The 56953-nt window shown below is 71.5% G+C and carries 49 protein-coding genes, 3 tRNA genes and 2 pseudogenes (1 of these 54 cut by a window edge); 34 read left to right on the top strand and 20 right to left on the bottom strand.

Translation table 11 applies throughout. The annotated features are described in order from the left end of the window. A protein-coding gene (locus ACWD68_RS30990; RefSeq protein ID WP_451809767.1) for an IucA/IucC family protein crosses the window boundary here: on the top strand, positions 1–948 show its 3' portion. The gene continues 825 nt to the left of window position 1, outside the view; the window shows 948 of its 1773 coding nt (coding positions 826–1773); its start codon lies beyond the left edge, outside the window; it ends in the stop codon at positions 946–948. Positions 949–1034: 86 nt separating this feature from the next. Here the strand turns inward: ACWD68_RS30990 and ACWD68_RS30985 are convergent, their stop codons facing one another. Further along, the gene (locus tag ACWD68_RS30985) at positions 1035–2618 is read right to left on the bottom strand and encodes a beta-N-acetylhexosaminidase (RefSeq protein WP_451809766.1); all 1584 of its coding nucleotides are present in this window, start codon (positions 2616–2618) and stop codon (positions 1035–1037) included. 118 nt (positions 2619–2736) lie between these two features. Here ACWD68_RS30985 and ACWD68_RS30980 point away from each other — a divergent pair, with 118 nt between their 5' ends. Further along, a complete protein-coding gene (locus ACWD68_RS30980; protein ID WP_451809765.1) occupies positions 2737–3618 on the top strand; it encodes a DUF4429 domain-containing protein in 882 nt (293 codons plus the stop codon). A 93-nt stretch (positions 3619–3711) separates the two neighbouring features. Here the strand turns inward: ACWD68_RS30980 and ACWD68_RS30975 are convergent, their stop codons facing one another. Further along, positions 3712–5280, bottom strand: coding sequence for a purple acid phosphatase family protein (locus ACWD68_RS30975; protein ID WP_451809775.1), 1569 nt, complete (start codon positions 5278–5280; stop codon positions 3712–3714). Between the two features lie 164 nt (positions 5281–5444). Here ACWD68_RS30975 and ACWD68_RS30970 point away from each other — a divergent pair, with 164 nt between their 5' ends. Both ACWD68_RS30970 and glmS read left to right on the top strand, forming a co-directional pair. Further along, positions 5445–5702 (top strand): hypothetical protein, encoded by a 258-nt coding sequence (locus ACWD68_RS30970; protein ID WP_351542069.1) that lies wholly within the window; start codon positions 5445–5447, stop codon positions 5700–5702. A gap of 14 nt (positions 5703–5716) precedes the next feature. Next, positions 5717–7534, top strand: a complete 1818-nt coding sequence (gene glmS / locus ACWD68_RS30965; protein ID WP_451809764.1) for a glutamine--fructose-6-phosphate transaminase (isomerizing) — start codon at positions 5717–5719, stop codon at positions 7532–7534. 122 nt (positions 7535–7656) lie between these two features. Here glmS and ACWD68_RS30960 read toward each other — a convergent pair whose 3' ends face one another. Together ACWD68_RS30960 and ACWD68_RS30955 are read right to left on the bottom strand one after the other, a co-directional pair. Next, positions 7657–8220, bottom strand: coding sequence for a GPR1/FUN34/YaaH family transporter (locus ACWD68_RS30960; protein ID WP_451809763.1), 564 nt, complete (start codon positions 8218–8220; stop codon positions 7657–7659). A 180-nt stretch (positions 8221–8400) separates the two neighbouring features. Continuing rightward, positions 8401–8928 (bottom strand): universal stress protein, encoded by a 528-nt coding sequence (locus ACWD68_RS30955; RefSeq protein ID WP_451809762.1) that lies wholly within the window; start codon positions 8926–8928, stop codon positions 8401–8403. Between the two features lie 502 nt (positions 8929–9430). On the opposite strand from ACWD68_RS30955, the gene ACWD68_RS30950 reads away from it, so the two are divergent. From ACWD68_RS30950 to ACWD68_RS30930, 5 genes are all read left to right on the top strand, one after another. Then, a complete protein-coding gene (locus tag ACWD68_RS30950) occupies positions 9431–9805 on the top strand; it encodes a hypothetical protein (protein WP_451809774.1) in 375 nt (124 codons plus the stop codon). Positions 9806–10179: 374 nt separating this feature from the next. Further along, a complete protein-coding gene (locus ACWD68_RS30945) occupies positions 10180–11421 on the top strand; it encodes a helix-turn-helix domain-containing protein (RefSeq protein WP_451809761.1) in 1242 nt (413 codons plus the stop codon). A 142-nt stretch (positions 11422–11563) separates the two neighbouring features. Beyond that, positions 11564–12166, top strand: a complete 603-nt coding sequence (gene orn, locus ACWD68_RS30940; protein WP_451809760.1) for an oligoribonuclease — start codon at positions 11564–11566, stop codon at positions 12164–12166. Between the two features lie 109 nt (positions 12167–12275). Then, positions 12276–12348: transfer RNA gene (locus ACWD68_RS30935), tRNA-His, on the top strand. Between the two features lie 177 nt (positions 12349–12525). Continuing rightward, positions 12526–13047 (top strand): GNAT family N-acetyltransferase, encoded by a 522-nt coding sequence (locus tag ACWD68_RS30930; RefSeq protein ID WP_451809773.1) that lies wholly within the window; start codon positions 12526–12528, stop codon positions 13045–13047. A gap of 2 nt (positions 13048–13049) precedes the next feature. Here ACWD68_RS30930 and ACWD68_RS30925 read toward each other — a convergent pair whose 3' ends face one another. After that, complete coding sequence (locus ACWD68_RS30925; protein ID WP_451809759.1) at positions 13050–13877, bottom strand: serine/threonine protein kinase; 828 nt, start codon at positions 13875–13877, stop codon at positions 13050–13052. A gap of 78 nt (positions 13878–13955) precedes the next feature. Beyond that, on the bottom strand, positions 13956–15011 hold the full coding sequence (locus ACWD68_RS30920; RefSeq protein ID WP_451809758.1) for a LacI family DNA-binding transcriptional regulator: 1056 nt from the start codon (positions 15009–15011) through the stop codon (positions 13956–13958). Positions 15012–15399: 388 nt separating this feature from the next. Here ACWD68_RS30920 and ACWD68_RS30915 point away from each other — a divergent pair, with 388 nt between their 5' ends. The 4 genes from ACWD68_RS30915 to ACWD68_RS30900 all read left to right on the top strand — a co-directional run bounded on the left by ACWD68_RS30915 (position 15400) and on the right by ACWD68_RS30900 (position 20195). Continuing rightward, complete coding sequence (locus ACWD68_RS30915; protein ID WP_451809757.1) at positions 15400–16725, top strand: ABC transporter substrate-binding protein; 1326 nt, start codon at positions 15400–15402, stop codon at positions 16723–16725. Next, positions 16722–17750 (top strand): carbohydrate ABC transporter permease, encoded by a 1029-nt coding sequence (locus ACWD68_RS30910; protein ID WP_451809756.1) that lies wholly within the window; start codon positions 16722–16724, stop codon positions 17748–17750. Before ACWD68_RS30915 ends, ACWD68_RS30910 begins: the two co-directional genes overlap by 4 nt. Beyond that, positions 17747–18658: a carbohydrate ABC transporter permease gene (locus ACWD68_RS30905; RefSeq protein ID WP_451809755.1), complete on the top strand. Its 912-nt coding sequence runs from the start codon at positions 17747–17749 to the stop codon at positions 18656–18658. Before ACWD68_RS30910 ends, ACWD68_RS30905 begins: the two co-directional genes overlap by 4 nt. A 106-nt stretch (positions 18659–18764) precedes the next feature. Beyond that, entirely contained in the window at positions 18765–20195 is a 1431-nt protein-coding gene (locus ACWD68_RS30900; protein ID WP_451809754.1) for a GH1 family beta-glucosidase, read from the top strand. A 142-nt stretch (positions 20196–20337) separates the two neighbouring features. Here the strand turns inward: ACWD68_RS30900 and ACWD68_RS30895 are convergent, their stop codons facing one another. Then, positions 20338–20988, bottom strand: a complete 651-nt coding sequence (locus ACWD68_RS30895) for a TetR/AcrR family transcriptional regulator (RefSeq protein ID WP_451809753.1) — start codon at positions 20986–20988, stop codon at positions 20338–20340. A 485-nt stretch (positions 20989–21473) separates the two neighbouring features. On the opposite strand from ACWD68_RS30895, the gene ACWD68_RS30890 reads away from it, so the two are divergent. After that, entirely contained in the window at positions 21474–23702 is a 2229-nt protein-coding gene (locus tag ACWD68_RS30890) for an MMPL family transporter (protein ID WP_451809752.1), read from the top strand. On the opposite strand, the gene ACWD68_RS30885 is transcribed toward ACWD68_RS30890, so the two are convergent. Continuing rightward, positions 23685–24110, bottom strand: coding sequence for an ATP-binding protein (locus tag ACWD68_RS30885; protein WP_451809751.1), 426 nt, complete (start codon positions 24108–24110; stop codon positions 23685–23687). The genes ACWD68_RS30890 and ACWD68_RS30885 overlap by 18 nt on opposite strands. 237 nt (positions 24111–24347) lie before the next feature. Between ACWD68_RS30885 and ACWD68_RS30880 the strand changes: the two genes are divergently transcribed. Beyond that, positions 24348–25229, top strand: coding sequence for a helix-turn-helix domain-containing protein (locus tag ACWD68_RS30880; protein WP_451809750.1), 882 nt, complete (start codon positions 24348–24350; stop codon positions 25227–25229). A 12-nt stretch (positions 25230–25241) separates the two neighbouring features. After that, complete coding sequence (locus ACWD68_RS30875) at positions 25242–25445, top strand: DUF397 domain-containing protein (RefSeq protein ID WP_451809749.1); 204 nt, start codon at positions 25242–25244, stop codon at positions 25443–25445. 147 nt (positions 25446–25592) lie between these two features. Here the strand turns inward: ACWD68_RS30875 and ACWD68_RS30870 are convergent, their stop codons facing one another. The 3 genes from ACWD68_RS30870 to ACWD68_RS30860 all read right to left on the bottom strand — a co-directional run bounded on the left by ACWD68_RS30870 (position 25593) and on the right by ACWD68_RS30860 (position 29497). After that, positions 25593–27077, bottom strand: coding sequence for a glycoside hydrolase family 18 protein (locus ACWD68_RS30870; protein ID WP_451809748.1), 1485 nt, complete (start codon positions 27075–27077; stop codon positions 25593–25595). A gap of 342 nt (positions 27078–27419) precedes the next feature. Beyond that, positions 27420–28796, bottom strand: coding sequence for a sensor histidine kinase (locus ACWD68_RS30865; RefSeq protein ID WP_451809747.1), 1377 nt, complete (start codon positions 28794–28796; stop codon positions 27420–27422). Next, positions 28793–29497: a response regulator transcription factor gene (locus tag ACWD68_RS30860; RefSeq protein ID WP_451809746.1), complete on the bottom strand. Its 705-nt coding sequence runs from the start codon at positions 29495–29497 to the stop codon at positions 28793–28795. Before ACWD68_RS30860 ends, ACWD68_RS30865 begins: the two co-directional genes overlap by 4 nt. 156 nt (positions 29498–29653) lie before the next feature. Between ACWD68_RS30860 and ACWD68_RS30855 the strand changes: the two genes are divergently transcribed. Beyond that, entirely contained in the window at positions 29654–30181 is a 528-nt protein-coding gene (locus ACWD68_RS30855) for a hypothetical protein (protein WP_451809745.1), read from the top strand. Positions 30182–30283: 102 nt separating this feature from the next. Here ACWD68_RS30855 and ACWD68_RS30850 read toward each other — a convergent pair whose 3' ends face one another. Both ACWD68_RS30850 and ACWD68_RS30845 read right to left on the bottom strand, forming a co-directional pair. Beyond that, positions 30284–31183 (bottom strand): spermidine synthase, encoded by a 900-nt coding sequence (locus tag ACWD68_RS30850; protein WP_451809744.1) that lies wholly within the window; start codon positions 31181–31183, stop codon positions 30284–30286. Between the two features lie 189 nt (positions 31184–31372). After that, complete coding sequence (locus ACWD68_RS30845; RefSeq protein ID WP_451809743.1) at positions 31373–31810, bottom strand: hypothetical protein; 438 nt, start codon at positions 31808–31810, stop codon at positions 31373–31375. Positions 31811–32109: 299 nt separating this feature from the next. Here ACWD68_RS30845 and ACWD68_RS30840 point away from each other — a divergent pair, with 299 nt between their 5' ends. Next, a complete protein-coding gene (locus ACWD68_RS30840; RefSeq protein WP_451809742.1) occupies positions 32110–33660 on the top strand; it encodes a hypothetical protein in 1551 nt (516 codons plus the stop codon). 19 nt (positions 33661–33679) lie between these two features. Here ACWD68_RS30840 and ACWD68_RS30835 read toward each other — a convergent pair whose 3' ends face one another. Further along, positions 33680–34276, bottom strand: a complete 597-nt coding sequence (locus tag ACWD68_RS30835) for a histidine phosphatase family protein (protein WP_451809741.1) — start codon at positions 34274–34276, stop codon at positions 33680–33682. A 250-nt stretch (positions 34277–34526) separates the two neighbouring features. On the opposite strand from ACWD68_RS30835, the gene ACWD68_RS30830 reads away from it, so the two are divergent. The 7 genes from ACWD68_RS30830 (at position 34527) to ACWD68_RS30800 (ending at position 41135) form a co-directional block, all read left to right on the top strand. Beyond that, a complete protein-coding gene (locus ACWD68_RS30830; protein ID WP_451809740.1) occupies positions 34527–35528 on the top strand; it encodes a phosphatase PAP2 family protein in 1002 nt (333 codons plus the stop codon). Then, complete coding sequence (locus ACWD68_RS30825) at positions 35425–36699, top strand: hypothetical protein (RefSeq protein ID WP_451809739.1); 1275 nt, start codon at positions 35425–35427, stop codon at positions 36697–36699. Before ACWD68_RS30830 ends, ACWD68_RS30825 begins: the two co-directional genes overlap by 104 nt. Beyond that, on the top strand, positions 36690–38285 hold the full coding sequence (locus ACWD68_RS30820) for a hypothetical protein (protein WP_451809738.1): 1596 nt from the start codon (positions 36690–36692) through the stop codon (positions 38283–38285). The genes ACWD68_RS30825 and ACWD68_RS30820 overlap by 10 nt, the downstream gene beginning before the upstream one ends. After that, complete coding sequence (locus ACWD68_RS30815) at positions 38282–39616, top strand: AAA domain-containing protein (protein WP_451809737.1); 1335 nt, start codon at positions 38282–38284, stop codon at positions 39614–39616. The genes ACWD68_RS30820 and ACWD68_RS30815 overlap by 4 nt, the downstream gene beginning before the upstream one ends. Before the next feature lie 143 nt (positions 39617–39759). After that, positions 39760–40137, top strand: a complete 378-nt coding sequence (locus ACWD68_RS30810; RefSeq protein WP_451809736.1) for a hypothetical protein — start codon at positions 39760–39762, stop codon at positions 40135–40137. 223 nt (positions 40138–40360) lie between these two features. After that, positions 40361–41071: a bifunctional DNA primase/polymerase gene (locus tag ACWD68_RS30805; RefSeq protein WP_451809735.1), complete on the top strand. Its 711-nt coding sequence runs from the start codon at positions 40361–40363 to the stop codon at positions 41069–41071. Then, positions 41062–41135: transfer RNA gene (locus tag ACWD68_RS30800), tRNA-Lys, on the top strand. The genes ACWD68_RS30805 and ACWD68_RS30800 overlap by 10 nt, the downstream gene beginning before the upstream one ends. Before the next feature lie 201 nt (positions 41136–41336). Here ACWD68_RS30800 and ACWD68_RS30795 read toward each other — a convergent pair. Beyond that, positions 41337–42902 carry a M6 family metalloprotease domain-containing protein gene (locus ACWD68_RS30795; RefSeq protein ID WP_451809734.1) on the bottom strand — a complete coding sequence of 522 codons (1566 nt, stop codon included), beginning with the start codon at positions 42900–42902 and terminating at the stop codon, positions 41337–41339. 324 nt (positions 42903–43226) lie between these two features. Here ACWD68_RS30795 and ACWD68_RS30790 point away from each other — a divergent pair, with 324 nt between their 5' ends. After that, positions 43227–45155 carry a putative bifunctional diguanylate cyclase/phosphodiesterase gene (locus ACWD68_RS30790; protein ID WP_451809733.1) on the top strand — a complete coding sequence of 643 codons (1929 nt, stop codon included), beginning with the start codon at positions 43227–43229 and terminating at the stop codon, positions 45153–45155. A gap of 56 nt (positions 45156–45211) precedes the next feature. Here ACWD68_RS30790 and ACWD68_RS30785 read toward each other — a convergent pair whose 3' ends face one another. Then, a complete protein-coding gene (locus tag ACWD68_RS30785; protein WP_451809732.1) occupies positions 45212–46327 on the bottom strand; it encodes an LLM class flavin-dependent oxidoreductase in 1116 nt (371 codons plus the stop codon). Between the two features lie 191 nt (positions 46328–46518). Next, entirely contained in the window at positions 46519–47250 is a 732-nt protein-coding gene (locus ACWD68_RS30780; RefSeq protein WP_451809731.1) for a maleate cis-trans isomerase family protein, read from the bottom strand. 624 nt (positions 47251–47874) lie between these two features. Here ACWD68_RS30780 and ACWD68_RS30775 point away from each other — a divergent pair. The 8 genes and pseudogenes from ACWD68_RS30775 to ACWD68_RS30740 all read left to right on the top strand — a co-directional run bounded on the left by ACWD68_RS30775 (position 47875) and on the right by ACWD68_RS30740 (position 53676). Further along, positions 47875–48846, top strand: coding sequence for a D-2-hydroxyacid dehydrogenase (locus tag ACWD68_RS30775; RefSeq protein ID WP_451809730.1), 972 nt, complete (start codon positions 47875–47877; stop codon positions 48844–48846). A 14-nt stretch (positions 48847–48860) separates the two neighbouring features. Beyond that, positions 48861–49187: pseudogene (locus ACWD68_RS30770) on the top strand (amidase family protein); the annotation flags it as partial. A 116-nt stretch (positions 49188–49303) separates the two neighbouring features. Further along, positions 49304–50233 carry an ectoine/hydroxyectoine ABC transporter substrate-binding protein EhuB gene (gene ehuB, locus ACWD68_RS30765; protein ID WP_451809729.1) on the top strand — a complete coding sequence of 310 codons (930 nt, stop codon included), beginning with the start codon at positions 49304–49306 and terminating at the stop codon, positions 50231–50233. Then, on the top strand, positions 50230–50973 hold the full coding sequence (gene ehuC, locus ACWD68_RS30760; RefSeq protein WP_451809728.1) for an ectoine/hydroxyectoine ABC transporter permease subunit EhuC: 744 nt from the start codon (positions 50230–50232) through the stop codon (positions 50971–50973). Before ehuB ends, ehuC begins: the two co-directional genes overlap by 4 nt. Further along, on the top strand, positions 50970–51620 hold the full coding sequence (gene ehuD / locus ACWD68_RS30755) for an ectoine/hydroxyectoine ABC transporter permease subunit EhuD (RefSeq protein WP_451809727.1): 651 nt from the start codon (positions 50970–50972) through the stop codon (positions 51618–51620). The genes ehuC and ehuD overlap by 4 nt, the downstream gene beginning before the upstream one ends. Then, entirely contained in the window at positions 51610–52410 is an 801-nt protein-coding gene (gene ehuA, locus ACWD68_RS30750; RefSeq protein ID WP_451809726.1) for an ectoine/hydroxyectoine ABC transporter ATP-binding protein EhuA, read from the top strand. Before ehuD ends, ehuA begins: the two co-directional genes overlap by 11 nt. A 253-nt stretch (positions 52411–52663) precedes the next feature. Then, complete coding sequence (locus tag ACWD68_RS30745) at positions 52664–53422, top strand: IclR family transcriptional regulator (RefSeq protein ID WP_451809725.1); 759 nt, start codon at positions 52664–52666, stop codon at positions 53420–53422. 180 nt (positions 53423–53602) lie between these two features. Then, positions 53603–53676: transfer RNA gene (locus ACWD68_RS30740), tRNA-Lys, on the top strand. A gap of 78 nt (positions 53677–53754) precedes the next feature. Here ACWD68_RS30740 and ACWD68_RS30735 read toward each other — a convergent pair. The 3 genes and pseudogenes from ACWD68_RS30735 to ACWD68_RS30725 all read right to left on the bottom strand — a co-directional run. After that, positions 53755–55056, bottom strand: coding sequence for a M18 family aminopeptidase (locus ACWD68_RS30735; RefSeq protein WP_451809724.1), 1302 nt, complete (start codon positions 55054–55056; stop codon positions 53755–53757). Positions 55057–55442: 386 nt separating this feature from the next. After that, positions 55443–56087, bottom strand: coding sequence for a response regulator (locus ACWD68_RS30730; protein WP_451809723.1), 645 nt, complete (start codon positions 56085–56087; stop codon positions 55443–55445). Next, positions 56081–56872 (bottom strand): annotated as a pseudogene (locus ACWD68_RS30725) (sensor histidine kinase); the annotation flags it as partial. The pseudogene ACWD68_RS30725 and the gene ACWD68_RS30730, both read right to left, overlap by 7 nt. Between the last annotated feature and the right edge of the window lie 81 nt (positions 56873–56953).

Genomic DNA, 56953 nt, shown 5'->3' with positions numbered 1-56953 from the left:
ACGTTCTTCAACGCCGGCAGCCCCGAGAAGCACTATGTGAAGACGGCGCTGAGCGTCCTCAACATGGGCTTCATGCGTGGTCTTTCCGCCGCGTACATGGAGGCGACCCCGGCCATCAACGACTGGCTGGCCCAGCTCGTCGAGAACGACCCGGTGCTGAAGTCCACCGGTCTGTCGATCATCCGTGAGCGGGCGGCCGTCGGCTACCGGCACCTGGAGTACGAGGCGGCCACCGACCGCTACTCCCCGTACCGCAAGATGCTCGCCGCGCTGTGGCGCGAGAGCCCGGTCCCCTCGCTCCAGGAGGGCGAGACCCTGGCGACGATGGCGTCCCTCGTCCATGTCGACCACGAGGGCGCCTCGTTCGCGGGGGCGCTGATCGAGCGGTCGGGCCAGACGCCGGTGGAGTGGCTGCGCGACTATCTGCGCGCCTACCTCACCCCGCTCCTGCACAGCTTCTACGCGTACGACCTCGTCTACATGCCGCACGGCGAGAACGTCATCCTCGTCCTCAAGGACGGTGCGGTGCAGCGGGCGGTCTACAAGGACATCGCCGAGGAGATCGTGGTCATGGACCCGCAGGCGGTGCTGCCGCCCGCGGTCGAGCGGATCCGGGTCGAGGTCCCCGAGGACACGAAGCTGCTGTCCATCTTCACGGACGTCTTCGACTGCTTCTTCCGCTTCCTGGCGGCCCAGTTGGCGGACGAGGGGATTCTCGGCGAGGAGGACTTCTGGCGGACGGTCGCCGAGGCGGTGCGCGCGTACCAGGAGGCGACTCCCGAACTCGACGACAAGTTCCGCCAGTACGACCTGTTCGCGCCCGAGTTCGCGCTGTCCTGCCTCAACCGGCTCCAGCTGCGCGACAACCGGCAGATGGTGGACCTGGCGGACCCGTCGGGAGCGCTCCAGCTGATCGGCACGCTGAAGAACCCGATCGCCGGGTTCTGAGCACGGGGCTCCGCGAGGAGCCCCGAAGACGGGCGGGCGCCCTGGAGACGGTCCTCCGGGGCGCCCGTCGGCCTTGCCGCTTCCCGCTAGCGGACCGGCCAGGGGACCTGGGGCGAGCGGTGGTAGCCGATGCCCAGCGCGTCCCAGCGCGGGCCCTGGGCGGCGAGCCGCACCTTGTAGGTGTCCCAGTCGTGCGTTGACGCGGGCGACCAGCCGAGTTCGGCGGCCCCGGGCAGCCTCGGGAAGGCCATGACGTCGATGTCGGCGGAGGTCACGATCGTCTCCGTCCACAGCGGCGCCTCGACGCCCTTGACGGCCGAGGCGGGCACTCCGGGAAGGTAGGCGCCCGGATCCCAGTCGTAGGCCCGGCGCACCTCCACGAGTCCGGCCCAGTCCTGGCCGAGCGGGGTGTCGGCGGTGTACTTCATGTCGAGGTAGAGCCGGTCGGCGGGCGACAGCACGAGCCCGGTCCCGTTCTGCGCGGCCCGGGCGACCTGCGCCTTCTCCTCGGCGCCTGTGTCGTCGAGCCCCCAGTACTGCGCGATGGCGCCCTTCGCCGGGGTGGCCCCGGTCAGCTGGTGCCAGCCGATCACCTTCTTGCCGTACTTGGCGGCCTTGGGCTGCACCTTGTCCATGAAGGTCACGTAGTCGGCGTGGCTGGTGGAGTGGGCCTCGTCGCCGCCGATGTGGAGGTACGTGCCCGGGGTGATCGCGGCCAGCTCACGGATCACGTCGTCCACGAAGTCGTACGTCAGCGGCTTGTTCACGCACAGCGAGGAGAAGCCGACGTCGGTGCCGGTGTAGAGCGGCGGCGCGACTCCGTCGCAGTTCAGCCCGGCGTACGAGGCGAGCGCGGCGTTGGTGTGTCCCGGCATGTCGATCTCCGGGACGACCTCCAGGTAGCGCGAGGCGGCGTACCGGACGATCTCGCGGTAGTCGGCCTTGGTGTAGAAGCCGCCCTGTCCGCCGCCGACCTGGGTGGAGCCGCCGTGGGCCGTCAGCCGCGGCCAGGAGTCGACGGCGATGCGCCAGCCCTGGTCGTCGCTCAGGTGCAGATGCAGCTTGTTGACCTTGTAGAGCGCCAGTTCGTCGATGTAGTGCTTGACCTGGGGGACGGTGAAGAAGTGCCGGGAGACGTCGAGCATGGCGCCTCGGTAGCCGTAGCGCGGGGTGTCCTTGATGGTGCCGCCGGCGATCAGCCAGGGCCCCGGCTGCACGGACTTCCTCTCCACGGCGGCGGGCAGCAGCTGACGCAGGGTCTGGACGCCGTGGAAGAGGCCCGCGGGCCGTCCGGCCGTGATGGTGACGCCCGACCGGCCGCTGTCGAGGCGGTAGCCCTCGACGCCCAGCCCCTTGCCGCCGAGCCGGAGCCGGATCGCTCCCCCGCCCTGCGAGGTGACCGGCAGCCGGTAGCCGGTGGAGGGCCGCAGGATGCCCGCGAGGTAGGCGCCGACCGTGCGGGCCTCGCGCGAGCCGTCGACGCGGATGCGCGTGTCAGCGGTGATGCGGTACGGGGATCCGCCCGGGTCGACCGAGGCGGGGGCCGGTACGACGCGGCCCAGCGGTGCGACGGTCGCGGCGGGCGGTGCCGCGCCGACGAGGGAGATACCGGCTGCCGCCACGAGCAGCAGCGTTCCGAGAAGGCGGGGCGTTCTGTGGTGCTGTCTCACATGCGCTCCCTTCGGTGCCCGGTGAAGGCCCGCGGCCTGCCCTTGGCCGCACCCTTCGCCGCGCCCTTCGAATTGGTCGAGACCACTCTCCCGCAGACGCGGTGAAACAATCCCCCTCATGGCGGAAATCATCCAGCGGGACGGCACGTGGATCTTCGACGGCGACGCTCTGCGACTGACCCCCGGGCGGGACAAGAACGTCGGCCTGCTGCGCAAGGCACTGGGTGAACTGACCGTGCCGCTCGACGCGTTGGCGAGTGTCTCGCTGGAGCAGGGCAGGAAGGCCGGGCGGCTCAGGCTCCGGCTGCGCGACGGAGCCGACCCGCTGCTCCAGGCGACGGGCGGCAAGCTCACGGAGCCGAACGACCCGTACCAGCTCACGGTGGAGGCCGACCGCTTCGGCGTCGCCGAGTACTTCGTGGACGAGGTCCGGAGCGCGCTGCTTCTCGATCAGGTTCCGTCCGACCCGGTCGACGGCTATCTGCTCCCCGGTCCGGCGGTGCCGCTGTCCGCCTCCGCCGGTGACGGCACGGCGAGCTTCGACGGCGAGCGCGTCCGCCTGGAGTGGAACTGGAAGACGGAGGACGCGAAGTCCGCGGCGGGCGCCCGCACGCTCGCGCTGAGCGACATCACGGCCGTCGAGTGGCACCCGGCGGCCGGCCTGGAGAACGGCTGCCTGCGCTTCACCGTGCGGGGCGCCGGGACCAAGGCGCCGCCGAAGTACGACCCCAACTCCGTGGAGCTGTGGGGCTTCAAGAAGGACCCGCTGATGGCGCTGGTCGCCGCGGCCGTACAGGCGCGGCTGCCGCATCCGGCGGCGGTGGAGGACCGGCCGCCGGCCGAGGAGCCGGCCCTGGCGGTCGTCCCGGGGCCCGCGTCCGAGGCCGACCACGACGCTCTGCTGCGCAGGCTGCGCGAACTCGGCGAGCTGCACAGGGAGGGCGTCCTGACGGACGAGGAGTTCACCCTGGCCAAGCAGGCGGTCCTCAAGCGCCTGTAGGAACGGGCGCGGACGAGAACCGCCGCTCGGGGGAGCCGACCGCCGGCCAGGGAGGCGGTACGCCCCGCCTTCCGGGCGTACCGGGATCCGGGACTACTTGGCCCGGCGCGCGACCGTGAAGTGGTCGACCTCTTCACCGGTCTCGGCGATGCCGCGCACCTTCAGCGTGGCCAGGCGGCCCTTCGGGGCCGGTGTGACGTCGACGCGCAGGAACGAGTAGTCGAGGTAGCGCACGCGCGACCAGGTGACCGTCTCGTTCTGCCTGCCGTCCTTGAGGTTGATGAAGGAGGCGACAGATTCGACCTCGTTCTCGTGCCCCTCGTACGACTGCGGGGCGCTGAACGCGTACAGGCTGCGGCCGGCCGCGCCCGCCGTCACGTACACGACACCGTCGGTCTCCGGGTACGCCGTGCCGCCGATCGGCAGCTTCTTGGTGACCGTGTTCGCCTTGATGACGTCGGTGCGCTCGTACTGGTGGTTGTGGCCGTTGATCACCAGGTCGACGGTGTACTTCTCGAACAGCGGCACCCACTCCTGTCGCACGCCCCCCTCCGAGGCGTGCGCCGTGGAGGTGCAGTACGCGCAGTGGTGGAAGAAGACGACGATGAAGTCGACGTCCTTCGAGGCGCGGTACTTCTTGAGCCGCCCCTCCAGCCATGTCGTCTGGGTTCCGCCGGAGATGCCGAGGTTGGCCGGAATCTCGAAGGAGATGTCGTTGGCGTCCAGCGAGATGATCGCCGTGTTGCCGTGGACGAAGGAGTAGACGCCGGGCAGGTTGGCCTTGTCGGGGCCGTTGTCCGGCAGCGTCCAGCGGGCTTCCTCGCCGCCGTAGCCGTTGGGCGAGTACCAGGCCTCCATGTCGTGGTTGCCGTACGCCGGCATCCACGGGACCTGCTTGGCGACCGTCTCGGTCTGGGCGAGGAACTGGTCCCAGATACGCGAGTCGAAGCCGGTGTCGGTGGCCTTGCCCTGGCCCGCCGGGTCCGCGTACGCGATGTCGCCGGCGTGCAGGTGGAAGGCGGGGTTCTGGGCGAGCAGCAGGGCGTCGTTGGCGAGGCCGTGGTAGCCGACGCCCTCGTCGCCGAAGGCGGTGAAGGTGAACGGCTCGGCGTGCGAGGGGGCGGTGGTGAAGGTGCCGAGCGTGCCCAGGAGGTGGGGTGCGGCCGGGTCGAAGCCCGCGTGGCCCACTCCGTAGTAGTAGGTCCTGCCGGGGCGCAGGTGGGTGAGCTTGGCGTGCAGGTAGTACTGGGTGTGGTCGCCGCTCGCGCCGACACCGGCCGGGGTGTGGAGGCTGCGGACCTCGGCGTCGATCTTGCGGGAGAGGTCCCAGGGGTGGGCGCCGATACGGATGTAGGGCTTGCTGACGGCGGTCGGCACCTGCCAGGAGACGGTCATCTCGGTGCGCGGGTCGTTGCCAAAGGCGAGGTGGCGGCCGAAGGGGGCGACGAGGGCGCCGTCCACCTTCTCCGCCGAGGCCGGGGCGGCCGTCCGCCGCGCCGGGGCCGCGGCCTGTGCGACGCCGGGCACGAAGGCGCCGCCGGCGACGGCACCGATGGTCACGGCGCCGCCTCTGATCATGTTGCGCCGCGAGAACTTGGCGCGAAGGTACTCGTGCTGCTCGGCCATGCTCATGTTCTCGGCGAGCCGCTCGGGTACGCCCATGCGTGGTGTGTCCATGGCTCCAGAAGTTGCTCCGGGCAATCGACGCGCCGCAGGACACAGGGTGGACAGCTCGCAAACAGCGGCCCATAAGAGATTCAACATGCACGTGCCCGATATCGGGCAGGATTCTTGCGAATCACCTTCCGGTACCCCAGGATCAACGGGTGCACGACGAACTTGTTGATCATTTGATGCGGTCTACACCCCTGAACCGGGGCGAGGCGCTGCGAGTGGTCCAGGACGTGCTCGCCTACTTCGACGAGACGACCGAGGAGTACGTCCGTCGCCGCCACCGCGAGCTCCAGGCCCAGGGCCTGGTGAACGCGTCGATCTTCGAACGGATCGAGGCGGACCTGAAATATCGCGCGGTCGCACCGCCGGAGCTCTCGCTCAGGCAGCTGCGCCGCATCGTCTACGGCTGAGGAACTTTACGTATATGTGCGGAATCGTCGGATACATCGGCAGGCGTGATGTGACGCCGCTGCTGCTCGAGGGCCTTCAGCGCCTGGAGTACCGCGGCTACGACTCGGCGGGCATCGTGGTGACGTCCCCGAAGTCGGCCGGCCTGAAGATGGTCAAGGCCAAGGGCCGGGTCAGGGACCTGGAGGCCAAGGTCCCCAAGCGCTTCGCCGGCACCACCGGCATCGCGCACACCCGCTGGGCCACGCACGGCGCCCCCTCCGACGTGAACGCGCACCCCCACATGTCCGGCGACAACAAGGTCGCGGTCGTCCACAACGGCATCATCGACAACGCCTCCGACCTGCGCAAGAAGCTCGAGGCCGACGGCGTCGAGTTCCTCTCCGAGACCGACACCGAGGTCCTCACCCACCTCGTCGCCCGCTCCCAGCAGGTGAAGCTGGAGGACAAGGTCCGCGAGGCGCTGCGCGTCATAGAGGGCACCTACGGCATCGCGGTCATGCACGCCGACTTCCCCGACCGCATCGTGGTGGCGCGAAACGGCTCCCCCGTCGTGCTCGGCATCGGCGAGAAGGAGATGTTCGTCGCCTCGGACATCGCCGCGCTGGTCACCCACACCCGCCAGATAGTCACGCTGGACGACGGCGAGATGGCCACGCTCAAGGCCGACGACTTCCGGACGTACACCACCGAGGGCACCCGTACGACGTCCGAGCCGACCACCGTGGAGTGGGAGGCGGCGTCGTACGACATGGGCGGCCACGACACGTACATGCACAAGGAGATCCACGAGCAGGTCGAGGCCGTGGACCGCGTGCTGCGCGGCCGCATCGACGACCGGTTCTCGACGGTCCACCTCGGTGGCCTGAACCTGGACGCCCGCGAGGCGCGCGCCGTGCGCCGCGTCAAGATCCTCGGCTGCGGCACCTCGTACCACGCGGGCATGATCGGCGCCCAGATGATCGAGGAGCTGGCCCGTATCCCCGCGGACGCCGAGCCGGCCTCCGAGTTCCGCTACCGCAACGCGGTCGTCGACCCCGACACCCTGTACATCGCCGTCTCCCAGTCCGGTGAGACCTACGACGTGCTGGCCGCCGTCCAGGAGCTGAAGCGCAAGGGCGCCCGGGTGCTCGGCGTGGTCAACGTCGTCGGCTCGGCGATCGCCCGCGAGGCGGACGGCGGCATGTACGTCCACGCGGGCCCCGAGGTCTGCGTCGTCTCGACGAAGTGCTTCACCAACACCACCGTCGCCTTCGCGCTGCTCGCCCTGCACCTGGGCCGCACCCGCGACCTCTCGGTCCGCGACGGCAAGCGGATCATCGAGGGCCTGCGCAAGCTCCCCGCCCAGATCGCCGAGATCCTGGAGCAGGAGGACGAGATCAAGAAGCTGGCCGCGCAGTACGCCGAGGCCCGCTCGATGCTCTTCATCGGCCGCGTCCGGGGCTACCCGGTGGCCCGTGAGGCCTCCCTGAAGCTGAAGGAGGTCTCGTACATCCACGCCGAGGCCTACCCGGCCTCCGAGCTCAAGCACGGCCCGCTGGCGCTCATCGAGCCCGCGCTGCCCACCGTCGCGATCGTCCCCGACGACGACCTGCTGGAGAAGAACCGCGCCGCCCTGGAGGAGATCAAGGCCCGCAGCGGCCAGATCCTCGCGGTCGCGCACCAGCACCAGGAGAAGGCCGACCAGACGATCGTCGTCCCGAAGAACGAGGACGAGCTGGACCCGATCCTGATGGGCATCCCGCTCCAGCTCCTCGCCTACCACACGGCGCTGGCGCTCGGCCGGGACATCGACAAGCCGCGCAACCTGGCCAAGTCGGTCACCGTCGAGTAGCACCCCGTCCGGCAAGTCCCTTGCCGTGGAACGGACATGAACGATCCCCGTGCGCGCCACCCGCTCACGGGGATCGTTCTTGAAGGGCCGGAGCCGCCCAATACTCCGGCCCGCGCCGGATGTCAGCCGGTGGCCGTCACTCCCCGGCCGGCGGCGCGTCGTGGAAGTGCCGTGGGCCAGTGGGCGAGAGCCGCTGTCGCCGCGTACCAGGCGACCGCGCCCGCCGCGACGGCGAACCAGCCGCCCGCCTTGGCGAGGTCGGCGCTGTCCGCGAACCGGCCGATGGCGAGAAGCAGCAGAGAGATGAAGAACAGCCCGTAGGTGCCCTGGCCGAGCACGTCGCCACCCGCGAGGGTGAGCGACAGGACGACGAGCGCGAAGAGCAGCAGGAAGAGTCCCGCCGCGTTGTCGGAGACCTGACCACCGGCCGAGACGGCCCAGGTGAACCAGAGGGCGCCGAGACCCGTGAAGGCCGTACCGGTGGCCGTGTCACGGTCGCGGAACGCGAGCAGTCCGGCGACGAACAGCGCAACGCCGCCTACGTAGTGGGCCAGTGATACGGCGTCAGCCGCCGTCACGCCGTCGATCAGGTCGGTGTACCCGAGGCCGAAGGCCAGCAGGGTGACGCCGAGCGCGAGTCGGCCGACCATCGTGGTGGTGCTTCCCGCAGAGACGTCATTGTCCACGGCGGGCTCCCTTCATGCCTGTGCAGTTGTGCTGCGTCGTACCGGTCGCCGCTGAAGGACCGGCGTCCGGTATATGCCCTTCACAAAGGCACAAACACCTCTACGCGCGGGTAGGTTCACTCAGCGCACACAGAAGGCCGTCCGGCCCCGGGGGCTCGTCCCACCGGGGACGACGACGCGCTACGGGATGACGACGACAGGGCGCTTGGCGCGCTTGGCCAGCCGGCCCGCGACCGAGCCGAAGATGCGCCCGACGATGCCGTGCGTGGAACCGACGACGATCGCGTCCGCCTCGTACTCCTGGCCCACCTCTTCGAGTTCGTGGCAGATGTCACCGCCGCGCTCGACCAGGATCCAGGGCACCTCGGAGAGGTATTCGGCGCAGGCCAGCTCCAGCCCCAGCACTTCGGTGCGGTGGTCGGGAACGTCGACGAAGACCGGTGGCTCACAGCCCGCCCACACCGTGGTGGGCAGCCGGTTGGCCACATGGACGATGATCAGGCCCGAGCCGGAGCGGTGGGCCATCCCGATCGCATAGGCGAGGGCACGCTCGCTGGACGTCGAACCGTCGAAACCGACGACGACGCCGTGCTTGAAGGCGGGATCGCAGGGCTGACGGGGTTCTTCCGCCGCCAGGGGCTCGGCCGCCGTGGGATCGGCGAGCGGGCGCTTGCGGTCCGCGGGATCGAAGAATTCGTGACCGGCCATGGATGTCTCGGCGTTTGGATCCTCGTGGTGGGGACGACAACGATCGGCAGAGCTGTGTCTGGGAAACATCTTCCCAACCCCATACCCCCAAGGGTACGGCGGCACTCCTCCTCTGCCCAGATCCTGCGCGCCTTGTGCGGCGTTCCAGGGAGCATGCACGAGAGGGCGCCCGTAACGCAATGGTTGCTGCCCCGTACAGGCGGTTTGCGCGGGGTTCACCCGGCGGCCGGACTTCCATCGCCGTACGGGGCCGCGCGCGCCTCTTCCGGACAGACCCACCACCGGCCGGGCAGTGACCGGCCGGTCGAACACGCGTTGAACCGGTCGCGGCCACCGCCATGGAGAACATGGAGAACACCGGAACACCAGGGAGCAGCGCGTGAGCACCAGAGAGCAGCACGTGCCCGGACCCGACACCACCCACCGTTCCACCGCCCCCGCGACACCCCCGGCCGGATCGCGCCCCGGATCGCACCCCCCGGCGCCGCCGGCGACGGACACGGTGAGCGATGTGGTCCGCTGGGCGGCCTTCAGCTGCGTCCTGGTCCCGGTGGTTCTCCTCTGGTACGGCACCTCGCTCGCCGGCGCGGCCGGCACGGCCCTCGGTCTCGCGGCCGTGACCGGGGCCTGCCTGGTCCTGCTGCGCCGGTCCGAGCGGGGCGCGGCACTGCTGGCCGAGGAGCAGCGGGACGTGTCCCGTTCGCGCGCGCGGCAGCGGGCACCGCAGCAGCGCGGACGGCACGGGAGGACCGGCCCGGGGGACGCGGGGCGCGGAAGTGGTGCGGGAGCGGGGGCGGGGGCCGATCCACGCGGCGCAAGCGGCACGGGAGTTCGCCGGGGCGGCCGGCACAGTACGGGGAACAAGCCGGTCGACTGACCGGTTTGCGTGCACGCTTGCGCTTCTTTTCAGCCAACTTCTGGTTGTGGCGCATCCCTTGCTCGAACGACCCCCCAACCCCCGTTCCACCTGCACCGAAAGGGGTACGGAGGGCGCGCACACCCTACGCGGATTGGCCACTGCCACGAGGCGCACTTCCCTGCACGGCCCACGAGTGCAACGCTTCGTGATCGAATGCTTCACGCCAAGTTGCCATGTCGACATTCTGCGGAGTACCGAACTGGTCACCTTGGCGCCACGGGACACAGTAGATTCGATCTTGTCTTACGGCGGGGGACTCGTGCAGGACCGAGGGGAAACGTGCAGGAGCGACACAACCTAGGAGCCGCGACCACCGAGGGGGGCTTAGCAGGATGAGCCACGACTCCACTGCCGCGCCGGAAGCCGCGGCCCGGAAGCTGTCCGGGCGACGCCGCAAGGAGATCGTCGCGGTGCTGCTGTTCAGCGGCGGCCCCATTTTCGAGAGTTCCATACCGTTGTCGGTGTTCGGGATTGACCGCCAGGACGCCGGCGTGCCGCGCTACCGCCTCTTGGTGTGTGCCGGCGAGGAAGGCCCTCTGCGGACCACAGGGGGCCTGGAACTCACCGCACCACATGGCCTGGAAGCGATCTCCAGGGCAGGCACGGTGGTCGTGCCCGCCTGGCGGTCGATCACCTCGCCACCACCTGAGGAGGCGCTCGACGCACTGCGCCGCGCCCACGAGGAGGGCGCCCGGATAGTCGGACTGTGCACCGGCGCCTTCGTGCTCGCGGCGGCCGGTTTACTGGACGGCCGTCCGGCGACCACCCACTGGATGTACGCACCGACCCTGGCCAAGCGCTATCCGTCGGTGCACGTCGACCCCCGCGAGCTCTTCGTGGACGACGGCGACGTGCTGACATCGGCGGGCACGGCGGCCGGAATCGACCTCTGCCTGCACATCGTGCGGACGGACCACGGCAACGAAGCGGCCGGTGCGCTCGCCCGGCGGCTGGTGGTCCCACCGCGGCGCAGCGGCGGACAGGAGCGCTATCTCGACCGGTCACTGCCGGAGGAGATCGGCGCCGACCCCCTCGCGGAGGTCGTCGCCTGGGCGCTGGAGCATCTCCACGAGCAGTTCGACGTCGAAACGCTGGCGGCTCGCGCGTACATGAGCCGCCGCACCTTCGACCGCCGGTTCCGCTCGCTCACCGGAAGTGCTCCCCTGCAGTGGCTGATCACTCAGCGCGTCCTGCAGGCGCAGCGCCTCCTGGAGACTTCCGACTACTCGGTCGACGAGGTCGCGGGCCGCTGCGGCTTCCGCTCGCCGGTCGCGCTGCGGGGTCACTTCCGGCGCCAGCTGGGTTCGTCCCCGGCCGCGTACCGGGCGGCGTACCGCGCTCGCAGGCCACAGGCCGACCGCTCGTCGGATCCGGACGGACCGACGGGTCACGTCGGACCACCACCGTCGGTGCACCACGAGCACCCGGGCCCGGTCCCGATGCAGACCCGCCGCACCGCGGCGGCCGGCGCCCTGGGCGCGGCCGCGTCGCTCTCCGCGGAGGCGATGCGGGAGCGCCCGGAGCTGTATGCCGCGGGCAGGCCGAGCCTGCCCGGGCAGCGCAGCGCGCCGTAGCCGGGCGGCAGGAAGACGCGCGGGGCCCGCACCTTCGGGTGCGGGCCTCTTCGCACGTGGGCCCGGCCCCGGCGCGATCCGCCGACCCGGCGGGGCGCACGGGCGGGTCCACCCGACCGGGGCGGGCCGTAGGGTGAGACACATGAACGATCGCATGGTGTGGATCGACTGCGAGATGACCGGACTCTCGCTGTCGGATGACGCGCTCATCGAAGTGGCCGCACTGGTCACCGACTCTGAGCTGAACGTGCTCGGCGAAGGTGTGGACATCGTGATCCGCCCGCCGGACGCGGCCCTGGAGACGATGCCGGACGTGGTGCGCCAGATGCACACGGCCTCCGGTCTGCTGGAGGAGCTCGCCGGGGGTACGACCCTGGCGGACGCCGAGGAGCAGGTGCTCTCCTACGTACGTGAGCACGTCAAGGAGCCGGGCAAGGCCCCGCTGTGCGGGAACTCCGTCGGCACGGACCGCGGCTTCCTGCTGCGCGACATGGCGACGCTGGAGAGCTACCTCCACTACCGGATCGTGGACGTCTCCTCCGTCAAGGAGCTGGCCCGCCGCTGGTACCCCCGGGCGTACTTCAACAGCCCGGAGAAGAACGGCAACCACCGCGCGCTGGCCGACATCCGCGAGTCCATCGCCGAACTGCGCTACTACCGCGAGGCGATCTTCGTCCCGCAGCCCGGCCCCGACTCGGACACCGCCCGCACCATCGCGGCGAAGCACGTCCTGCCCGCCGAATAGGCCTTTGACGGGGCCCTGATGGGCCCCGGGAAAAGGCGTGCGCGAGCACCCCTTCAGACCCTGTACACTTTTTCTCGGCCGGTCAGGGAAATCCCGAAGACCGGACGCGGTGGGTGTAGCTCAGTTGGTAGAGCACCTGGTTGTGGTCCAGGTGGCCGCGGGTTCAAGTCCCGTCACTCACCCTGAGCAATCAGCCGGTGACCTGTTGAACAGGTCACCGGCTGATTGCGTTCCAGGCGTCATCGGTCCGCGATCGGCGGACGAACGGAGGTGTGGTGGAGGCCGAGAACCGCGACTCCCCCGAAACAGGCCGCCCGCCGGAGACACCGGCACCGGCACCGGCCGACACTCCCCACCCCGTGCCGCCGACGCCCTCCCGCGTCGCGCCGCTCCAGGCCGGCACCTCTCGGCTCGATCTCGTGCCGCTGCGGGTCGGGCACGCCGAGGAGATGGCCGAGGTTCTGTCCGATCCGGCGCTGCACACCTACATCGGCGGGGCGCCGGCCTCTCCCGAGGCGCTGCGGTCACGGTACGAACGGCTCGTCGCCGGCTCTCCCGACCCCGCCGTCGCCTGGTGCAACTGGGTGCTCAGGGAGCGTACGGAGGGGTGCCTGGTGGGAACCGTCCAGGCGACCGTCTCCGGAGAGGTCGCGGAGATCGCCTGGGTGGTGGGCACGCCCTGGCAGGGCCGGGGGTACGCGACGGAGGCCGCGCGGTCACTGGTCCCGCTGGTGACCGGCGCGTTCGGCGTCCGCACGGTCGTCGCCCATGTCCACCCCGCCCACCACGCGTCCGCCGCCGTCGCCGCCGCGGCCGGGCTCTCCCCGACCGGCACCCTCCAGGACGGCGAGGTCCGCTGGGAGCTGACGGTACGACGGTGACGTCACCGCTCCCCGGCCCCGCCGGCCGCGCGCCAGGCGGCCGCGAAGCGGTGCACATCGGCGAAGCGGTCGTCCGGGGCGGGGAAGGTGGCGCGTTCGACCACCGACAGTTGCCGCGCCGTGCCGCGCCAGGCACGCTCCTCGTCCCCCGCGTCGAGCAGGATCCGCGCGGCGCGGCCGAGGGTGAACACGGTCGTACGGGTGTCGATGACGGCGCCGCGGACGAACTCCTCGGGGGCCATGAACCGTCGTGAGCCCGGCAGACGTTCGTCGTCCAGGACAAAAGGGCCGGGCCGGTACTCGTCAAGGTCGATAAGATGGACCGCGCCGGCGGTGAAGTCGTAGAGCAGCGCGCCGTCGTAGAAGTCGACGGCGACATGGCCGGCGGCCTCCACCGTGAGGTGCGCGTCCAGGGCCCGGTCGAAGGCGCGCAGGACGGCGGCGGTGGGCAGGGACCGGAAGCGGGACATCGGGCTGCCCGGGCTCGTACGGTCCCGGGGTCCGCCCACGGTGGCGTGGTACAGCACCTCGCCCGAGCGCCAGGGCATGACAACCGCCCAGCCGCCGCGCACGGCGATCCGGTGGACCTGCGGGACGATCGCCGCGTGCCGTACGGCCCGGTGAAATGCCCATCCTCGGTCGAGTGAACGGCGGCCGCGTTCGTTGACCGCCTCCTTGACGAACCACCGGGCGCCGTCGAGCAGCCGCACTCCGTACGACATACACCCCGAGTCCTGCTCCCCGAACACCTTGAACACCTCGCCCACCCGGCCCAAGTACGGCTCCACGGCGGACACTTCATCGACTCCGAGCAAGGGGTGGAGGACCATGGACGCCAGCCTGCCCTACCCGGCCGCCCCCGGAGGACAGAAGCCGCAGGCCACACGTTCCAGGCGAAGCCGGGCGCCCTACGACGACGCCCGTACCACCAGTTCCGCCGGAAGCACCAGCTGTCGCTTCTCCAGGCCCCGGGAGATCGCGGGACGGCGGTCCGCTATCTCGCCGAGAAGGAGGTCGATCATCGCGCGGCCCATCTCCTCGATGGGCTGGCGGACACTGGTGAGGGGCGGATCCATGTGGCGGGCTATGGCCGAGTCGTCGTAGCCGATGAGCGCCACGTCGTCGGGGATGCGGCGGCCCCTCTCCCGCAGGACCTGGCGGGCGCCCGCCGCCATCACGTCGGAGCCGGCGAAGACGGCGTCGAGGTCGGGGCAGCGCTCCAGCAGCAGGGACATGGCGCGCCGGCCTCCTTCCTCGGTGAAGTCGCCGGGGACGATCAGCCGGTCGTCCACCGCGCGGCCCGCGTCGAGCAGGCCCCGCCGGTAGCCGTCGACGCGGCGCTGGGCACCGTAGACGTCCATGCGGCCGGCCAAGTGGACGATTCTGCGACGGCCCCGGGCGATCAGGTGCTCCACGGCCGCGCGCCCGCCGCCGTAGTTGTCGGAGTCCACCGACGGAAGGGTCTCCTCGGCCGAGCGCCGGCCGCTGATCACCGCCGGGATCTCCAACTGGGAGAGCAGGTCGGGGAGCGGGTCGTCGGCGTGCACCGAGACCAGCAGGACGCCGTCCACACGGTGTGCCGCCAGGTACTGGGCGAGGCGTTGGCGCTCCCGGTCGCTGCCCGCGAAGATCAGCAGCAACTGCATCTCGGTCTCGGAGAGTTCCGCACCGACACCGCGCAGCATGTCCGAGAAGTACGGTTCCGCGAAGAAGCGGGTCTCCGGTTCGGGCACGACGAGGGCGATTGCGTCCGTGCGGTTGGCGGCGAGCGCGCGGGCCGCCGTGTTGGGGACGTATCCGAGCTCCGCGACAGCGGCCTCGACCGCGGCGCGCGTCGCGTCACTGACCCGCGGGGAGCCGTTGATCACCCGCGAGACCGTGCCACGGCCCACTCCCGCGCGCGCGGCCACCTCTTCAAGGGTCGGCCGCCCGCCGCTGCGGCCCCGCGCTCCGTGGACTGCCATGGGCTCCGCCTCCCGTCGACACCAAGTGGCCTGGAATGTAACAGCCTCGCCCGAGGAGACGAGCGCCACCGGGCGGCCACTCCAGGAGCCCCTGTCGCACCGGCCGCTCGTCCTCGGACACCGAACGAGCCATGAGACTCTTCCGGCCATGTGGCGGAATGACATCTTCAGCTAACAGGCCGATAACTGAACGCATCTCTCCGCTCCCCCACCCTTGACACCCCCGCTCGAACCGACGACTCTTCAACACATCACCTGTGGGAGCGCTCCCACAGTACCTGACACATACACATCCCGCACGTTCCCCGCCCGAGCCGCAGCGAGAAACAACGGGCGCCACCAATGCAGTTGGCCGGGGGGTCGGCACGTCAGGCAACAGGAGGACGCAATGCGCACGAGTACCCGCCGGTCCCGCAGGCTGGGGGCCATCGCGGTCGTCGCCGCGCTGGCTACGGGACTGCTGGCCGGCTGTTCCAGCGACCCGGACAACGGCTCGTCGGACGCGGACAACGGTGGAAGTGGCAAGGGCAAGACGACCCTGACCATAGGCACCTTCGGCGTCTTCGGCTACAAGCAGGCCGGCCTCTACGAGGAGTACACGAAGCTGCACCCGAACATCTCCATCAAGGAGAACGTCACCACCCGTACCGACGTCTACTGGCCCAAGACCCTCACGCGCCTCCAGGCCGGTGCCGGCACCGACGACATCCAGGCGATCGAGGTCGGCAACATCACCGAGGCCGTCCAGACCCAGGCCGACAAGTTCGTCGACCTCGGCAAGGAGGTCGACAAGTCGCAGTTCCTGGACTGGAAGGTGGCCCAGGCCACCACCAAGGACGGCAAGACGATCGGACTCGGCACCGACATCGGTCCGATGGCGATCTGCTACCGCAAGGACCTGTTCGAGAAGGCCGGTCTGGAGACGGACCGCGTCAAGCTCGCCGAGCAGTGGAAGGGCGACTGGTCCAAGTACGTCGCCGTCGGCAAGGACTACATGAAGAAGGCGCCCAGCGGCACCAAGTTCGTGGACTCCGCCTCCTCGGTCTACAACGCGGCCCTCGGTGGCGAGAGCGAGCGGTACTACGACAAGGACGGCAACGTCATCTGGGACAAGTCCTCCGGGGTGAAGAAGTCCTGGAACGCCGCGATGACCGTGGCCACCAGCAACATGTCGGCGAAGCTGAAGCAGTTCGACCCGACGTGGGACCAGGGCTTCGCCAAGGGCTCGTTCGCGACCGTGGCCTGCCCCGCCTGGATGATGGGCTACATCCAGGAGAAGTCCGGCGACTCGGGCAAGGGCAAGTGGGACGTGGCGGCGGCGCCGACCGCGGCCAACTGGGGCGGCTCGTTCATCGGTGTCCCGACGGCGGGCAAGCACCAGAAGGAGGCCATCGCGCTGGCCAAGTGGCTGACCGCTCCGGAGCAGCAGGCGAAGGTCTTCGCCAAGCAGGCGAGCTTCCCGTCGACCCCGTCGGCGTACGCGACCCTGAAGCCGGCCGCCGCCACCACGGAGTACTTCTCCAACGCGCCGATCACGCAGATCTTCGGCGACTCGGCGAAGACCATCCCGGTCCAGTACTTCGGCACCAAGGACCAGCCGATCAACACCGCGATCTCCGACGTGGGCATCCTCCAGGTCGAGCAGAAGGGCAAGTCCCCCGACCAGGGCTGGAACGCGGCAAAGGCTGAGGTCAAGGACGTGCTCGGCCAGTGACCAGCTCCAAGCAGGCTCTCGCGCACCCCGCGACGAGCGCCGACGCCGCGCCCGGCTCCCAGCCGGGCGCGGCCCGGGGCGCTCAGGGTCGCGGTACACCGCCGCCGGGCCCGGGTTCCTGGCGCAGCCGGCTGTACCGCTGGGACATGAAGGCGTCGCCGTACGCGTTCATCTCCCCCTTCTTCATCGTCTTCGGAGCCTTCGGGCTCGTGCCGCTGCTCTACACCGCCTGGTACTCGCTGCACAACGTGCAGCTGTCCGGCCTGGACCACCAGACATGGGCCGGCCTGGACAACTACAAGAACCTGCTGTCCTCGGAGTTCTTCTGGAACGCCCTGGGGAACACCTTCACCATCGGCGTGATCTCCACGGTGCCGCAGTTGATCATGGCGCTCGGGATCGCCCACCTGCTCAACTACCGGCTGCGCGGCTCGACCGTGTGGCGGGTCGTGATGCTCACTCCGTACGCCACCTCGGTGGCGGCGGCGACGCTGGTCTTCACGCTGCTGTACTCGTGGGACGGCGGCATGATCAACTGGCTGCTGCACTTCGTTGGGGTCGACCCGATCAACTGGCGCGAGTCCGACTGGGGCGGCCAGTTCGCCGTCTCCTCGATCGTGATCTGGCGATGGACCGGCTACAACGCACTGATCTACCTCGCGGCGATGCAGGCGATCCCCGCCGATCTGTACGAATCGGCGGCTCTCGACGGTGCGGGCCGCTGGCAGCAGTTCCGCCACGTGACGGTCCCGATGCTCCGGCCGACCATCCTGTTCACGGTGGTGGTCTCCACCATCGGCGCGACCCAACTCTTCGGTGAGCCGCTCCTGTTCGGCGGGGTCAGCGGCTCGAAGGGCGGCTCCGCGCACCAGTACCAGACGCTCGGCCTCTACATGTACGACCAGGGCTGGGGCATCGGCAACCTCGGCAAGGCGTCAGCGATCGCGTGGACGATGTTCCTGATCCTGCTGATCATCGCCGCGATCAACCTGCTGGTCACCCGACGGCTGAGGAAATCCCAATGACCACCACTGAACTGACTGTCCCTCAGACAGAGGCGAAGGGAACCCCGGCCGGCCGGGCCCCCGGACGCCGCCGGGTGCTCGGCGCGGGCAAGCAGCTGCACGCGGGTCCGGTCACCTACGTCGTCCTGACCGTCTTCGCGCTGGTCTCGCTCGCTCCGCTGGTCTGGACGGCCGTCGCGGCCTCACGCAACAACGAGCGGCTGGCGCAGTCACCGCCGCCGCTGTGGTTCGGCGGGAACCTGTTCAAGAACCTCCAGGCCGCGTGGGAGCAGGCCGGGCTCGGCACCGCGATGATCAACTCCACGATCGTCGCCGGGACCATCACCGTCGGTACGGTCGTGTTCTCCACGCTCGCCGGGTTCGCCTTCGCCAAGCTCCGGTTCAAGTTCTCCGGTCTGCTGCTGCTGCTGACCATCGGCACGATGATGATCCCGCCGCAGCTGGCCGTCGTACCGCTGTATCTGTGGATGAGCGACCTGGGCTGGTCCAATCAGCTGCAGACGGTCATCCTGCCCACCCTGGTGAGTGCCTTCGGTACGTTCTTCATGCGGCAGTACCTCTTGCAGGCCCTGCCCTCCGAGCTGATCGAGGCGGCGCGGGTGGACGGCGCCAACAGTCTGCGCGTGGTGTGGCACGTCGTCTTCCCGGCGGCGCGCCCGGCGATGGCGGTGCTCGGCCTGCTGACGTTCGTGATGGCCTGGAACGACTTCCTGTGGCCGATCATCGCCCTGAACCAGCAGAACCCGACGGTGCAGGTCGCCCTCAACTCGCTGGGTACCGGCTACATCCCCGACCAGGCCGTGATCATGGCGGGCGCGCTGCTCGGCACGCTGCCGCTGCTCATCGCCTTCCTTCTCTTCGGCAAGCAGATCGTGGGCGGGATCATGCAGGGCGCGATCAAGGGCTGACCGTCCTTCCAGGGGGGCCGGGCCATCGCCGCCCCGGCCCTTCCGCCCCGTCTCTCCCCCCTCCTCCAACCCGTCGGTCTTCACGACCTCCCTTGGGAGCGCTTCCATGCCTGAGCCCATTACGCCCGTGACTTTCCCTCCGGCCTTCCTCTGGGGTGCGGCGACCTCCGCCTACCAGATCGAGGGAGCGGTGCGGGAGGACGGCCGCACGCCCTCGATCTGGGACACCTTCAGCCATACACCTGGCAAAACGGCCGGCGGCGAGCACGGTGACATCGCTGTCGACCACTACCACCGCTACCGCGACGACGTGGCCCTGATGGCGGACCTCGGGCTGGGCGCGTACCGCTTCTCGGTCTCCTGGTCACGGGTGCAGCCGACCGGCCGGGGCCCCGCGGTCCAGCGCGGCCTGGACTTCTACCGGCGCCTGGTCGACGAGCTGCTGGCGCACGACATCAAGCCTGCCGTCACCCTCTACCACTGGGACCTTCCGCAGGAGCTGGAGGACACGGGCGGCTGGCCCGAGCGCGAGACGGCGCTGCGCTTCGCCGAGTACGCGCGGATCGTCGGCGAGGCGCTGGGCGACCGCGTGGAGCAGTGGATCACGCTCAACGAGCCCTGGTGCAGCGCCTTTCTGGGGTACGGCTCCGGGGTGCACGCCCCCGGCCGGACGGACCCGGCGGCTTCGCTCCGCGCCGCTCACCATCTGAACCTGGCGCACGGCCTGGGCACTTCGGCGCTCCGCTCCGTGATGCCGTCCCGCAACTCCGTCGCGGTGAGCCTCAACTCCTCGGTGGTCAGGCCCCTTTCGCAGGACCCGGCGGACCTGGACGCCGTCCAGCGCATCGACGACCTGGCCAACGGCGTCTTCCACGGCCCGATGCTGCACGGCGCCTACCCGGAGACCCTGCTCGCGGCGACGCGGTCGGTCACCGACTGGTCGTACGTCCAGGACGGCGATCTCAGGGCGATCCACCAGCCGTTGGACGCGCTCGGCCTCAACTACTACACGCCGACGCTGGTCTCGGCGGCCGCCGCGCCCGCGGACGGTCCGCGCGCGGACGGCCACGGCGCGAGCTCGCACTCCCCCTGGCCGGGCGCGGACGACGTCGCGTTCCACCAGACCCCGGGCGAGCGCACCGAGATGGGCTGGACGATCGACCCGACGGGCCTGCACGACCTGATCATGCGCTACACCCGGGAGGTTCCGGGACTGCCCCTGTACGTGACGGAGAACGGCGCGGCCTACGACGACAAGCCCGACCCTGACGGCCGCGTCCACGACCCCGAGCGCATCGCCTACCTGAACGGCCACCTGTCCGCCGTGCACCGCGCGATCGCCGACGGCGCGGACGTCCGCGGCTACTACCTCTGGTCCCTCATGGACAACTTCGAGTGGGCCTACGGCTACGAGAAGCGCTTCGGCGCGGTCTACGTCGACTACGCGACCCAGATCCGCACCCCGAAGTCGAGCGCCCACTGGTACAGCCAGGCGGCCCGCACGGGGACGCTGGCGCCGGTGACGCCCGCCGAGTAGGCCATCGCACGGGGGACACGGGGGGACGGGGGACGGGGGACGGGGCGCGACACCCGAGGGGGGTGCCGCGCCCCACCGCGTCCCACCGTGTCCCGGCCGGACGCATCGTCGTACGTGTGCGGGAACTCCGGCCTCGCGGTGCCTACCGGATGAGCCCCGCGACGATCGCGGTCAGCGTCCGTTCCACCACCGCGTCGCGCTGGTCCGGGGGCAGCAGGGCCAGCGGGCCGTCGAGGATGAGCAGCGACAGACCGTGCACCGTCGACCAGGCGGCCACCTCGGCGGCGGGGCGGTTCTCCTGGGCCATCCGACCTGTCACGACCAGGGTGTCGAGGGTGTCGGAGAGCTCCCTGAAGGCGGCGAACTCCGCCCCGGTGCCGGGTGCTTCGAGGCCGGTGAAGTCCCTCTCCTCATCCTCGGCCGTGGTGCGGCAGAAGGCGGTGCGGTAGAGGCCGGGGTGCTCGATCGCGAAGCGGACGTAGCCGCGCCCGATGGCCTCGGTCCTGCGCACGGCCTCCTCGCCCGGGTCGTCGGCCGCGGGCAGGGCGCGGACGGCCTCGGACATCGAGGCGGCGAGCGCCTGCTGACCGTGGATCTTCACCTCTTCCAGCAGTTCCCCCTGTCCCTCGAAATGCCGGTAGGCGGCGGTGGGCGACACCCCCACGCTGCGGGCCGCTTCCCGGAGTACGACCCGTTCGGGGCCGCCCTCCGTCGCGAGTTCGACCGCGGCCTCGATCAGGGCGTTGCGGAGGTCGCCGTGGTGATACCGCGACCTGCCGCCACTCGTCCGCACCCGGGCACCCGCTCTCCCCCGGCCACCCGCCCCGGACCCGCCACCCCCATCCCCACCGGCACCGGCACCGGCACCGGCACCGGCACCGGCACCGGATGAGCTGTCCGCACCGGACCGGTCGCGGCCAGAGCCACGGTCCGCTTCGGAGCCACCGTCGCCCCCCACGCCGGAAGGGCTGTCCGCACCGGACCCGCCGTCCACGCCGGAGGCGCGGTCGCCACGCGCACCGGACCCGCCGTCCGCACCGGAGCCCCCGCTCACGCCGGAGGCACCGTCGCTCCCCGCGCCGGACCCGGCGCCCACGTCACCGCCGGTGTCCGCCCTGCCGCCCGTGATCGATTCCATGACCCCATCCTGCCCGAATCAGTGGTCCCGCCCGCCCCCCGTCCTGTCTTCCACCACGCCGCCGATTTTTAAAGTTGACGCCGTTAACATCGTATGCCATCGTTCAATGTTAACGGCGTAAACATCTGGAGGCGATCACCGTGTTCGACCGCATCGCGCAGCTGGCCCTCCATCGGAGCCGGCTTCTGCTCACCCTTACCGTGGTGGCCCTGGTCGCCATGGCGGCCATCGGCCTCGGGGCGTTCAGCAAGCTCCAGAGCGGCGGCTTCGAAGATCCGAGCGCGCCCTCGGCCCGCGCGCAGGCCGTCATCGACGAGAAGTTCGGCGGAGAGAGCAACCTCGTCCTGCTCGTGCGGTCCGGCGACGGCGGCGCCATCGGCTCCCCCGCCGCGGAGCGTGCCGGGCGCGACCTGACCTCCCGGCTCAAGCACGAATCCACGCTGTCCAACGTGATCTCGTACTGGGACACCGGCGCCTCGGCGCTGACCTCCCGGGACGGGAAGCAGGCCCTCGTCCTGGCCCACGTCAAGGGGGACGAGACCGAGCAGGGCGACAACGCGTCGGCGGTCATCGACCGGTACACCGGCGACCGGAACGGGCTGACCGTGCGGGCCGGCGGCGAGGCGGCGGTCGGCGACGAGGTGCCCACCCAGGTCGCCAAGGACCTCGCGGTGGCCGAGTCCATCGCCGTACCGCTGATCCTGGTTCTGCTGGTGATCGCCTTCGGCAGTGTCGTCGCGGCGCTGCTGCCGCTGGTCATCGGGCTGATCGCGATCGTCGGCACCTTCGCCGAGCTCTACGTCCTGGGCAGTCTCACGAGCGTGTCGGTGTTCGCGATCAACCTCACCACCGCGCTGGGCCTGGGCCTCGGCATCGACTACGCGCTGCTCATGATCAGCCGGTTCCGCGAGCATCTCGCGGAGGGGGCCGAGGTCCCGGACGCCCTGCGGCACACGGTCCGCACGGCCGGACGCACCATCACCTTCTCCGCCGCGACCGTCGCCGCCGCGCTCGCCGCGCTGCTGGTCTTCCCGCAGTTCTTCCTGCGCTCCTTCGCCTACGCGGGCATCGGCGTGGTGGCGGTCGCCGCCCTGAGCGCGCTGCTGGTCATGCCGGCCCTGCTCGCCGTCCTGGGCCACCGTGTCAACAACGGCCGCCTGCCCTGGGCGAAGACGGTACGCAGCGCCGAGGCCCCGCTCTGGGCCCGGCTCTCCCGCACGGTCATGCGCCGGCCCGCCCTGACAGCGCTCCCCGTCCTGGCCGTCCTGCTGCTCGCGGCCTCCCCGCTGCTCGGCGTCACCTTCGGCACACCCGACGAACGGGTCCTGCCCGAGAGCGCGCAGAGCCGGCAGGTCGCCACCGCCGTACAGAGCGAGTTCACCGGCAGCGACGAGTCGGCGGTGCAGATCGTGACGACCGGTCCGGTGTCACCCGGCGAGCTGAGCGCGTACGCCACCACGCTCTCGCGGCTCGACGGCGCGGCCCGCGTCGAGACCTCCGCCGGCACCTACACCGGCGGCCGGTCCGGTCCGCCCGGACCCGCCGCCGCCGCGCTCGGCCGCCCCGACGCCCAGCGGATCACCGTCGTCACGGGCCTGACCCCCAAGTCGGACGAGGCCCAGGACCTGGTCGAGGCCGTACGGGCCGTCGACGTGTCCGGCGGGAGCGAGGCGCTGGTCGGCGGCGGTGACGCCCGGCTGGTCGACTCCAAGGCCTCGATCGCGGACCGGCTCCCGGCCGCCATCGGCCTGGTGGCGGGCAGCACCTTCCTGATCCTGTTCCTCTTCACCGGCAGCGTGGTCCAGCCGCTGCGGGCCCTGGTCCTCAACGCCGTCAGCCTCACCGCGGCCATCGGCGTCATGGTGTGGATCTTCCAGGACGGTCATCTGTCCTCCCTGCTCGGCTTCACGCCGCAGCCGATGGACACCTCGATGACCGTGCTGATGTTCTGCATCGCCTTCGGTCTGTCCATGGACTACGAGGTCTTCGTGACCAGCCGCATCAAGGAACTCCACGACGCGGGCGCCGACACCGAGACCGCGGTCACCAGCGGGCTCTCGCACACCGGCCGGATCGTGACCATGGCCGCCGGGCTGCTCGCGGTGAGCTTCTTCGCCTTCGGCACGGCTCACGTCAGCTTCATCCAGATGTTCGGCCTCGGCAGCGGTCTGGCGATCCTGATCGACGCGGTGGCCGTACGAGGAGTGCTCGTCCCGGCCGCCATGCGACTGCTGGGCCGCGCCGCCTGGTACGCGCCGAAGCCCCTGCGCGCCGTGCACGGGCGGCTCGGCCTCAGCGAGGGCTCGTCCCCCGTCGCGTCCCCCGGGGACAGGTCCGCCGACCCGGGCCGGTCACCCGCCGAGGTCTGACCGCCCCAGCTCGAACCAGGTCGCCTTGCCCCGCCCCGGTCCGTGCCCGCACACGCCCCAGGCGTCGGCACCGCTCGAGATGAGCTGCATCCCCCGGCCTCCCTCTTCATCGGGGCCGGGGGTGCGGCAGTTGGGGAGACCCGGGGCCTCGTCGTGGACGAGGACACGCAGGCCACGGGGACCGGCCCAGCCCGCGTGCAGGGTGACGGGGGCCGAACACCCCCGGACGGCACAGGCGTTGACGGCGTTGGTGACCGCTTCGGAGGTCAGGAGCACCGCGATGTCGGTGAGTTCGGGCCGGTGGGATGCCGTGAGGAGGGTACGGACGGTCTCCCGGGCGGTGCGGACCCAGACGGGGTGGGGCGGGAAGACGAGGGAGACGTCGGTGGGGCGTGGGGGGTCCTCCATCGGAGGGGGCTCCTTCGATTGCGCGCGGCCGCGGTGACCAGGTCCGGGGTCCTCAACTCCGTTGAGGGTGGGGGTACTTCCTCGGGGCGCGGGGCGGGTGGATCGGTTCGACGGTAGGGAAATGTTTTCCCTTGCCGCAAGCGTCTCCCGCCGATGTCACCTAAGTGGGTGACGTGCCGACAGGCCACTGACTCAAGGGTGCCGGGATCGGCAGACTGCTCGACCAGGAGGTCGGACATGGCACCCAGGAGCAACCCGAGCGAACGCCAGCGCAGGCTCGGCGCGGAGCTGCGCGGACTGCGCGTCCGCGCGGGGCTCTCCGGCGAGCGCGCGGCGGCCATCCTCGATGCGGACCGCGCCCGCATCAGCAACATCGAGACCGGACGCATCGATGTCTCGCGCAACCGCCTGCACAAGGTTCTCCAGGAGTACGGCTGTCCCCCCGGCCCCTACTTCGACGGTCTGATGGCGATGGCCCAGGAGAACGGCAAGGGGTGGTGGGACGCGTTCAACGACACGATCGGCCCCGCGGCCCGGGATCTGGCGGAACTGGAATCCCGGTCGACGGCGCTGCGGACGCACGAACCGCTGGTGATCCCCGGGATGCTCCAGACCGAGGAGTACGCCCGCGCGGTGCTGGAAGCCACCGAGGGGGACCCTCAACGCGCCGACCGCTACGCCGAGTTCCGCCTGGCCCGCCAACGCGTACTCGCCGGCGGCTCGGCGGTGACGTACCGGGCCGTCGTTCACGAAGCCGCCCTGCACACCCATGTGGGCGGCGCCGCGGTCATGCGTCGGCAACTGCTGCGCCTGATGGAGATCTCGCGGCTGCCCCACGTGACCGTTCAGGTGTACCCGTTCGGGGCAGGGATCTACTCGGCGCACACCCAGTCGTTCGTCCTCTACGGAAGCACCGCACCCGAACTGGACACGGTCTACCTGGAACACCCGACGAGTTCCCTCTTTCTGCGGGATGCGGAACACCTCGATGGGTACGCGAAAATGTTCGAGCGGCTGTCGGAGCTGGCGCTGGCGCCGGTCGACCCCGAGTCGGCACCGGAGTCGCACGAGTCACGTGACTCACTGAGCCTGATCCAGCACGTCATGTACGCCCTGTGAAAGGAACCCGCGATGGCCCGACTCACTTGGCAGAAGTCCTCGTTCAGCACGGGCGGCGAAGGCAACTGCGTAGAGCTGGCGGCAACGGCGACCGGTCACATCCACCTTCGTGAGAGCGACCGGCCGTGCGACATCGCCACCTCCACACTCCATGCCCTGGCCGGTTTGCTCCACGTGCTCAAGGACGGCTCCCGGGGGCCTGCCCGCGGCCGGTGAGAAGGGTCTGGGCCGTGCCCGGGAGACGTTCACCGGACACGGCCCAGGTCTTCGGTCCGCTACGACGCCCCGGCCGGGTGGGGGGTGGAGAGATCCGGCCGGGGCGCGCAACCCCCGTTTCGCGATGGCTCGTTGAGATGTTGCGGGCTACTTGAAGGCGCCGAACGCCTTCGAGAAGGCGCCGTCGCTCTGGACGATGGAGCTGCAGACCGCGTCGGCGGAGTTCTTGGCGCCGCCGGCGCACTGCTTGTCACGGGTGGCGGACCACATCGAGAGCCAGCCGATGCCCTTGGACTGCGCGAAGCTCACCAGCTGCGAGGCGTCGTCGACCTTGAAGATCTCGGACGCGACGTCATTGACGCCGATCATCGGGGTGATCGCGACGGACTTCCACGCGGCGCTGTCGGAGAGGCCGAGGACGCTCTTGACCTGCGCCTGCGTGGCGGTCGCGGCCTGCTCGGCGTAGGTGCCCATGTCACCGCTGTACGCGGGGCCGTAGTCCATCGCCATGATGTTCACGGTGTTGATCTTCACGCCGTTCGACTTGGCGTTGGAGAGCAAGTTCACGCCGTCCTGGGTGAGGCCCTCCGGCATGACCGGCAGAGTGAAGGAGACGTCCAGGTCGGGGTGTTGCTGCTGGAGCTTGGCGATGGCCTTCGCACGGGTCGTGTTCGCGGCCGTGTTCGGCAGCGCGCCGCCCTCGATGTCGAAGTCGACCTTCGTGAGCTTGTAGGCGTCCACGGCCTTTCCGTACGCCGCCGCCAGCGCGTCGGCCGAGGAACAGGTGGTGGCCAGCTCCGTGCCGGAGGCTCCGCCGAAGGAGACCCGGACGTCGCCGCCCTTGGCACGCAACGCGCCGATCTGGGCCGCCACGGCGTCACTGGCGAGGTCGCTCACCCCGCCCCACTTCGGCGTGCAGCCACCGCCGTCGGTGATGAACGCGAGGTTGTAGTTCTTCACGCCGGTGGCGTCGGCGGACTTGACCAGGTCGAAGGCCGGGTAGAGGGAGGTGTCGACGTAGGGCGCGAAGCCCGCGGTCGTGGTGCCGCCGCCGGAGCTCTGCGAGGGAGACGCGGTGGCGGTGGGAGTCGCGGTCGCGGTCGGCTTCGGGGTCGCGCTCTGCGAGGCGGTGGCGGTCGGGGTGGGCGTGGCCGTCGGAGTCGCGGAATTCGTCGGACGGCCGCTCGGCTCGGGCGTCGCGCCGTCGTCCACCGAGCACTTGGTGCTGTCGATGAGACAGCCCGTCGGGTTCGCGGTGCCGTTCACGACGAAGCCGACCGTGACGGACTCGCCGGCCGCCAGACCGTCCTTGTCCCAGGACGGGGGCTTCACGGTGACGTGCTGCCCGCTGACCGTCGACGTCGCGTTCCACAGCGAGCTGAGCTTGTTGCCCGACGGCAGGTCGAACTCCAGCGTCCAGTCCGCCTTCGTCCGGTCCGTGTCGTTCGTGACGACGTACTGCGCCGTGTAGCCCGTGGACCAGTCACTGGTCCTGGTGTAGGCGGCGCCGACGCTCGCCGCCTGCGCGGTACCGGTGAACAGGAGGGCGCCACCACCGACCACGGCCGCGGCCACGACGCCGCCTATCGCCTTGTTCCTGCCACTGACCTTGCGCCGGTGCGTACTGCTCATCGCGTGCCTGCCTTCGCGGATTCACGGGGATTCGCTGGGGACGTCCCAGGGAGTGCGGCATCACGCTAGCGATCCGGAATCGGTCAAACCGGTTCATCCGGACGAAGGTCGCGGATCTTAGGGTGCGCTTAAGGAAGGCATCGGGAGCGGTTAAAGGTCGAGACCAATGTGGACCGGATTGGCACCCCGCAGACCGCCCCCGCGGGCTCAGCTCACGCCGGCGGACCGCGTCCGACGGCCCGGCTCACGCCCGCGTCCCGCAGACCGCGTCCGCCTGCGCGGCTGACAACGCCGCCGCGCTTCCGGCGTCGGCGTGGATCGGCGCGTGCCGTCCCCGCGGGCTCAGCTCACGCCCACGCCACGCCTCCGGCGCCGTACGCTGCCCCGGTGCCCGCGCCGGACCGGTGCCCTTCCGTCCAGCTGGATCCAGATGCGCACCTCGGTTCCGCCCAGCACGGAGGAGCCGATCCGTACGTCCCCGCCCGTCGACTCCGCGAGCCTGCGCACGATGTCCAGACCGAGGCCCGTCGACCCGTCGTTGCCCGAGCCCCGTCCGCGCGCCATCGCGGCGACCGGGTCCACGATTCCCGGGCCGGCGTCCGACACCAGCATGATCACGGCGTCCTCGGCGTTGTGCACGTCGACCGCGAAGGCCGTGCCCTCGGGTGTGTGGCGGAAGACATTGCCGAGGAGGGCGTCGAGCGCGGCGGCGAGGTCGGCGCGGGCCACGGGTATGCGGACCGGCCGGTCCACACCGGCCACCCGCACCTTGCGGCCCTCGTCCTCCGCGAGCGCCGACCAGAAGTCCATGCGCTCACGGACGACTTCGGACGCGTCGCACCCGGCGCCGACACCGATCGCCGCGGTCTGCGGCTTGGCCTCCCGCGCCGTCCGGATGATCGTGTCGACCTCGCGCTCCAGCTGCGCGACGGCGGCCCGGGTCTGCTCCGCGGCCGGCCCGTCGCCGAGCGAGGCGGTGTTGAGGCGGAGCACGGTCAGCGGGGTGCGCAGGCGGTGCGAGAGGTCGGCGGCCAGTTCCCGTTCGTTGGCCAGCAGTTGGACGACCTGGTCGGCCATGGAGTTGAAGGCGACGGCAGCCAGCCGCAGTTCGGTCGGCCCTTCCTCGGGCACGCGGGAGCCCAGCTGCCCCTCGCCCAGTTCGTGCGCGCTCTCGACGAGGCGCTGTGCGGGCTGCACCATCCGCACCCCCAGCCGGTCGGCGACCGCGACGGAGCCGATGATGAGGGCGACGCCGACCGCGGCGAGGACCGCCCACGCCGTCCCGACGCCGTTGCTGACCTCGGCCTCCGGGACGTAGACCTCGACGACCGCGATCTCGCCGGAGCTGAGCGCGATGGGCTGGAGCAGCGTGAAGCCGCCGGGCACCTCCGTGGTGGAGGCCCGGCCCAGCCTGCGGGTCATGGCGATGTCCTTGCCCGCGGCACGCTGCTTGCCGATCTCGACCGCGGGGCTGCCGTCGGCGGCGGGTATGTGCACGCCCATCCCGGCGTCCGAGCCGGCCGAGGCGACGACGCGCTCCAGTTCGTCCCGGTCGGTGGTGATGGAGAGCGCGGGCGCGACGGCGGCGGCCTCCCGCTCGGCGTTCGAGAACGCCCGGTCCCGCGCCATTTCCTTGATCACCAGGCCGAGCGGTACCGCGAAGGCGACCACGACCATCGTCGTCACCGCCACGCACACCTTGACCAGCGCCCACCTCATAGCGGCCGCTCCGCTCTCGGCGGCTCCAGCTTCACGCCGACGCCCCGCAGAGTGTGCAGATAGCGCGGTCGCGCCGCCGTCTCCCCCAACTTCCGGCGCAGCCAGGACAGGTGGACGTCGATGGTCTGGTCGTCGCCGTACGCCTGCTGCCAGACCTCGGCGAGCAGTTCCTTGCGCGGCACGACGACGCCCGGGCGCCCGGCCAGGAAGGCGAGCAGGTCGAACTCGCGCCGGGTGAGGTCGAGTCGTACGCCGTCCAGTTCCGCCTGGCGGCGCAGGGGGTCGATGGCGAGCCCGCCGACGCGGATGACCGTCGACGGAGGCGCGTCGCCCGCGCTCGTCCGCGAACGACGCAGCACCGCCGCCATCCGCGCCGACAGGTGCTCGACCGAGAACGGCTTCGTCAGATAGTCGTCCGCGCCGTCGTTCAGCAGTCGGACGATCTCCGCCTCGTCGTCCCGCGCGGTGGCGATGATCACCGGGACGTCGGTGATTCCGCGCAGCATCTTCAGCGCCTCGGACCCGTCCAGATCAGGCAGTCCGAGGTCGAGGATCACGACGTCGAAGGAGAAATGGGCGACCTCGCGCAGCGCCTCCAGGGCCGTGCCGACACTGCGCACGATGTGCGCGGCCTCGGTCAGATGCCGGATGAGGGCCGAGCGTACGAACTGATCGTCCTCGACAACGAGCACACTTGCCATGGGCGGCACCGTACGCCATCCGGGCGATGCCGTCCGGTGCCTGTGGACAACCCCTGACGGGCACCTGTGGACAATCTCGGCCCGCCCGCTGCGGACAACTCGGCTCCTGCCAGGGCCATGAGACACCCATGGGGCTCGTGGTGCAGTATGGCCGCGATGCGCAGAGGACTCGTACTCGTACTCGCGTGGTCGCTCGCCACGGGCGCGGCGGTCACGCTGTCGTGGTGGGGTGTCCACACCGTGATGACGGGGACCGCGTACGACCCGCCGCGGGCCCTGCCCATCACGGCCGCCGGGGCGACGGCTCAGGAGTCGAAACCACTGGCGTCCTCGACGCGGCGGGCCGAGCCGTCCGGGAGCGCGTCGAACAGGCCCTCCACGAGCGCGAAGCCGAGCGCGAAGCCCTCGCGAAGCGCGTCCCCGAGCGGCGGCCCCTCGTCGGCCACCTCCCCGCCCTCCTCAGGGCAGGTCAAGAGCTACGACACCGACGGCGGCCGGGTGGTCTTCGACATCGGCGGCGCGTACGCGACGCTGGTGTCCGCGACGCCGAAGACGACCTGGTCGATGCAGGTGTGGAAGACGGAGTCGTGGATCCGGGTGGAGTTCTCCTCGGGCGCGGACCGGGTCTCGGTGTTCTGCACCTGGCACGACGGGCCGCCGCACGTGGAGATCGGGACGTACTGACCGCCGGACGCGGTGGACGGGCGGGCCGGTGGACGGGCGGGCCGGTGGACGGGCCCCTGCGGACACGGCCGATGCGAGCGGCCGGGTCGCGCTGACGCCGGATCAGCGGAACACCGACGGCGGCGGTGCCGGTGACGCCACCGCCACCGCGTCCGTGACGGGTGACGCGCCGCCCGTGAAGTCCAGGAGCTGCCTGCCGTGTTCGACCCGGGCGGGATGCGGGTCGGAGGCGGCGCGGCGGGTCAGTTCGGCGATCGGCAGCGGCCGGCCGGAGGCGACGAGGACCGCGTTCCCGAAGCGCTTGCCGCGCAGCACCGTCGGGTCGGCGGCCAGGGCGAGTTCGGGGAAGACGGCGGCCGCGGTGGCGATCTGGCCCCGGAGATGGGCGAGCGGAGGTCCGTCGGCGAGGTTCGCGGCGTAGATCCCGGAGTCCTTCAGCGCCCGGCGGACCTCCGTGACGAACTCGACGGACGTCAGATGGGCCGGTGTGCGCGCCCCGCTGAACACGTCCGCGACGACCAGGTCCGCCCAGCCGTCGGGCACCTTGGCGAGACCCTCCCGGGCATCCGTGGAACGCACCCTGATCCGGGCGTTCGGATCCAACGGAAGTTCCCGTCGGACCAGTTGCACGAGGGCCGCGTCGCGTTCGACGACCTGCTGGGTGGACCGGGGGCGGGTGGCGGCCGTGTAGCGGGCGAGGGTCATGGCGCCGCCGCCGAGGTGCACGGCGTGCACGGGCTTGCCGGGCGGGGCGACGAGGTCGATGACGTGGCCGAGGCGGCGCTGGTACTCGAAGCTCAGGTATGAGGGGTCGTCGAGGTCGACGTGGGACTGCGGGGCACCGTCGATGAGCAGGGTCCAGGCGCGCGCCCGGTCGCGGTCGGGCAGCAGCTCGGCGAGCCCGCCGTCGACAGCCTCGACGACCGCCTCGGCCGCCTGCCCCCGGCGCCCGCGCCCGGTGTCGCGGCCCTCGTCCACCCGCTGATTCTTCGCCCTCGCCATCCCGCCATTATCGGGGCGCGGGAGCGGGTCGGCTCAGCGACCGTTCGCCGGGGCTCCCCGACGAGCACCGACACGGCTCACCGGCGCGGGGCCCGAGACGCGATCCCACCGCCCGGGGCATCGATCAGTGCGGTCACCGGGCGCCGCCCGACGCGCATCCGGTCACTGCCCGACGTCCGCCCGCCGAGCTCACCTGCAGCCGTCCGCCGCCTCGATCAGCCGTGCCGCCTCGCCCAGCGCGGCCCGCAGTACGGCCGGGTCGGTCGCGAGATCCGCCTCGCCGGGCGGGAGCAGCCAGTCCGAGCCCTCGACCGGCGGTTCGGGGGCCATCCGCAGGCCTCGGCCGTCGGTCTGTGTACAGGTGCTGCCGGGCACGTCCCAGGCGTCGGCGGTGCCGGGCGGCACCAGGAAGCCGAGGGTGTCGCATCCGTCGTCGTGCAGGACGGGCCCCACCGCCTCGCCCGCGCCACGGCGCAGGATGTCGACCGCCTCCAGTCCCTGGCGTGCCGGAACGGTCACCAGCTCGCACTCGGTGACCGGCCGCGGCGGGCCGCCGCGTTCCTCGGACGGTCCGTGCTGCGCGGTCGACGGCGGTGTGCGGAACTCGGTGCTCTGTCTGGTCTGCATCCCGGCCTCCATCGGAACCCCTCCTCATGACGAGTGGGTCGGGAGTTCGGGCGGCTCCCGGTCCACAGGGTTCAACGCGGCAGGACGTCAACGGCTACGGCGAAACTCCGCCACAAAGGATGGCAGTTCATGGCAGATCGTGGATGAGATATCCGGTTTGTAGCCAAACCGAGCGTGGCGGCGTTGTCACAGCGGGTACGTTCTTGCCTCGCCGGAAGCAGGGCACCTACTGGGCACAACCCGGTCAACTCGCCCCGGTTTCCGGCATGGTTCGACGGTTCGCAAGAGAGGGCCCGGCCATGGCGTCGTCAACGGTGACCTCGTCCCCGTCCCCCCGGCCACCGCGGCCGAATCTCGCATTCCGGCGGTTGCGCGGCCAGCGCTCCCCGGGCGAGTTCGCCGCGGCGGTGCGGCGGGCCGCGCGCGAGATCGGCGAGCGGGTCAGCTGCGACGCGCGCTACATCGGGCGCGTCGAGGCGGGCGAGATCCGCTGTCCCAACTACGCGTACGAGCGGGTGTTCCTGCACATGTTCCCCGGCCGCACGCTGACCGACCTCGGTTTCGCTCCCCGCTCATGGGTACGCGGACGCGGGGCGCGCGAGATGGACGAAGCACCCCCCGTGCACTCCACGAGCCTTTCGCAAGCCCCATATGAGACGGGCGGGGCGCACGAGACGTATGAGACGCCGGACCCGCACCACCTCCCGACGCCGCACACCGCGCACCATCCGCTCGATCCGCTCGATCCGCTTGATCCGTACGACCGGCACCGCTCGTGCGACCCGTACGACCCGTACGAGAAACGCGATCAGAACCACGAGGAGAGCGACGTGCAGCGTCGCGCATTCATGACGGGAGGCACCGCCACCGTGGCGGCTGCCTCGATGGGACCCTTCGCGGGTGCCTTCGGCGGCAGCGCCGCGGCCGCCGAACGACGCGTCCACCGGGCGGGTACGTCCGAGGCGGGCGCCCTCGAAGAGGCAGTCCGCAAGATCCGGCTGCTCGACGACCGGCACGGGGCCGACGGGCTCTACCGGCGCGCCGCGGCACCGCTGCGCACGGCGTACGCGCTGCTCGACGCGGGCACCACCCGGCAGGCCACCGCCGACCGGCTGTACGCCGGCGCGGGCGAACTGGCCATCTCGGTGGGCTGGCTGGCACACGACTCCGGGCGCTTCGACGACGCGCGCTCGCACTACGCGGAGGCCCTCGCGACCGCCCGGATGGCCGGCGACCCGGGCCTGGAGGCCCACGCCTTCTGCAACACGGCGTTCCTGGCGCGCGACGCGGGGCGCCCCCGCGAGGCCGTGCGCGCGGCCCAGGCGGCACAGCGCGCCGCGCGGCCCCTGGGCTCCCCCCGCCTGCTCTCGCTGCTCGCGCTGCGCGAGGCGGGCGGCTGGGCCGGGCTCGCCGACCGCAAGGGATGCGAGCAGGCGATGGCGCGCGCGCAGGCCCTCTACGAGCGGGGTCCGTCGGAGACGGACCCCGAGTGGATGACCTTCTACGGGGAGGCCGAACTGGAGGGGCTCGAAGCGCAGTGCTGGTCGACGCTGGGCGACTGGCCCCGGGCGGCCCGCCACGCACGCCGCGCCGCCCACCTCCAGGATCCGCACTTCACCCGCAACATCGCCCTGTACACCGCGGAACTCGCCGACGACCTGGCCCGCGGCGGCCGCCCCGACGAGGCCGCCGCCGCCGGTCTGCGCGTCCTGGACCTGCTGAACGAGGTCCAGTCCTCCCGCATCCAGACCATGCTGGCGGCGACGGCCCGCGTTCTGCTCCCGCACCGCAGGGCCTCGGGCGTCTCCGCGTTCCTCGACCGCCACGCGAGCCTGCCGCGCACGGCGTGAGGGGCGTCGTGGGCGCCGGTCAGGCGCTCAGGTGCCCGCAGTCGTTCCACACCTCGATCGCGGGCTCGCCGTAGGCCCAGCCGAGCACCGACAGCGAGGTCGGGTTGAGGCGGATGCGGGCCGCGAAGTCCAGGGGAAGGCCCAGCCATCGGGCGCCTATGGAACGCAGGATGTGGCCGTGCGCGAAGATCAGGAGATCGCGGTCCGCCGAGCGGGCCCATGAGACGATCTCGTCCGCGCGCGCGGTGACCTGCTCCAGGGTCTCCCCCTCGGGGACGCCGTCGCGCCAGATGAACCAGCCCGGGCGGACGCCCTGGATCTCCGCCGGGGTCATGCCCTCGTAGGCGCCGTAGTCCCACTCCATGAGCGCGTCCCAGGTGGTCGCGCGCTCCCCGAAACCGGCGAGTTCGCACGTGTCCCGCGCGCGCGAGAGCGGGCTGGTGCGCACCTCCGCGCCGGGGAGCCCGCCGAAGGGCGCCCGGTGGAGCCGCTCGCCCAGCAGCTTGGCGCCGCGCCGGCCCTCTTCCAGGAGCGGGATGTCGGTCCTGCCGGTGTGATTTCCGGACAGCGACCATTCCGTCTGTCCGTGCCGGGCCAGCAGGATGCGCGGTGCCATGAAGAGGAGCCTTTCCGGAACGGGCGGCACGAGTGAGGCGTCGGCTCACTCGATGACGACTGAGGAGTGGGTCACTCCATCATCGCTCAACCCGTCTCGGGGCAACCCGGGGGGCGATCTCCGCGTCTTTGAGGACCGGGGGCGCCCCGACGGGGCATTCGCGTACATCGTAAAATCCGGTTGGCCACGGACCTTGTCAGCAGACTGCGTACTGTCGGGCCACCACAAGCAGATGGGGGAGGGCGATCGGATGCCGCAGACCGACGCACCGCGTACCGAAGCGGCGCCAGGCGCCCGGTTGCGCCGGTGGACGGAGCTGCGCACGTCCGCGGCAGCATCCGCCCGGCTCCGCTGGTGGACCGAGCTCCCGCTGATCCTGCTCGTGTACGCGTCGTACTCGGCGGGCCGGCTGCTCGCCCGGGGCGACACCGCCGGCGCGGTCGGTCACGGCCTCGAGATCCTGCGCATCGAGAAGGTCCTTCACCTCAACGCGGAACACCCGCTGAACCGGCTGTTCACGCGTCAGGCCTGGCTGGGCGTGCCCGCCGACTTCTGGTACGCGTCGCTGCACTACCTGGTGACGCCCGCGATCCTGATCTGGCTCTTCCGCTCCCGGACCGTGCGCTACCGCGCGGCCCGCACGTGGCTGATGACCTCCACTTTCATAGGCCTGATCGGCTTCGCCCTGCTGCCGACCTGCCCGCCCCGGCTGCTGTCGTCCGGCCACGGCTTCGTCGACACGATGGCCCAGTACAGCGATTACGGCTGGTGGGGTGCCGAGGCGAGCGCGCCGCGCGGTCTCGGCGGGATGACGAACCAGTACGCGGCGATGCCGAGCCTGCACGTGGGCTGGGCGCTGTGGTGCGGAGTAATGCTGTGGCGCTACGGCCGCACGCCCGCCGCGAAGATCGCCGGTGTCGTGTATCCGCTGGTCACCACGATCGTCGTGATGGGCACGGCCAACCACTACTTCCTGGACGCCGTCGCGGGCGCCGCGGTCATGGGGGTCGGACTGCTGCTGACCCCGTTCGTGATGCGGGCGGCGAACCGCCTGCGGACGCTTCTGGCGGTCCGCGTCCCGTGGGTCGCGGGTGCCTCGCGGGGCGACGGTTCCGCGATTGTCAGTGCGGGATGCCAGACTTCCACGGGTGAACGAATTCCCCGACAGCGCGAGTCCCGAACCGGGCCGGGAGCCGAGCCGAGTACCTCTCCCACGGACGCGGGGGACGGCGCTGCGGCAGCAGCTCGCTGAGCTGCGCGGTCCGGACGTCGCACCGAAGGCGCTCGACGCGCGCGCCCTCGCGGCGCTCGCCGCCAACCCCGGGTGCGACCGCCGCGCCCTGCTGGACGGCGCGGGCGTCGACAAGGCGAAGCTGGCGAGTGCGCTCGGCGCGCCGTCCGCGTTCGGGATGTCGCAGTTCGCGTTCATGCGGGGCAACGCGTTCGAGGCGCGGGTCAAGGCCGACGGCGGTGCCGAGCTGCTGCGGCTGGTGCACGAGAAGCTCGACCCCGGCGCCGAACCGCCCGGCTCCGGTGCGGTGCCCGACCTGAGCGCGATCGGCCCCGAGGGACGTGCGGCACGTACGGCGCTGGCGCTGCGCGAGGCCACCGAGGCGGGCGCCTGGACCCTGCTCGACCACCCCATGCTCGCCCTGGACGTCGCGGGCTCCGCCGCCTTCCTGGAGCCGGACGCCGTGGTCGTGCACCCCGACGGCGGCTGGACGGTCGTCGAGATCAAGTCGTTCCCGATGCTGGACGGTTCGGCCGACCCGGCCAAGGTGGGCGCCGCCGCCCGGCAGTCCGCGGTGTACGTCCTCGCCCTGGAGGAGGTCGCCGCCCGCCTCGATCCCGCCCCCGCGGTCCGCCACCGCGTCCTCCTGGTCTGCCCCAAGGACTTCTCCAACCTCCCGACCGCCTCGGCCGTCGACGTCCGCAAGCAGCGCGCGGTCACCCGCCGCCAGCTCGACCGGCTCACCCGTGTCGAGGACATCGCGGCCGCCCTCCCCGAGGGCAGCTGCTTCTCCCCCGGCCTTCCGGCCGAGGAGCTGATCACGGCCGTCGAGGCGGTCCCCGCGACCTACGCCCCCGAGTGCCTGGCCGCCTGCGAGCTGGCCTTCCACTGCCGTGCCCGTTCGCGTGCCGAGGGCGCGGTGACATCCCTGGGCCGCTCGCTGCGCGCGGAACTGGGCGGTCTGACGACCGTCACGGACGTACTGGCGGCGGCGCACGGCGAGACCGGCGACCCCGGGGACCCGGCCGTCGCGGCACTCAGGAGAGCGGCGCTGCTGCGGGCGGAGGCCCTGAGCGGCACGGTTCCGGAGGCCCGCAACTGGAAGACGGAGGTGCCGCGGGGCCAGGCGCCCGGCACCCCGGGGCCGGTGGCCGGCACCCCGGACGGACGGGAGGCGACCGCATGTCGTTGATCGCCACGCTCGCCCGGCTGGAGGCCGTCGAGAGCGGCCGGGCACAGCCCGCCGCCACCGTGCTCCACCGCCATCTCGTCGAACGGCCGCTGGTGTTCGTGCCGCTCACCACCGCCGGTGAGGCGGGAGCCCCGCTCGGCGCGCTGGTCGGCACGGACCGGGAGGCGCCCCGGCTGCTGGTCGTCCCGCAGCCCCGCGACCGCGACCTGCGCTTCGCGTTCCTGGCCGAGCTGGCGGACATCGTCCTGCCGTACATCGACACGTACGCGGACGTGGTCGAGGCGGCCGAGCGCAGCGAAACCGACCCGGAGACCGGCAAGCGCGTCAAGGTCGAGGTCGAGCTGTGCGCGGACGCGCCGCAGCTGATCGTGCCGGGCCGGGCGGGCATCGAGTTCGTCCGTCTCCTCGGGCGCTCCACCCGCTTTCGCCGCACCGCCGAGCAGGATCCCGAGACCCCGCATCCGGCGCCGCCCCGGGTGCCGTTGTTCGGGCGCTGGCTGACCCACTTCGGGGAGCGCGCCCGGGTGCCCGGCTCGGCCCTGCTCCTCGCCCTGACCGACGTCGTGTCCCGGCACTGGGCCACCGGGCAGAGCAGCCTGGAGGACCAGCACCTCGGCGCGCTGCTCGCCTGGATCGACCCGCCGGGCGGCGAGCCGGGCGCCGAGGCCGCGGTGCGGGCCGAGCTCCAGCGGGACGCGCGGGGCCAGCTCGTCTGCCCGCCGGCCGGACCCGCCACCGATCCCGCCTTCGACAACCAGCTGCTGGCCCCCGCCATCGAGCGCTACGACCGCGCGCGCACGGCGCTGGCCGCCGCGGAGGACGGCATCGAGGCGGACGACCGGCTCGGCGAACTCACCGCCGCGGAGCGGGAGATCCGCGCTCTCGTCGAGCGTGTCGCACGGCCCACCTGGGACGCGGTCTGGCACGGGCTCGACCTGCTGCGCACGCTGCCGGAAGGGGCGCACGCCGCCGACCGGTGGACCCGCGACCGCTGGTCGTTCACCGGTCACCGCGACCGGGTCGTGGCGGGCGAGCCGCCGCAGCCGCGCCGCGACGACGCGGTCACCGCCGCGAACAAACTGGCCACGCGCGAGCGCGAACAGGCGCGCCTGGAAGCCCAGGAGGCACTGGACGACGCCCTGGTCATGGCGGGCCGGCGGCTCGCCGGGGAGGCGTTCGCGGGAGAGGTCACCGATGTCGTGATGGCGTACAGCGAGGGCAAGCGGCCGAGCCCCCGCCCACTGGTGACCGTCCGCACGGACGACCGGCCGCACCTGGGGGAACGGGCCAGGGTGTACCGCTCGCTGGCCGGGAAGCCTCAGGCGGCGGAGTTCGTGGGCCACGACGACGAGGGCGGCGCCGTGGTGCTGCGGATCGTCGACAAGATGGGGCGCGGCAAGGAGCCCGAGGCCGGGTCCGTGCCGGAGAAGGGGGACCTCGTCTGCTTCACCCTCTTCGAGCACGAACAGCGGGGCGGCGCCAAGCTGCCCGACCCGGAGGAGACACCGTGGACGCACGGAGGGCCGCCGGGTGAGCCCGACGCCCTGCCGCTGCCGGACCCGGTGACCGAGGAGGACGTCCTGTGACCGCCTTGTTCGACCCGGGTGCTGAGGCCGGCCGCGCCACCGACGCGATCCTGCGCGACACCCTGCACGGCACCCACCGCGGCGTCGTGGTCGACTCCCCGCCCGGCGCGGGGAAGTCGACCCTCGTCGTCCGGGCCGCACTCGAACTGGCCTCTGCCGGACGCCCGTTGATGGTCATCGCACAGACCAACGCCCAGGTCGACGATCTGGTGCTGCGGCTCGCCGAGAAGGCCCCGGAGCTGCCCGTGGGGCGGCTGCACAGCAGCGACTCCGACCCGTACGACAAGGCGCTCGACGGTCTGGACCAGGTGCGCAAGTCGGCGAAGGCGGCCGACCTGGCGGGCCTCGACGTCGTCATCTCCACCGCCGCGAAGTGGGCCCACGTCAAGGGCGTCGAGCCCTGGCGGCACGCGATCGTCGACGAGGCGTACCAGATGCGTTCGGACGCGCTGCTCGCCGTGGCCGGGCTCTTCGAGCGGGCGCTGTTCGTGGGCGACCCGGGGCAGTTGGACCCGTTCGCGATCGTCGGTTCGGAGCAGTGGGCGGGCCTGTCGTACGACCCGTCGGCGTCCGCGGTGACCACCCTGCTCGCGCACAATCCGCAGCTGCCGCAGCACCGGCTTCCGGTGTCCTGGCGGCTGCCCGCGTCGGCGGCGCCCCTGGTATCGCACGCCTTCTACCCGTACACGCCGTTCCGCAGCGGCACCGGCCACGGCGACCGAAGGCTGAACTTCGGTGTCCCCTCGGACGGTTCGGGGACCGACCGGGTCATCGACGAGGCGGCCGGGTCGGGTTGGGGGCTGCTGGAGCTGCCCGCCCGGTACACACCGCGTACGGACCCGGAAGCGGTGCGCGCGGTGGCCGAGGTCGTACGGCGGCTGCTCGACCGGGGTGGCGCGGCCACGTCGGAGCGGGCGGAGGATCCGGTGCCGCTGACGGCCGACCGGATCGCCGTCGGCACGGCGCACCGGGACCAGGCCGCGGCCGTGCGGGGGGCGCTGACCGCCCTCGGTGTCGCGGACGTCACCGTCGACACGGCCAACCGGCTCCAGGGGCGGGAGTTCGACGTCACCGTCGTCCTGCATCCGCTGTCGGGGCGGCCGGACGCCACGGCGTTCCATCTGGAGACGGGGCGGCTGTGCGTGCTCGCGTCCCGGCACCGGCACGCGTGCATCGTGGTCTGCCGGGAAGGGGTCACCGAGCTGCTGGACGACCATCCGTCGACCGAGCCGGTACAGCTGGGAGTCACCGTGAAGTTCCCGGACGGCTGGGAGGCCAATCACGCGGTGTTGTCCCATCTGGCGGAGCATCGGGTGGCGTGGCGGCCCTGAGCCCGTTCCAGGAACACCGGGCCCGGCGGAATCCCGACGGAGGGGGCGCACTCGGCGCTTCGGGCCTACTTGCGCGAGCGGGGGACAATGGACGGTGGTCCTTTACCGAGAGGGACCCCTGAACCGTACGAGGAGGAGAAGACATGGCGGAGCCCACGCCGCGTCGGAACGAACCGCGGCTACGCCCCGCGCCCCTGCTCTTCGAGCCCGCGGAAGCCGCCGGGGATCCGGAGCATTTCTTCGACCTGGAGTCGATCGACGATCCGCGCGCGCTGCTGGACCGGGCCACGGAGCTGACGCACGCGTTCCGTGCCGCCGCGGACCGGGCGGTCGAGTTCCAGGCCATCGCCGCCGCGCAGCTCGCCGATCCGCGCCGCTTCGACCGGCTGACCGCCGCCTCGATCGCCGAGCGGGCCGAGTGGACCGAGGACTACGCGAAGAAGATGGTCGAGTTCGGCCAGGACCTGCTTCGGGGCGCGGAGGGCAACGGACACGGTCATGGTGTGACCGACCCGCACTGACCGGCGCGCCCGCAAGCGCGTCCGGGACCGGGAGGGGCTCGGCGAGCGGCAGAGGGAGGGTTCTGCCCCCGTCTGCCCAAGCCCTCGCGGGCGCCGTCCCATGCCCTCTCGGCACCCCCGTGGCATATGCCAGGCGGGCAAGATACTCCACCTCACCCGGTCCTGTCCCGGTTTCCGGCAACCCTCCGGGACCGAGCGCTCACCACCGGTAGATGTACTCGGCATGAGCAGCACACGGAACCCGGCAAGCAGCACCCCCCACAGCCCCGGAGCGCCGTTTCCCGAGCGGCTGGACGTCTCGGGTGTCACCTCCGAGGGAGCCGCCTGGCTCGCCTCGGCGGGGCCGTACCCGCGCAGCACGCTGACCCTCTGGAGCGAGCGGCCGAGCGCCCCGGTCGTGCTGCCCTGCGGCAGCGCCTTCGACGTCGTGAGCGCGCCGGCGCTCTTCGGCCGGCGGATGCTCGACCGGCTCTGGGACGACGGACCGGGCTCGGGCCCGGTGGCGGCGTACCGCGGACGGATGCTGCTGTTCGCCGCGCCCGGTACCGCCCAGCGGCTCCCCTCGCTGATGGAGTGGGAGGAGTGGGGCTCAGGCGCCTCCGCGGGGCGTGAGGCGGACGAGCGCGGGGCCGCGGGTCGGGGCGGGCACGTGGGGCGGTGCCGGGAGGTGCCGCCGCTGCTCTGCCACGGCACGGGGGACGCGGTCACCGTGCCCGCGCTGAGCGCCGACGGCGGTGGGCCGGACGCCGTCCGGCCCGATTCCCGCTGGCTGGTCGCCCCCGACACGCGGCAGCCGTGGCTTCCCGGCCCCGAGATCCTGCTCTGGGCGGCCGTACGGGCGGCCCGCGCGGCGGCGTCGGCGGCGGTGCGGATATCGATTTTTCCTCCCGCCGATCAGGATGCTAAGGTCTACGACGTCAGCAGGCGCCGCTAGCTCAGTTGGTTAGAGCAGCTGACTCTTAATCAGCGGGTCCGGGGTTCGAGTCCCTGGCGGCGCACGCCAACGAGAGCGGGATGATTCGCGGAAACGCGAGCATCCCGCTCTCGTCGTTTCCGTACGCTCGCGCCCGTCCCGCACACCTCCCCCTTCCCCTCGCGCCACCCCGTCGCGCCGCTCCTTCACGCCACGCGAAGCCTGTCTCCCTCCGCCCGGCTCCGGCTCCGGCCACCGCCCCAGGGACCGGAGTCACGAGGGCGGCTCAGCCTGTCGTGATCTTCACCGTCCAGGCCCCCGACACCGTCCGGTCCTCCACCTCGACGCGGACGTTCGCGCCCGGCACCGTGAAGCTCTCGCCGAGTCCCACCGGCGCGTCCGCGAGGGGCGGGTACACCGAGTCCTCCCAGCAGGCCTCGGTGTGGGGGTGGGCGTCGAGGACCTGGATGGGCCCGCTGCCCGACTCGGTCTCGCTGCGGACCCGGTAGACGAGGATGCCCTGCGTGCACGTCGAGTCGTCGTTGCCCGCCGAACCGCGCGCCTCCAGGGCGAGCGCGCTGTCCGGGCCCGTCTGGACCACCGCCAGCTTGGTGCCCCGGCCGGAACCGAAGGTCTGCGAGCCGGGGAGGGCCGCGACGCCCAACCCGTTCGCGGACGCGCCCGACGCGCCCGACGCGCCCGGGCCGCGCGAGGGCACCCGGGGCCCGTACATGGAGGCACCCGGCCCGCGCGCGGGCGCCATGAGCCGGCGCCAGGACGCCTGCGGCGCACTCGGCGCGGCCCAGGCGGACGTCGGCACCCCGGCGCGCAGCACCCCGGCACCCGGTGCCCCGCCGGTGGTCCGCGCGCCCGCCGAGCCGGCCGCGGCACTCACGGGGCCGGTCCCCAGCGGCTCCAGCGTCAGCCGGGTGATGCCGGCGCCCTGGACGCACGCCACCTGATGCGATTCCAGCCAGCCCAGCCGCCACTTGTGCCAGCCGAAGAGGTCGGGCGACAGCCCGAACTGGCTGCCCATGAGGTCCCAGTCACCCACATAGGTGTCCCAGTCGCCCTTGCCGTCGGAAGGGCGGTGGTAGAGGTCGGGCAGATCGAAGACATGGCCGGTCTCGTGCGCGAGGACAAGACGGTCCGGCGGGTGCTTCTCGAAGACCGTGACGACACGGCGGATGTCCTTGCCGTCCGCGCGCAGGGGCGCGTCCAGATTGACGACCTTCGTGGCGTCCGAGTCGACGCCCGGCGCGTCCGGGTCGGCGACGAAGTAGACGACGTCGTAGCGCGAGAAGTCGACCCGCGGGTCGGCCACCGCGAGGGCGTCGCGCAGATAGGCGGCACGGTCGGAGGCGTCCCAGTCGCGCTGTATGGCGTACGACGTGGAGGGGTGCGGCATCTGGATCCAGGCGCGCTGCGGATGCGGGCGGACCGTGAACCTGCCGTACGAGGCACGCTCGAAGAAACGGCTGGTGGCCGGGAAGTAGTCGCCGGTCAGCTCGGTGGGCGTGGTGCGTGGGGTGGAGTCGGGGAACGACAGGAAGACCATCACCGCGTCGAGGGGACGGGTGGGGCGCACATAGGCGGAGTTCCAGGTGTCGACGCCCTCCGAGTGGTGCGCCTCGGTCCGCGTCAGGGCGCAGGGGGCCGCAAGGGGTTCGGCGAGCGCGGGGCCCGGCACCAGGGAGGTCGCGACGAGCGCGGTCATCGAGGTGAACGCGGCCGCGGTGCTGCGCCAGCGGGGCGCCCCGTCACGGGCGAGACCGCGCAGGGCCTCACGGGTGAGAGCCCTCAGGGGGAGCGGACGCGGCACGTCGACCTCCGGATGCGGATTTCGGGACACCGCACCCAGCCTTATTCAATTTGTACTATTTCGCCCTGTTTGTCTGCACCGGAAGAGTGAGAGGGCGTGCGCCCCGACACCCCCGGACATTCACGGAACGTCACATGCGGTCGACGGGGGAAGGAACCCGTCCAGATACAGGCAGAAACGATCTGTCAGAACGGGCGGTTGTTCCGGGACACTGGACAGTGGCTGCAACGTCCGGAGGTCAGCCTCTATGATCGGCACACTTTCCTGCACGGACACGGCTTGTGCGGCCGTCCATCACCGGCCGACCACCCCGAGAGACCCATACGAAGAACGAGTGCACTGCGGGAGCGAGCGGTGAGCGGAACGTCCGAAGGGCCGGCGCCCGCGGGAGACCTCGTCCGGCCGACCGTCACAGAACGTCACGTCGACACATCTCCTCGTACGTTCGTCGGCGCAACTCCCGGCCCACCCGTCCCTTCCCTGTCGCCCGTGACACCGGGGCCACCTCCAGGGGCGTCCGCGCCCGCTGCGGTTCCCGACGGAACGTCACCCCGCACGTTCCACGCGGCCTTCGCCACCGCTCCCCTCGCCATGGCCGTCGTGGACCGCGAGGGTCTCGTCGTCACGGCCAACGCGTCACTGGGCACCCTGCTCGGCGCCGAGGCGCGGACGTTCACCGGGCGGATCGCCGCCGACCTGGTGGACCTCGCCTCCGACGCCCGCACCTGGCACGCGTACCGCGAGGTCCTGGGCGGCCGGCAGGCCCGGCTGCGCTGCACCCGCCGGATCAAGCACCCCGACGGCCATGCGCTCTGGGTGCAGGTCACGGTCGCACCGCTGCCCCCGCAGGAGCGGGCGGTCCTGATCTCGGTCGCGGACATCGGCGCCCGGCGTGAACTCCAGGCGCGGTTGCGCCACTTGCAGATGCACGACCCGGTGACCCGGCTGCCCAACCGCACGCTGTTCTTCGAGCGCCTGTCGGCGGCTCTGGAGACGGACGCGTACGAGGAGGGCGGCACCGGCCGGATCGGGCTCTGCTATCTGGACCTGGACGGGTTCAAGGCGGTCAACGACACCCTCGGCCACCGGGTCGGGGACCGGCTGCTCGCCGCCGTCGCCGAACGTCTGACGCGCTGCGCGGACGAGGCCGGCCAGACGAGGGCGACCACTCCCCTGGTGGCGCGGCTGGGAGGGGACGAGTTCGCGCTGCTCGTCGAGGACTCCACGGGCACCGACCAGTTGGCGGATCTCGCCGAGTCCGTGCTGAAGTCACTCCAGGCACCCTTCGACCTGTCGGGACAGCGGCTGTCGCTGTCGGCGTCCATCGGGGTCGTCGAGCGGCGCGCCACCGGCACGACCGCGACCGGTCTGATGCAGGCCGCGGACACGACGCTGTACTGGGCGAAGGCGGACGGCAAGGGCCGCTGGACGCTCTTCGACCCGGAGCGCAACGCGCACCGCATGACTCGTCAGGCTCTGTCGTCCACCCTTCGCGCGGCCGTCGAGCGGGGTGAATTCGCCCTGGAGTACCAGCCGTTGGTGGGCATGGAGGACGGCGGTGTGCACGGGGTCGAGGCGCTCGTCCGCTGGAACCACCCGCGGTTCGGGATGCTGACGCCGAATCGGTTCATCGGACTGGCCGAGGAGGACGGTTCGATCGTCCAGCTCGGCCGCTGGGTGCTGGCCACCGCCTGCCGGCAGGCCCGCCGCTGGCAGCTCGACCATCCGGATTCCCCGCCGCTCTTCGTCAGCGTGAACGTCGCCGTGCGTCAGGTCTGGGACTCCGATCTGGTGGCGGACGTGGCGGAGATCCTGGCGGAGACCGGACTGGCCCCGCATCTGCTCCAGTTGGAGCTGACGGAGTCGGCGGTGATGGGCTCGGCGGGCCGGCCGCTGCAGGCCCTGCAGGCGCTCAGTGACATGGGCGTGCGCATCGCGATCGACGACTTCGGCACCGGCTACTCCAACCTCGCCTACCTGAGCAGGCTCCCGGTCTCCGTGCTGAAGCTGGACGGCTCCTTCGTCCGCGGCTTCCAGTACGAGAACGCCGACGGCTCGTCCGCCCACCCCAACCCCGCCGACGAGGTCATCGTCGAGGCGCTCATCCAACTCGCCCACCGGCTGGGCCTGACCGTCACCGCCGAGTGCGTGGAGACCGCCTCGCAGGCGTCCCGGCTGCGCGGGATCGGCTGCGACACCGGCCAGGGCTGGCTGTACTCCCGGCCGGTGGCGCCGGATCGCATCTCCGCGCTCCTGATGGCGACGGCCTGCCCCCGGACCTGAGTGCCGCGGTTCCCGGACCTGAGTGCGGCGGTTCCCCGATCCGAGCGCCCCGGCCCTCAGGCCCGAGTGCCCTGCCCCTTCGGCAACCCGTAGGCGTCCGCGATCAGTTCGTACGAGCGCAGGCGCACGTCGCCGCTGTGCGCGTTGCCCGTGATCATCAACTCGTCGGCGCCGGTGCGCTTCTGGAGGTCGTCCAGACCGGCGCGGACCTCGTCCGCGGTGCCGTGAATGACGTTGGAGTTCCAGGAGTCGATGAACTCCCGCTCCATCGGGCTGAATTCATAGGCCTCCGCCTCCTCCGGGGTCGGCACGAGACCCGGGCGGCCGGTCCGCAGACGGACCATGTTCAGAGCGGCGGCCAGCACCTGGCGGCGGGCCTCCTTCTCCTCGTCCGTGGCGAGGGCGGAGACACCGATGAGGGCGTACGGGGCGTCGAGGACCGCGCTCGGCCGGAAGGAGTCGCGGTAGAGGTCCAGCGCCGGGATCGTGTTCTGCGCCGAGAAGTGGTGCGCGAAGGCGAACGGCAGGCCGAGCGATCCGGCGAGGCGGGCGCTGAAGCCGGAGGAGCCGAGCAGCCAGATCGTGGGCCGGTGCGGGGACTGGACCCCGCCCGGCGAGGTCGACTGGACGGGCCCGGGAACGGCGTGGATACGGGCGTAGGGGTGGCCGTCGGGGAAGTCGTCGTCCAGGAAGCGGGTGAGCTCCGCGAGCTGCTCGGGGAAGTCGTCGGCACCCTCGTTGAGGCGCTGGGTGCGGCGCAGCGCCGCGGCTGTCGCGCCGTCCGTGCCGGGCGCGCGGCCGAGGCCCAGGTCGACACGGCCCGGGGCCATCGCTTCGAGGGTGCCGAACTGTTCCGCGATGACCAGGGGGGCGTGGTTGGGGAGCATCACTCCGCCGGAGCCCAGCCGGATGCGGTCCGTGTGGGCGGCCAGGTGGGCGAGGATCACCGCGGGCGAGGAGCTGGCCACGCCGGGCATCGAGTGGTGTTCGGCCACCCAGTAGCGGTGGAAGCCGCGGGATTCCGCGAGGCGGGCGATGCCGACGCTGGTACGGAGGGCGTCGGTCGCGGTGCGGCCCGCGCCCACGGTGACCAGGTCCAGAACGGAGAGCGGCACGGGGGCGATGCCCTGTGCCGTGCCTCGGATCTCGCCCGTCTCGGCCGTCTCGTCCACCGGGGTGCCTCCTGTTGCGTACGCGATGATGTCCTCCGCATACGAACAGGAGGGTGGCTCCGGTTATTCCCCTGACGGCCCCGCCCCCAGACCCCCGCTCCCCGGAGGCCGGAGGGGCTGGATCTTGAATCGCCGGAGGTGCTGGATCTTGCGGAGGTGCTGGATCTTGCCGGAGGGGCTGGGTTCTGCCATCACACCTGCACGATGGGTTCCCTCGTGAAGAGGGTGCCTAGTTCCGGGGCGTTCACTCGGCGGTCGGTCAGGCGCAGGGCCTCCCAGACCGAGACCTGGTTCGCCGTGAGGACCGGCTTGGCGAGGTCCTTCTCCAGGTCCGGCAGGTGGGACGCGGTGTGCAGGGCCGTGTCGGGGAGGAGGATCGCGTCGGCGTCCGGGCGGTCCGCCTCCCGGGCCAGCGCGAGGACCTGGTCGTAGTCCCAGGTGGCGACCTCGGAGGCGGTCACGACACCGGAGCCGCGCACGGCCACCACCTCCGTGCCCGCCTCCTTCAGGAACGCGGCGAAGAGCGCGGCCACGTCGTCGGGGTAGGTCGCCCCGATCGCGACCCGGGTCGCCCCGATCTCACGCGCCGCGTGCGCGAAGGCGAAGGACGTCGAGGAGGCGGGCAGGCCGGCCGCCATGGCGAGGCCGCGGACCTGCTCATGGGCGCCCTGCAGGCCGTACACGAAGCTGCCGCTCGTGCACGCCCAGACCACGGCCTCCGCACCGGCCAGGCGCAGCTCCTCGACGCCCGCCTCGAGGCGCTGCGCCGAGCCCCTTTCGAGGAGCGCGTCCACGCGGTGGGCGTCCTCCCCCATGTCCGTGTGGACGACGGTCAGGCGGACGTCGCTGCCGAGCAGCTGCTCGATGCGGGGGTAGTCGTCCTCGGCCGAGTGTCCCGGGTAGAGGAATCCGAGTGAGGTCATGCCCAACCTTCCTGTTCTTCGGGCGGTACGGGTCCCCGGCGGGCGGCCGGATCGATCAGCCGCTGACAAGGGCCCACCGCCCGGGTACCCAGGTGACGCGGGCACGCCCATATTTACCCGTATTTGCATGGGCGCCGTGTCCCGCGGTCCCGTCTGAACTGCGGAATCACGCCGGCGGACGCCGTGCACCCGGGCACTCCCTTTCCCGCAGTCACCCGAAGGGGTGACCCTGCGGTGACAGCGGCTCCGCCGACGAGGCTGCCTGATGCGCACGCGGACGCGACGACCTCGGGCGCGACCGCGTGGGGCGCGGACCGTGTCGCCCGGCGGCCCGTGCTCGGCGACCGGGCGGGCCGGGTCCGGGCCGACCCCGCACTGCGGAACGGACCTCCGGGAAAGGAAGCGTCCGGGGCGGGCACCGGCCTCACGAAGGGAAACAGGCGGGCAACGCACCGTATGCGGGCTCGTGTTGACGACGGTAGGTTCGGGTGCGAGCGTGGTCGATCCGCGCGTCTCGGACGGCTCGGGCCGGCTGCGCCCGCACGTCTCCCCGGTCATTCGCCGCAGGATCCACCAGAAGAGCGGACTCGCATTGCGAAACGGTCTCCCCCGATGAACGCCCGTATGTCCCCTGGCCCGTCCCGCCCCTCGGCCCCCGTCACCCTGCTCGTCCTGGACGCCGACCCGCTCCCCCGTCTCGGCCGGCTCACCGGTCGCGTCCGGATCGAGCACGCCGACGCGTCCACGCTCGCGGAGCGGCTGCCGCACGCGGACGCGCTGCTCGTGTGGGACTTCGCCTCGGACGCCGTGCGCCGTGCCTGGCCGGGCGAGGGGCCGCGGCCGCGCTGGGTGCACACCGCCAGCGCGGGCGTCGACCATCTGATGTGCCCCGAGCTCGCCGCCTCCGACACCGTGGTGACCAACGCGCGCGGAGTGTTCGACCGGCCGATCGCCGAGTACGTCGCGGCCCTGGTGCTCGCCATGGCGAAGGACCTGCCGCGGACCTGGGACCTGCAGCGGAGCCACCAGTGGCGGCACCGCGAGTCGCAGCGCGTGGCCGGGACCCGGGCCTGCGTGGTGGGGTCCGGGCCGATCGGGCGGGCGATCGTCCGCACGCTCAAAGCACTCGATGTCACCACCGCCCTGGTGGGGCGTACCCCGCGCACCGGGATCCACGGTCCGGGGGAGCTGGACCGGCTGATGGCGCGCGCCGACTGGGTGGTGTCCGCGGCACCGCTCACCGAGGAGACGCGCGGCATGTTCGACGCGCGGCGCTTCGGGATGATGCAGCCCTCGGCCCGCTTCATCAACGTCGGACGCGGGCAGCTCGTCGTGGAGGAGGCGCTCGCCGAGGCGCTGTCGAAGCGCTGGATCGCGGGCGCGGCCCTCGATGTCTTCCAGCACGAACCGCTCGGCCCCGACAGCCCGTTGTGGGAGGCCCCGGGTCTGATCGTGTCACCGCACATGAGCGGGGACACGGTCGGCTGGCGGGATGAACTGGGCCTGCAGTTCGTGGAGTTGTACGAGCGCTGGGCCGCGGGCAAGCCCCTGTCGAACGTGGTCGACAAGAAGCGCGGGTACGTACCCGGACACTGAACCGCCCTGGGCCTCTGCCGCTGACGGCCTTCGAGGCGGGCATCGAGGTCCCGGCCCGGTCGGGCCTGCGCCGCTGGACGGGCTGGACCCCGTTCACGTACCCCTTCAACCTGACGCGGCAGCCCGCGGCGACGGTCCCTGTCGGTGTGGACGGCGACGGTCTGCCGGTCGGCCTGCAGATCGTCGCCGCCCGGCACCGGGACGACCTCGTCCTGCGGACGGCGCACGCGCTGTACGAGGCGGGAGCCGCCGGGGTGGCACCCCCGACGCCTGCCGGGGTGGCACCCCCGGCGCCGTCGCCCCGGCCGTTCCGCGAAGGCGAGTGCGAAGGCGACCGCTGATCGGGGCAGACCCATCGGAAGCCGGGCGTCTCCCCCGCGGAGGCGATGCGCACCGCGGGCGCGCGGGGCCGGAACCGGTCCGAATACATCGCATGGTCCCGGGTAGCCGCGCGGCCATGGCTCCACCACTAGGGAAAGCACGTGGAAACGCACGTGGAAATGACAGACACCCGTCCGGGACGACCCGCCGGTCACTGCTCGCGGGGGCCGCGGCGCTCGGTGCGCTCGGCGCGGCCGGCTGCAGTCGCGTGGCCACGGCGTCCGCGAAGGACGGCGGTGATCTCCTCGACCGGCTGAAGGCGCAGGGCGTCGTCCGCCTCGGGATCGCGGGCGAGATCCCCTTCGGCTACATCGACCGGGACGGCGAACTGACCGGCGAGGCACCGGAGCTGGCGAAGGCCGTCTTCAAGCGGCTCGGGGTCGACCGCGTGCAGCCGGTGCCGACCGAGTTCGGCTCGCTCATACCCGGGCTCAATTCGCAGCAGTTCGACGTCGTGTCCGCCGGGATGTACATCAACCCCGAGCGCTGCGAGCAGGTCATCTTCGCCGACCCCGACTACCGGATGCTCGACGCGTTCATCGTGCGCAAGGGCAATCCGAAGGGGCTGCACGACTACAAGGACGTCGTCGCGAAGAAGGCCAGGTTCGCGACGGGGACGGGTTACGCGGAGATCCAGTACGCGGTCGAGGCCGGGTACAAGGAGAGCGACATCCTGATCGTGCCCGACCAGGTCGCCGGGCTTAACGCGGTCGAGGCGGGGCGCGCCGACGTCTTCGCGGGGACCGCGCTGACCACGCGCGAGGTGGTGAAGCAGTCCGGCAAGGCCGAGAGCACGAAGCCCTTCGCGCCGCTGGTCAAGGGCAAGCCGCACGTCGACGGCGGCGGCTTCGCGTTCCGTTCGCCGGAGACGAGGCTGCGGGACGCCTTCAATGTCGAGCTGCGGAAGATGAAGGAGAGCGGTGAACTCTTCCGCATCCTGCGGCCGTTCGGCTTCACCGAGGCCGAGATGACCGACATGACCGCGAAGGAGCTGTGCCGCGGATGACATCGGGACTCTGGCAACTCGTACTCGAAGGCATCTGGGTCACCGTCCAACTGCTGTTCTTCAGCGCTCTGTTGGCCGGTGCCATGTCCTTCCTGGTCGGCATCGCGCGCACCTCGCGACGGTGGATCGTCCGCTTCCTCGCGGGCTTCTACACCGAGGTGTTCCGCGGAACCTCAGCGCTGATCATGATCTTCTGGGTGTACTTCGTGCTGCCGCTCGCCTTCGGCTGGCAGCTCGTCCCGTTGTGGGCGGGCACGCTGGCGCTGGGGCTGACGTACGGGGCGTACGGCTCGGAGATCGTGCGCGGCGCGCTGAACGCGGTCGATCCGGCCCAGCGCGAGGGCGGTATCGCGCTCAGCTTCACGCACTGGCAGCGGATGCGGCTGATCCTGCTGCCGCAGGCGGTGCCGGAGATGATCCCGTCCTTCTGCAACCTGCTGATCGAACTGCTGAAGGGCACGGCGCTGGTCTCCGTGATGGGCATGGGTGATCTGACGTTCAGCGCCAACCTGGTGCGGCTCGCGCTCCAGCAGAGCGCGGAGGTCTACACGTACGTCCTGCTCATCTATTTCGTCATCGCCTTCCTGCTCACCCGGCTGATGCGCGGGCTGGAGAAGCGGCTCAGGGCCGGGATCGGCAAGGAGCCCCAGAGCGACGCCGTGGCGCGTGCGCAGAAGCGGGCCCGGACGACGGGCGTGGGCGCCGGTGCCGGTGCCACCACGGGCGGAGGTGCCTCATGACGTGGGACTGGAACGCCGTCGGCGACTTCATGCCGCATTTCTGGGACGGCCTGCTGATCACCCTTCAGGCACTGGCCCTCGGTTCGGTGATCTCGTTCGTTCTCGGTCTGGTGTGGGCCCTGCTCATGCGGACACCGACGCGCTGGGTGCGCTGGCCGGTCGGGGTCGTCACCGAGTTCGTGCGCAACACCCCGCTGCTGGTGCAGCTGTTCTTCCTCTTCTACGTGCTGCCCGAGTGGAACATCACGTTCTCCGCGCTGACCACCGGTGTCGTCGCGATCGGGCTGCACTACTCGACGTACACGATGCAGGTCTACCGGGCCGGCATCGAGGGCGTGCCCGCCGGCCAGTGGGAAGCGGCCACGGCGCTCAGCCTGCCCTTGCGGCGCACCTGGACGGCGGTGATCCTGCCGCAGGCGGTCCGCCGTGTGGTGCCGGCGCTCGGCAACTACGTCATCGCCATGCTCAAGGACACCCCGATGCTGATGACGATCACCGTGCTGGAGATGCTCGGGGAGGCGCGGCTGTACTCGCAGCAGCACTTCCAGTTCACCGAGCCGCTCACGGTCATCGGCGTGGCCTTCATCCTCATTTCCTACCCGGCTTCCCTGCTGCTGCGAGCCCTGGAGCGACGCCTTGTCCGCTGACACGAACACCGACACCGGCCCCCTGTTGGACCTTGCCAATCCCCCCGTGGACGGCAGCGAGCTGATCCGGTTCGACAAGGTCACCAAGCGCTTCGGCGACAACACCGTCCTCGACGGGCTCGACTTCCGCGTCGACTCCGGGAAGCACGTCACGCTGATCGGCCCGTCCGGTTCCGGCAAGACGACGATCCTGCGGCTGCTGATGACCCTGGTGCAGCCCGACGAGGGCACGATCACGGTCGCCGGCGACCCGCTCTTCCCCGCGGACGAGAAGCGGGTCCGCGAGGTCCGCAAGAAGATAGGGATGGTCTTCCAGCAGTTCAACCTGTTCCCGAACATGAGCGTGCTGAGGAACGTCACCGAGGCGCCCGTCACCGTCCTCGGCCTGTCCAGGGACGAGGCCGAGGAGCGGGCCCGCGAACTGCTCGACCTGGTCGGCCTCGCGGACAAGTGCGACGAGCGGCCCGGCCGGCTGTCCGGCGGCCAGCAGCAGCGCGTGGCGATCGCCCGCGCGCTGGCGATGCGGCCGCAAGTGCTGCTGCTGGACGAGGTGACGTCCGCGCTCGACCCCGAACTGGTCGCGGGAGTCCTGGATGTCCTGCGTGACATCGCCCGCACCACGGACATCACGATGCTCTGTGTGACTCACGAGATGAATTTCGCCCGGGACATCTCGGACCAGGTTCTTATGTTCGATTCTGGCCATGTCATCGAGTCCGGCCCGCCGGAGAGGATCTTCGGCGACCCGGAGCACGGGCGGACCAGGGAATTCCTCAGCGCGGTCCTCTGAAGTCCGGGAGTGAACAAGGGGCGGAGGGGGAGCACTTACGGGAAGGGGCGAGGTCCGACCCCTGGGGCATGCCCGATGTGACATGCCTTTGGCATATGCCAGAGTGGTGCGCTCCTGCTGAGAGGCACGGAGCGCACCGCCAATCTCGTCAACAGACGCTCACAGATGGCTCCTTGACGGCTATCGTGGAGTGAGGCCAGCTGTCCGGGCCGACGTCTTTTTTGAGCCGGGCCATGAAGCGCAGGGGGAAACCGTGGCGCTGATGAACGAGCCGACCGCGCCGTACCACTCGGCCCAGGACGCTCTCCGCGTCCTGGAGACGGTGGCGCGGCACACCACCGGTGTCACCGAGGCCGAACTCGCCCGCCAGGCCGGCCTCGGCGCCGGCCGGCTGACCGCACTGCTGCGCATGCTGCGCAGGGAGGGTTACGTCGAGCAGGTCACGGACGGCGCGTACGTCACCGGCGCCGCCCTCAGCCGCCTCGGTTCCGCCGAGGGCCGCGACCAGGCCCTGCGCGAGAAGCTCCAGCAGACGATCGACCGGCTCCGCGACTCGGTCGGCGCCGCGATCTACATCAGCCGCTACATCGACGGCGAGGTGCACGTCACCCAGTACGCGGAGAGCCCGGCGACCCCCGCGGTCAACGAATGGGTGGACTTCCGGTCCTCCGCGCACGCCAGCGCGGTCGGCAAGAGCCTGCTCGGCCAGCTCGACCACAACGGCCGCCGTGACCACCTCGCCCGCCACAAGATGGCCCGCCTCACCTCGCGGACCATCACCAGCGAGCGGCTCCTGCTGTCCCGCCTCGACTCCCAGCCGGCCACCGTGCCCGTGCTCGACCTCCAGGAGTACGCGATCGGCACGGTCTGCGCGGCCGTCCCGATCACCGCGGGTTCCTCCGTCGGCTGTCTCGCCCTCTCCCTCCCGGTCGAGCACGCCCACCGGCTGCGCCGCGCCGCGGACACGCTGAACCGCGGCGCGACTCCGGTGCTGCTCTCCCTCGCGATCTGACAGCGGCCGCACCGGTCGCATCCCGGGCCCGCACCGGGCCGACCCCCGATCCCGCCCGCTGGCCGATCGGGGGCCGGTCACGCGGTCGGACCGGTGGCCGCCCGGGTGGTCGGAACCATCCACGCGGACCAGGTAGTATTTCTTTTGTCGCCGCCCGCGGAAGCGGGAGGCGAGAGTCATGCGCCGCTAGCTCAGTTGGTTAGAGCAGCTGACTCTTAATCAGCGGGTCCGGGGTTCGAGTCCCTGGCGGCGCACCTTGGTGAAGGCCCTCCACGCATGTGGGGGGCCTTCATGCATTCCCGGGAACCTCCCGCGCCCCCGGAACGCCCGGCCTACTCCGACGTGACGAACTCCGTCAGCACCCGCGCCAGCAGCCCCGGGTCACGCGCCCCGCACAGCTCCCGCGCCGAGTGCATCGAGAGTCCGGCCACACCCACGTCGACCGTCGGCACGCCGAGACGGGCCGCGGTGATCGGGCCGATCGACGTCCCGCACGGCATCGCGTTGTGGGAGACGAACGGCTGCCACGGCACGGCGGCCCGTTCGCACGCGGCGGCGAAGGCCGCGGCACCGGTGCCGTCGGTGGCGTACCGCTGATTGACGTTGACCTTGATCACGGGTCCGCCGTTGGGCAGCGGGCGGTGATCCGGGTCGTGGCGTTCGGCGTAGTTCGGATGGACGGCGTGGGACATGTCGGAGGAGACGCACAGCGCGCCGGCGAGGGCGCGGTGGAAGTCCTCCGCCCCACCGCCCCGGGCGGTCACGGCGCGGCCCAGCACCCGTTCCAGGAAGGGGCCCTGGGCTCCGGACTCCGATCCGCTGCCGACCTCCTCGTGGTCGAAGGCGGCGAGCACCGGGATGTGCGCGGGCGGCCGCGCGGCGCCCGCGGCGGCGACCAGGGCGGTGACGCCCGCGTGCACCGAGATCTGGTTGTCGAGGCGCGGAGCGACGATGAACTCCTCGTCCGCGCCCAGGTACCCGGGCGGCTGGATGTCGTGCAGCATCAGGTCCCAGCCGAGGACCTCGGCGGCGTCGGCACCGGCCTCGTCGGCGATCCGGCCGAGCAGGGCGCCCGGCCGGGGGTCGCCGAGCCCCCACAGCGGGGCCATGTGCCGCTGCCGGTCCAGGGCGAGTCCCTCGTTGACGGTCCGGTCGAGGTGGATGGCGAGCTGCGGCACCCGCAGCAGTGGCTTGTCGACGCAGACCAGCCGGGTCGAACCGTCGCGCAGCGCCAGCCGCCCCGAGACGCCCAGATCGCGGTCGAGCCAGGTGTTGAGCGGCACGCCGCCGTAGACCTCCACGGCGATCTGCCGCCACCCGGCCGCGCCGGTGTCCGGTGTGGGCTTGACCCGCAGGTTCGGTGAGTCGGTGTGCGTGCCGACGATCCGGAACGGGGTGCGGGCGGGAGCACCCGGCGGGACGTACCAGGCGAGCAGCGCTCCCCCGCGGACGACGTACCGGCCTCCCTCCGCTCCGGCCGTCCAGTCGTCCCGCTCCCGCAACTCCGCGAAGCCCGCCTTCTCCAGGCGCTGCGCCGCGCTCGCCACCACGTGATAGGGCGAGGGGCTGGCTCTGACGAAGGTGAACAGATCGTCGTTGTGTCCGCGGTCGAGCGTGTCATGCGTGGGGGACATGAGTGCCTTTCGGGTGCTTGTCGAGGGTCGGGGTGGGGGTTGTCGGACCGCCCGGCCGGCGCACGGTTCGACCGGGGCTGCGGTCCGCCGGGGAGGCGGCCTGGCCTGCAGGGGCATGACAAGCTGCTGGGTGGGCCCGGCCCACGGACTCACCGGCCCGGACGTGAGCCGGGGCGGGACCGCCCGGCGGCTTCCGTGTCCGCGACCCGGATCAGGCAACGCAGGTCCCTCTTCCCTCTGCTCGGGCTCTCCTCGGCTCGCGCTCATGTCGGCTCGCGCTCGCCGCGCACGGCCCTCCTCGGCGCACGTGCCCGGATATCCTCCCCGCGGGAAGCGGCCGGAATGCCTCGCCGCGACGTCGTTCGAAAGACGTCGGCGGGCCCCGACTACCCCCGCAGATACGCCAGTACGGCCAGTACCCGGCGGTGCGTGCCCTCGGCCGGAGGCAGCTCCAGCTTCGCCAGGATGTTGCCGATGTGCTTGCCGACGGCGGCCTCGGTGACGACCAGTTCACGCGCGATCGCGCCGTTGGACCTGCCCTCGGCGACCAGGGCGAGGACCTCGCGCTCGCGGGGTGTCAGCGCCTCCAGCGGATCACGCCGCCGGCGGAGCAACTGCCGTACGACCTCGGGGTCCACGACCGTCCCACCCGCCGCGACCCGCTCCACCGCCTCCGCGAACTGCTCGACCTGCCCGACGCGGTCCTTGAGGAGGTAGCCGATGCCGGTGCCGTCCCCGGTGTCGAGGAGCTCGGCGGCGTACGCGCGCTGGACGTACTGGCTGAGCACGAGCACCGGAAGGCGCGGGTCGGCCGTGCGCAGCGCGAGGGCCGCGCGCAGCCCCTCGTCCTGGAAGCCGGGCGGCATCCGTACGTCGGTGACGACGAGGTCGGGGGCGTACGCCGACACGGCGTCCCGCAGCGCCTCCGCGTCTCCGACGGCCGCCACCACCTCGTGACCGAAGCGGTCCAGGAGCCCCGCCAGCCCCTCCCGCAGCAGCACGCTGTCCTCGGCGAGCACGACTCTCAGCAAGGGATCTCCATACGCAGCACGGTGGGGCCGCCCGGTGGGCTGTCGACGGTCAGTGTTCCATCGAGGACCGCCAGCCGGTCGGCGAGGCCGGTGAGGCCGGTGCCGCCGCGGCCCGTGGCGGCACCGGTGCCGGGCCGCGTCGCGCCTCCCCGCCCGTCGTCCCGCACCTCGATCCACAGCCTCCTCCCCCGCCGGTCCCCCTCCCCGCATCCGGCGCTGATCCACGCCCGGTCCGCGCCGCTGTGCCTTCCCACGTTCGCGAGCGCCTCCCGCACCGCGAAGTACGCGGCGGACTCGACGGGTTCGGAGAACCGGGGAAGGGCGACCTCCACCTCCACGGGTACGGCGGACCGGTCGGCGGCATCCGCGATCGCGTCCGCGAGACCGTAGTCCGCGAGCACCTGGGGATGAATTCCGTGGATCAACTCCCGCAGTTCGCCGAGGACCTGGTCGGCCTCGCGGTGGGCGGCCGCGAGCCGGCCGGCCAGCTCGGGCGGGGCGTCGAGGCGGACGAGCCCGAGCGTCATGCTCAGGGCGACCAGCCGCTGCTGGGCCCCGTCGTGCAGATCCCGTTCGATCCGCCGCCGCTCGGCCTCGAAGGCGGCCACCAGCCGGGCCCGGGACTCCGTCACCTCGGCGAGGCGCTCCTCCGCCTCGCGTGGGGCGAGCAGCAGCCGGGCGAGGGCGGCGCGGCTCCGGCCGTAGAGCGTCAGCGGCCACAGCAGGACGAGGAGCAGCAGGAGTCCGCAGGCCGCGCACAGGAGCGCGGTTCCATAGGAGTCGACCGTTCACCTGCGGTGACGCCCCGCGGGCGTGAAAATCGGTACAGGGGCTGTCCGCCGACGCCGCTTGATGTTTGGGCCGTG

It is taken from the genome of Streptomyces sp. NPDC005141, assembly GCF_053599975.1.
The sequence above is the reverse complement of the archived record's forward strand: the minus strand, read 5'-3'. Positions and strand labels throughout refer to the sequence as shown.

Bases quoted from the DNA above. Each gene is read 5' to 3' on its own strand.
- ehuC (WP_451809728.1), top strand. From the start codon at position 50,230: ATGACATCGGGACTCTGGCAACTCGTACTCGAAGGCATCTGGGTCACC.
- ACWD68_RS30865 (WP_451809747.1), bottom strand. From the start codon at position 28,796: ATGAGGTGGGCGCTGGTCAAGGTGTGCGTGGCGGTGACGACGATGGTC.
- ACWD68_RS30845 (WP_451809743.1), bottom strand. From the start codon at position 31,810: ATGCAGACCAGACAGAGCACCGAGTTCCGCACACCGCCGTCGACCGCG.
- glmS (WP_451809764.1), top strand. From the start codon at position 5,717: ATGTGCGGAATCGTCGGATACATCGGCAGGCGTGATGTGACGCCGCTG.
- ehuB (WP_451809729.1), top strand. From the start codon at position 49,304: ATGGCTCCACCACTAGGGAAAGCACGTGGAAACGCACGTGGAAATGAC.
- ACWD68_RS30775 (WP_451809730.1), top strand. From the start codon at position 47,875: ATGTCCCCTGGCCCGTCCCGCCCCTCGGCCCCCGTCACCCTGCTCGTC.
- ACWD68_RS30875 (WP_451809749.1), top strand. From the start codon at position 25,242: ATGGCCCGACTCACTTGGCAGAAGTCCTCGTTCAGCACGGGCGGCGAA.
- ehuD (WP_451809727.1), top strand. From the start codon at position 50,970: ATGACGTGGGACTGGAACGCCGTCGGCGACTTCATGCCGCATTTCTGG.
- ACWD68_RS30735 (WP_451809724.1), bottom strand. From the start codon at position 55,056: ATGTCCCCCACGCATGACACGCTCGACCGCGGACACAACGACGATCTG.
- ACWD68_RS30860 (WP_451809746.1), bottom strand. From the start codon at position 29,497: ATGGCAAGTGTGCTCGTTGTCGAGGACGATCAGTTCGTACGCTCGGCC.
- ACWD68_RS30925 (WP_451809759.1), bottom strand. From the start codon at position 13,877: ATGGTCCTCCACCCCTTGCTCGGAGTCGATGAAGTGTCCGCCGTGGAG.
- ACWD68_RS30920 (WP_451809758.1), bottom strand. From the start codon at position 15,011: ATGGCAGTCCACGGAGCGCGGGGCCGCAGCGGCGGGCGGCCGACCCTT.
- ACWD68_RS30975 (WP_451809775.1), bottom strand. From the start codon at position 5,280: ATGGGCGTACCCGAGCGGCTCGCCGAGAACATGAGCATGGCCGAGCAG.
- ACWD68_RS30820 (WP_451809738.1), top strand. From the start codon at position 36,690: ATGTCGTTGATCGCCACGCTCGCCCGGCTGGAGGCCGTCGAGAGCGGC.
- ACWD68_RS30980 (WP_451809765.1), top strand. From the start codon at position 2,737: ATGGCGGAAATCATCCAGCGGGACGGCACGTGGATCTTCGACGGCGAC.
- ACWD68_RS30855 (WP_451809745.1), top strand. From the start codon at position 29,654: ATGCGCAGAGGACTCGTACTCGTACTCGCGTGGTCGCTCGCCACGGGC.
- ACWD68_RS30870 (WP_451809748.1), bottom strand. From the start codon at position 27,077: ATGAGCAGTACGCACCGGCGCAAGGTCAGTGGCAGGAACAAGGCGATA.
- ACWD68_RS30850 (WP_451809744.1), bottom strand. From the start codon at position 31,183: ATGGCGAGGGCGAAGAATCAGCGGGTGGACGAGGGCCGCGACACCGGG.
- ACWD68_RS30955 (WP_451809762.1), bottom strand. From the start codon at position 8,928: ATGGCCGGTCACGAATTCTTCGATCCCGCGGACCGCAAGCGCCCGCTC.
- ACWD68_RS30905 (WP_451809755.1), top strand. From the start codon at position 17,747: ATGACCACCACTGAACTGACTGTCCCTCAGACAGAGGCGAAGGGAACC.
- orn (WP_451809760.1), top strand. From the start codon at position 11,564: ATGAACGATCGCATGGTGTGGATCGACTGCGAGATGACCGGACTCTCG.
- ACWD68_RS30885 (WP_451809751.1), bottom strand. From the start codon at position 24,110: ATGGAGGACCCCCCACGCCCCACCGACGTCTCCCTCGTCTTCCCGCCC.
- ACWD68_RS30900 (WP_451809754.1), top strand. From the start codon at position 18,765: ATGCCTGAGCCCATTACGCCCGTGACTTTCCCTCCGGCCTTCCTCTGG.
- ACWD68_RS30945 (WP_451809761.1), top strand. From the start codon at position 10,180: ATGAGCCACGACTCCACTGCCGCGCCGGAAGCCGCGGCCCGGAAGCTG.
- ACWD68_RS30805 (WP_451809735.1), top strand. From the start codon at position 40,361: ATGAGCAGCACACGGAACCCGGCAAGCAGCACCCCCCACAGCCCCGGA.
- ACWD68_RS30915 (WP_451809757.1), top strand. From the start codon at position 15,400: ATGCGCACGAGTACCCGCCGGTCCCGCAGGCTGGGGGCCATCGCGGTC.
- ACWD68_RS30880 (WP_451809750.1), top strand. From the start codon at position 24,348: ATGGCACCCAGGAGCAACCCGAGCGAACGCCAGCGCAGGCTCGGCGCG.
- ACWD68_RS30810 (WP_451809736.1), top strand. From the start codon at position 39,760: ATGGCGGAGCCCACGCCGCGTCGGAACGAACCGCGGCTACGCCCCGCG.
- ACWD68_RS30780 (WP_451809731.1), bottom strand. From the start codon at position 47,250: ATGACCTCACTCGGATTCCTCTACCCGGGACACTCGGCCGAGGACGAC.
- ACWD68_RS30830 (WP_451809740.1), top strand. From the start codon at position 34,527: ATGCCGCAGACCGACGCACCGCGTACCGAAGCGGCGCCAGGCGCCCGG.
- ACWD68_RS30840 (WP_451809742.1), top strand. From the start codon at position 32,110: ATGGCGTCGTCAACGGTGACCTCGTCCCCGTCCCCCCGGCCACCGCGG.
- ACWD68_RS30835 (WP_451809741.1), bottom strand. From the start codon at position 34,276: ATGGCACCGCGCATCCTGCTGGCCCGGCACGGACAGACGGAATGGTCG.